Here is a 55,324-nt window from a genome sequence, read left to right as displayed (position 1 = left end):
CGCTGTCTGGCTGCCAGGCCAGCCCGTTGGGGTTGCGCAAGCCGGAGGCGAACAACCGCAGCGTTTTGCGCTCCGGGTCAACTTCCAGGATCGCCGCGCGATTTTCCTCTGCCTCCATGCCGTTCTCGGCGATGTTGCTGTTGGAGCCACTGGTGACATAGAGGCGAGATCCGTCAGGGCTGGCAATGACGTTCTTGGTCCAATGGTGGTTGATCGGCCCGGCGGGGAGGTCGACGATCTTTTCACCTGGGTCTTCGATTCGGGTTGTGCCTTCCTCATAGGGAAAGCGCATCAGAGCGTCGGTGTTCGCGACATAGAGCTGATCACCGACGAGCGCCATGCCGAACGGCGAATTCAGCCCGTCTAGAAACACCTTCCGATATTCCAGCGTGCCGTCGCCATCGCTGTCGCGTAGCAGCATTATACGGTTGGCGCTTTTAACGCCCGAGCCTGCCCGTGCCATGACCTTTTTCATGATCCAGCCGCGAATGCCCTGGCCCTCTGGCTTGGGCGGTGCATCGCTTTCCGCCACCAGAACGTCCCCGTTGGGGAGCACATGCAGCCAACGCGGATGATCGAGGTCGCGCGCGAATGCCTGCACCTGAAAACCCTGCGCCGCGTGCGGCTGCTGGCCGTCGGGCCAACCGGTGGCTTCGGCAATGTTGACCGTGGGGACCAATGACGTCTTCGGTGCGGGCAGCTCGGGATTCGGCCCATAGCCAGCTTCGACCGGCAACGTGGCGGTGTCTCCGCAGCCGGCCAGGATAAGTATGAAAGTCCCTGTCGTCAGTCAGGCCGGAAGGTTTCGCATGGTTTGCTCCTGTCGCAGGTAGCGTTTCGGTCGCACTCAGGGGGCTCCGTCCTGATCGCGACCTTTTTTGGTGATGCCGGCCGACCGGTGCGCCGCGTGCTGTTCCAGTCCGGGCATCAGCAGAAATATGACCAGTGCAAAGACTGTGGTCAGCACTGCCGTGGATTCATGTCCAAGCCCAGCGGCGACACCAATTGCCGCTGTGAGCCATATGCCGGCCGCAGTGGTGAGGCCTTTGACATCCTGAACCGAACTCCCTTTAAGGATAGTCCCTGCGCCGAGAAAGCCGATCCCGGTGACGATGCCTTGCATCACCCGTGACAGGTCGTCGATTTCCATGCCGGCTTCCAGGGGCACGAGTACGAAAAGCGCAGCGCCGAGCGATACCAGCATGTGAGTACGAAGTCCGGCCGCCTTGCCCTTGTATTCGCGCTCGTAGCCCAGCACGCCACCGAGAAAGGCCGCCAGAATCAGCCGCACGGAGACCCGAACAGCGTGCTCGAAGTCAGGAATGTCGGAGAATTCCGATGCCACAACGCGGCTGAAAATTTCCCACAACTCCATGCGTTTCCTCCCTGGGTTTTGGCGACGGACGTCTGCCGTTTCGAGTGCCGTCCGGCTTCAGCGGTTCATTCGACAACGCGGAAGCGCAGCATGCCGATCATCTGTCCGGCTTCGGTCACCACCCGCACCCGCCACCGGCCTTCGGCATGCTCCGGGAAATTGCGCTTGTGGGTCCATGCCCGATAGCCCGCTTCGCGTCCACCGCTGATGTCCAACGGTATGCGGTCGACCCTGCGACCGTTGTGCGTCCACTCGTGGTAGATCCGCTCCTTCAGGCCACGAGGCGCGTTGATTGCGGTGAACGCATACAGCCCATTGCCATGCAGCTCCTGATTGGTCAGCTGGCGCAGGCGATTGCCGGGTTCGCGTGAGTCATTGTCCAGTGTGGTAGTGACGGCCACATCCGTCAGCCACAGCGTCGCGGGCGGCACCCAGGTGCGCCCCATCCAGCCGGCGAGGCCCACCACGGCTGCGAGCGTCAACATGCCCAGCACGCTTTTCCAGTTCCAGGTTGCGAACAAGCCGCTAAGGCTCGGTAGTGCGAGCGCGACGGCGATGCCCAAGGCCCATTGATAGCTTTGCGGTGTGGACAGGTGAAAGATGATCGGCAAGGCCGTGAGCAGGACGGCAAACAGGGTCAGTGCGTGGAAGGCGAGATAGACCCAGCGACGGGGCGCAAGCCATTTGTAGTAGAGCGGGTCGACCAGCGAAACCAGCGCAGCGACGCCAAGAAGCACGGTGAAGACAGACTGGCCGCTGTTCCAGGTGGTCGTGATGAAAAAGAACGGGATGATGAAGAACAGACTTTCCTGATGGACCATCTGCGTCACGTAGCGCAGCAGAGGGGGCGGTACTTTCCAGCCGAACCATCGCTCGAGTCCCTGACGCAGGCTGTTCTCCAGCATCAGCCAGAGCCAGCTGACCAGCATGATTACCGCGATGACCTTGGCCAGCCCGGCGTGACGTTCCACCAGCACGAAACTGGCGATACCTGAACAAAAACCGAAGAGCGCGACGGTGCCGGGATAGCGGCGGATCAATCGTGAAACGAGTTCGATCAGGGCGGTTATCCGCGATTTCAGCAGCATTGAGTGTTCACGTCAGAAGAAAAGGGTGGTGATGCAGGTGGCTCACCTCAGGATTGCCAGTTTTGTCCGCCAGCAGCTGCTCGGCTGGCTTCATGCCTTTGGAGCAGGCTGCCGGTGCGACCGGCAGCCTGAATGCTCAATCGAGCACTGGAATGATTTCCGGCATCGCGGACGAATGGTGGCTGGTGATCAACCACTGATCCTTCTCCGGATACCATTTGTAGGTAAAGGTATAGCGGGCCTTCACTTTGTTGCCGTCAGCGAATGAGAAAGTGTAGATCCCGGCATCCAGCGCGGTGTTGCAATCGATCTGGATCATCCTCTCATCGATTGTGCCGCTGGGCTTTTTTTCCAGGAAGTGGACGAAGTAGTCCTGCTTTTCCTCTGCTGTCCGCCGGGGCACATTCGACAGTGTGGGCAACAGAATGGACTCGTCGGCATAGTTTTCCACGACTTGTTTAGGGTCGCCGCTGGCGAGGTCGTCGTTCCAGCGTTGAAAGAGTGCGGACACCTGGGCTTCATCTGCGGTCTGGCACTGTTCAGTACCTTCTGCCGCCTGGGTCATGATTGAAACCGTGCTGGCGCCAGCCAACAGCAACACGAGTGGGTATTTCATGGCAGTCCCCTTGTGATTCGTCAGAAACAGCGCGTGCGCGCACCGGCGATGGGCTTATTCACCGATTGTCTGTTTCGACCACGAGAGGCAGGCGCGATTCTCGGCGCTAGACGGGTGGTTCGGCTGGAGAGTGGTTCGCCAGAGCTTGTTCGATGTCTGCGCACACCTCGTCATAAGCTCGAGCACGTTCCGGGCTCAGGCGCACCAGCGGCAGGCCCACCGTGTTGCACAACTCGTCGAGGAAGGCATTGGCTTCTGTCGCTGGCTCCATCTCGATAGCGCAGACTGGCTCAAGTGTGTCCGGATGGCAGAGTAGGAAATCGATACGGGCCGCGGAGATCCGATTGTGTGCTCTATACCAAGGGGCTCGCCGGGGAATGGCAGTGACCTCAATGACGTCGGCGAGCCTCACTTTACTGAGAATCCGGTATTCGTTACCCACCGCCTGTTGCAAGAGCCCCAATAGGTTGCGTTCAGCAGGCTCGAACAAAGGTTTTTTTAACTGGTACGGCATGCGCAGCGCTGGGTGGTTGTATTGGCGCTGTTTCACGAAGAAAACCAGCGAAAAGCAGATGAATGCGGCTAAGACCAACCCTAGAAAAGCCATCATTGCGCGATTGTTCCGGCGGCCTTCGACAAGCCGGGGGTGACCGGGTATTGAACTGACATGAGAACTCCGCGCGTCCGCTGATTGCTTTATAGGAAGTTTGAGCCCGTCCAGAGCGGGAGAGTTCGCTAACTCCCCTGTAAACATCTATGTGTCCTATCGGAAGCAACAGATGTTCAGACGGCCGTTGAGTTATCCCGGATTTATGTGGGTCAATCTGTGGATAAGATAGGGGCTTTCATCTGCAAGCCTCGCGCAGCTTACATTCCAGGCTGCTGATCAAATGCTGTTCAATATTTCTTGGCACATCGGAAGAGCATACTTAGCGCTGCCTTACAACCGATAACAGCTAATTTTTCAGGCGTTGTATGGCAGAGTCATATGTTATCCACGGTCTCTGTGGAAGGCCCTGTGGATAACAGCTGGTGGGCGGGCGTGGAGCTGCGCTGCGCCTGCCCTGGCCTCGAATGTGCAGTTTTTGATCAATGTGCGAGTGTGCGCATCGGACTACTTCGAAGGCCTATCCGTTGCTTTGACCACTCCAGCGTATTTCGCCGCTGGGCTGCCACTGATTGAGCAGCTGCAACAGCTCCGATGCGCTATCGCTGCGCTGAAGCATGGCGCGGTGTGGTAAGCGGACGAAGCCTTCTTCTACCAGATGATCGAGAAAGTGGCTGAGCTTGCTGTAGAAGCGGTTGACGTCGAGCAATCCGAGAGGCTTTTGGTGGTAGCCAAGCTGGCCCCAGGTCCATACCTCGAACAGCTCCTCCAAGGTACCCAGGCCGCCGGGGAGGGCAATGAATGCGTCCGACAGCTCAGCCATTCGCGCCTTGCGCGCGTGCATGCCGTCGACCACTTCGAGACGCGTAAGCCCGGAGTGACCCACCTCGGCGTCTTTGAGGCTCTGCGGAATGACCCCGATGACCTCGCCGCCCGCCGCCATGGCTGCATCGGCAACGACCCCCATGAGACCTACCGCGCCGCCACCATAGACAAGTCGAACGCCGTTCTCGGCCAGCGTCTGGCCGAGCGTCTTGGCGGCTTGTGTATAAGCCGGGTCGAGGCCGGCACTAGCGCCGCAAAAGACGCATATCGAAGTCAGGGTCATCATCCTCTCCATCTGTAACGGGGATGGAAGCGTAGCGCTGCGGGGAATGATGACCAAGCATTAGCTGTGTTCGGCTGGGAGACCTTGGCTTGAGCCCAGTCTAATCGGCCAATACTGCCTATGTCGGGTTCGCACGCGGCTCTACGTTGGTTGGTCAGTTACTAAGCTAAGCGACCCCCCCGAACAGAGGGCTCGAAGCTCTTCACATAGCATCGACAGTCGATCCGTCATAGTTATACCCATTAGCTGTGCACGGTGCTGTGGATAAGCTATTCATGACTGTCTGCAGGCCACAAGCACCGGGGCTCTGCTAAGGTTGTTCAAATATTGATCAGAATGTCAGCTTGCTCTATAACTCGCTGTTTTTCTGGGGATATCTTCTCCGCTCGAGGAACGAGCGAAGCCGTCTTCGCTGCATGTAACTTGTCCAAGATATCTGTGTGGTGGTCTGTGGATAACGTGGGGAAACGAAGCGCCAGGCCGCTGCCGCAGTGGCTTGTGGGATGTTGATCAATTAGTGACCAACGCCGTTCTGCATACAACATCACCCTGCCATCAGGGGCAATTCAAGTGGTGAATGGTTTTGCCGCGACAGAGAACCTGTCTCAATCTGGCGCTGCCACTCGCTAAATCAAGGATCCAGGCCGTGAAGACCTTAATGAAACTCCTGCTCGCCATCGCGGCGCTGCTGGTTATTGCCGTTGCAGTGCTTGTAACGATCAGCTGGGCTCCGCCACGGCCCGTTGAAAGTCTCACCGAGCGGTGGGCGCCGGAGCCGTCAAGGTTCATCGAGATTGCCGGCATGCAAGTCCACGTCCGCGACGAAGGCAGGCGTGACGATCCCGTTCCACTGGTACTGCTGCACGGCACCTCGGCAAGCCTGCATACCTGGGAAGCCATGGTTGCTGAGTTGCGCCAGCAGCGGAGGGTCATCAGTCTCGATCTGCCAGGGTTCGGCCTCACCGGTCCCTTTCCTGACGGCAACTACCGCATGACCCATTACGTCGAGTTTCTATCGGCAGTGCTCGACCGTCTGGATGTCGGGCGCACGGTGCTGGTCGGCAACAGCTTTGGTGGTCAGCTGGCCTGGGAAATGGCGCTGGACCAACCGCAGCGGGTGGCGCAGCTGGTGCTGATCGACGCAGCAGGCTACCCGCGTCAATCGACTTCCGTGCCTATCGGTTTCAAGCTGGCGGCCATTCCGGGCCTGGCGCCTTTGATGGCCAACATCTTGCCGCGTCGGCTGGTGGAGTCCAGCACCCGCAATGTTTACGGTGATCCTGACAGGGTAACGCCCGATCTGGTCGATCGTTACTACGAACTGACGTTGCGCGAAGGTAACCGCGAGGCGCTTCGTGAGCGCTTCAAGCAGGTACCAGCCGTCGATAATTCCGGTCGGATTGCATCGATTCAGACGCCAACGCTGATCATCTGGGGCGGTCGCGACGGGCTTATCCCGCCGCACAATGCACGCCGTTTCGAACAGGACATTGCCGGTAGTCAGGTGGTCATTTTTGACGACCTCGGGCACGTGCCGCAGGAAGAAGACCCGGCGCGAGTCACCGAGGCCGTCAAGACGTTTCTGACCCGTCCTTGAGGGCTGACATCATCCCGCCGCCTTATGCCCGGGCATTCAGTCGTGGCGGTTTGATTGTGGGGCAGTCCGGCCTCGTCGAGACTCGGTACAGATCGAATTACCCATCCAAAAACAATCTGCTGGAGGAATCCCGATGAGTGAAGCCATTCGCTTCGAAGACAAGGTGGTCGTCGTGACCGGCGCAGGAGGCGGTCTCGGCCGCGCCCACGCGCTGCTGTTTGCCCGTCATGGCGCGAAGGTCGTGGTCAACGACCTCGGCGGAAGCGCCCAAGGCGAGGGAGCCAACGCCTCGGCTGCTGATCGCGTCGTCGAGGAGATCCGTCAGGCCGGCGGCACTGCGGTGGCCAACCATGATTCGGTGACCGAGGGCGACAAGGTGATCCAGCACGCGTTGGACAGCTTTGGCCGCATAGACGTGGTGGTGAACAATGCCGGCATTCTGCGCGACAAGACTTTTCACAAGATGGATGACGCCGACTGGGATCTGGTCTACCGGGTGCACGTCGAAGGCGCCTATAAGGTGACCCGAGCCGCTTGGCCGCACATGCGCGAGCAGGGTTATGGCCGGGTAATTTTCACGGCGTCGACCTCCGGCATCTACGGCAACTTCGGTCAGTCCAACTACGGTATGGCGAAACTGGGGCTGTATGGTCTGACGCGCACGCTGGCGCTTGAGGGGCGCAAGAACAACATTCTGGTCAACGCCATTGCGCCAACTGGCGGCACGCGCATGACCGAAGGTCTGATCCCGCCGCAGGTGTTCGAGCAGCTCAAGCCCGAGCTGGTAAGTCCGTTGGTGGTGTTCCTGGCCAGTGAGCAATGTCAGGAAACCTCCGGCCTGTTCGAGGTCGGCGGTGGCTGGATGGGCAAGGTGCGCTGGGAGCGCAGCCTCGGTGCCGGCTTCGACCCCAAGACTGGGTTCGACGCGGAAGATGTCGCGGCCAGTTGGCAACAGATCTGTGATTTCGAAAACGCAGCGCACCCGGCTGACAACATGGAAGCGTTGAAGGAAATGATGGCCAATCTGCAGAAGTACGCAGGCTAGAACTTGGGTCGGACGGCGCGGCAGGTGCCCTCCGAATTAGCCCGCCTCTTCAATGGGCGGTCTCCTGGGCGTCACCGGGCAACAGGCGTAAAGCTTTTGCCCGAGCCTGGGCGAGATTGCGCACGTGGTACAGATGCCCTTCCAGCGTGTGGATACCGGCTCGGCGCAGCTTGAGCCGCAAGCGCGCACTGCTGCCGCACAGGATCAAGGCGATGCCCTGCTTGCGATAGTCCAGCAGCACGTTCTCCAACGCTGCCAGGGCAGTCATGTCGAGCATCGGCACGGCACTGATGTCGACGATTACGATCCTCACGTCCGGATTAAAACGCCGCAGCACGCTAAGTGCCTTCTCGGCCGCGCCGAAAAACAACGGCCCACGAATCGCGTAGGCCGCGACGTGCTCGGGCAGGTCCTGCAGCAACCGGCTCTGGCCTTCACGCAAGCTGGTGGTGTCGGTCAGTTCGCTCATGCGCTTGATGAACAGTCCCGCAGCCAGAAGCAGGCCGACGCCGACTGCCAGGACCATGTCGAAGAGCACTGTCAGGACCAGGCATGTCAGCAACACCAGCACGTCGCTGCGGGGCGCGATTCTTAACGTCTTGACCACATGCGGTGCCTCACTCATGTTCCACGCCACCATCAACAGCAGCGCTGCGAGCGCGGCCATCGGCAGATAGCTGAACAACGGTGCCAGCCAGAGAATGGCGACCAGCACAACACCGGCGTGGATGATTGCCGCCAACGGCGAGAAGGCGCCGGCACGCACGTTGGTCGCGGTTCGGGCAATCGCTGCGGTGGCGGTGATGCCGCCAAACAGCGGAGCGACCAGATTGCCAATGCCTTGTCCCAGAAGTTCTGCATTCGGGTCATGGTTGCTGCCGGTCATGCCGTCGGCGACCACTGCGCAAAGCAACGACTCGATGGCACCAAGCATGGCAATGGCGAATGCAGGCGCCAGCAGTTGATGAAATAGTTCGAAGCTGAGCACCAATGGTTGACCGTCCGGGCCGGGCAAGAGCCAGGGCCAGGAGAAGTCCGGAAGAAAGGGTGGTATGCCGGGGTGCGAAACGCCATCGACGATGTAGCTGAAGCGCTCGCCCAGGGTGGCGACCTCAATGCCTGACGACTCGAGCAGCATGCCGGCCAGCGCGCCGACCACCAGTGCAACCAGATGGCCGGGCACCTTCGGTACAAGGCGCGGCCAGAGGATCAGTACGCCGAGGCAGAGTGCGGCAATCAGTGCGTCCCCCAGCTGGGCGCTGGGCATTGCACGAGCCAGCAGGCCCAGCTGCTCCACGTAATGCTGGGGCTGCTCGGTCAGGGTCAGGCCGAAGACGTCCTTGAGCTGCAAGGTCGCAATGACGATGCCGATGCCAGCGGTAAAGCCTAGCGTGACGGGGTAGGGCACGAAGGCGATCAGCCTGCCCGCGCGCAGCAGCCCAAGAGTGATGAGGATCAGGCCAGCCAGCATGGTACAGAGCAGCAGGCCGCCGAGGCCGAACTGCTGGGTGATCGGCAACAGGATGACCACGAAAGCCGCCGTGGGCCCGGATACGTTGAATCGGGAGCCTCCTGTTAGAGCAATCAATGGTGCAGCAACCAGCACCGTGTAGAGGCCGTGCTGCGGTGCGACTCCAACCGCGATCGCAAGCGCCATCGCCAACGGGATGGCGATGATGCCCACCGTCAGTCCTGCCGTGATGTCGCCACGCAGCGCCAGGCCTCCGTAGCCTGAACTCAGGGCCTGACGCCAGGCGGCGAACAGCGGCGGAAGCTTCATCCCAGACACTCCATGTGCGCAAAGCGCCAGTATAAGCACAGGCCTGACGGTGTCGGACCGGCTGAGCGCAACATCGCGGTCAATTCGCGGATTTTCGTGTACGACCTTGGTCGCATCGGCGCCTGACGCGTTGAGTGCGCCCGTCCCGCGGAGTAAACTGCCGCCCCCGTAAGGCCCGTCGGACCGGAGAAACCATGCGCAAAGACAAGCAGAAAGTGATCGGCGAAGAAGTCAGCGATGAGTCGATCAAATTGTTTCTCGAACCGGAGCCTGCTGACGAAACACCGCGGTCGCTGCACAAGCTGATCAAGGCTTATCGTGGATTGCGTGTTGATGATTTCGAGCGTTTTCTCGGATTCTTTGTCGAAGCCGGACTGGATCTGAATGCGAAGGACGCCAATGGGCATGACTTCGTTGACTTGATAGCAGATCAACGCCGCGCCGCGCCCTACATCGAACTGATCAAGGCCGCGCGCGGCTGATTTCAGTCGCTCTGTTGGTATACCCGAGGCTGGCGAAACCGCACTGGCCGAGTAACCGGCGGCCACAAAGATTTTCTCGCTGTACGCGTCCCGTTGAGCCCTGGCCTGTGGCCCTGCTCCGGGAGGCTTAGGAGCGAGAGGGAGGAGGCCAAAAGCCGTTCTCCCGACAGCGGGCAGGCGCCTCGTGTGCCTGCCTTCGGGCACAAGCCCGAGCAGCGGCATGGAAACCCCTCCGTTTCCAGCCGCCTGGCTGGTGGTTCTACATGATCGCGTACTGCGGTCGTGACAGTTTAATGCTGTGATTCTGGAGAACGCGTTAATGACGCAACACGATAGCGAAGCCGTGGATTTGGTGCTGGTGGGAGCCGGCATCATGAGTGCGACTCTGGCCGTACTGCTTAAAGAGCTCGATCCCGACATCAGGCTGGAAATTGTAGAACTGCAGGAGTCCGGGGCGGTTGAGAGCTCCAATCCCTGGAACAATGCCGGCACCGGTCACGCAGGCCTGTGTGAACTGAACTACACACCGGACAGCAAAGACGGCTCGATCGATATCAAGAAAGCCGTCACCATCAATACGCAGTTCGAGGTCTCCAAGCAGTTCTGGGCCTATCTGACGGGACGCGAAGGTTTCGGCAGTCCGCGCGACTTCCTTAACGTCGTACCGCACCTGAGCTTCGTCCGTGGCACCAAGAACATCGACTACCTCAAGCGTCGCTTCAACGCGCTGAAAACGCATCACGCGTTCGAAAACATGGTTTACACCGAAGATCGGGCAACCATGCAGGAGTGGATGCCGCTGATGATGCCCGGCCGCGCCGCCGACGAGCCGATCGCCGCGACCCGAGCGATGAACGGCACCGACGTCAATTTCGGTGAGCTGACGCGGCAGATGCTGGATTATCTGGCGGCCAAGCCAGGCGTGAAGATGTCCTATTTCCAAAAGGTCACCGGCCTTGCGCGCCACGGCAAAGGCTGGCGCGTCGAGATCAAGAATACCCGCGACGGTGGCGCCCGTGAGCTGGACGCCGGTTTCGTCTTCCTCGGTGCAGGCGGCGCGGCGCTGCCGCTGCTGCAGATGTCGGATATCGAAGAAGGGAAGGGTTACGGCGGCTTCCCGGTCAGCGGCCAGTGGTTGCGCTGCGACAATCAGGACGTCGTCAAGCACCACCAGGCCAAGGTCTACAGCCTGGCTGCAGTAGGCGCGCCGCCGATGTCGGTCCCGCACCTCGATACACGTGTCGTCGACGGCAAGAAATCGCTGTTGTTCGGGCCCTATGCCGGATTCACCACCAAATTCCTCAAGCATGGCTCGCCGCTTGATCTGCCGATGTCAATTCGCCCAGGCAACCTCAAGCCGATGCTTGCCGTGGCGCGTGACAACATGGATCTGACCCGCTACCTGATCAAGGAAGTCCGGCAGTCCATGGAAGACCGGCTGGAAACCCTGCGCAGCTTCTACCCGGAAGCCAAAGCCGAGGACTGGCGTCTGGAAGTGGCTGGCCAGCGCGTGCAAATCATCAAGAAAGACCCGAAGAAGGGCGGCATCCTGCAGTTCGGTACCGAACTGGTTTCGGCCAAAGATGGTTCGATCGCCGCGCTGTTGGGTGCATCGCCAGGTGCTTCGGTCACCGTCTCGATCATGCTCGACCTGATCGAACGCTGTTTCCCGGAGCAAGCCAGGAGCGAAGCCTGGACCAACAAGCTAGCCGAGATCTTCCCGGCTCGTGAGAAGGTTCTGGAAGCCGACGCAGTGGCTTATCGCGAAGTGTCCACGATGGTCGACAAGCGACTGGGGCTGGCTGATTAAGCCAGGCCTCGGCTGCACCAGAAGCCGCGCCGCTTCAATAGCCGCGCGGCTTTTTCATTGGATTTCAATTAGGTTTGGCTATGCCCGATTTGGCGAGCTTGGTGCGGCAAGGGCCGGCCGATCCAGCCCAGGCATACTTCATCGACCTGCACCCAATGCCCGCTTCGAGGCGGCTGCTCGGAGGTCAGCAGCATGCGGCAGCATTGGTCCTCATCGAGCAGAGCATAATGGCGCCGCGCCGGGCGTTGAAACAGTGCAGTGAGGAGCGACATGGGAATCTGTCCTGAGGGAATGCCCGGGTTATCGCACACCTGCGTTACCGTCAGATGAATGCGCAGAATCGCCGCATTGCAGGTCTTTTTCGCATCCGCTGTCAGGCGCTTGCACGGGTGGTTATACTGCGCGCCATTCATCCCTTTGATCTGGAGAAAGACAGCATGCTGAAACGCCTGTTGTTCAGTCTTGCCGCCGTATCGGCCCTGGCTCTGGCCGGTTGTGCTCACAGCCCTCAGCAGTTAGACCCCAATCCAAAAATCGATGGCACCATCAATCCCGTTGGCCAGGGTCAGCCTGTATCGGTCAGGGTTGTGGATGGTCGCTCCTCTCCAACGCTGGGCACGCGCGGTGGTCTTTATCCTGAGACCAGCGCCGTGATCGTCCCGAAAGACAGAGTGGTGCCCAAGCTTCAGGCGCAAGCCGAGGCAGCTGTCCGTCTGCTTGGTTTCACCCCTTCGCCTAACGCCTATAACGCCCCGCAGCTGACATTGACGCTCGCCGAGCTTAAGTACCAGTCGCCCAAGGAAGGCTTGTATGTCACTGAGGCGACCATTGGCGCGACATTCCGCGTTGAAGTGCAAAACGGCGGTCGTCGCTATACGGGGCGTTACGGCGCTTCGCTGAATCAGCGTTTCGGCATGGCGCCGAACGAGCAGACCAACACCAAGCTGGTCAGCGATGTCTTGAGTGATGCATTGAGCCGCGCCTTCCGTGATCAGAACATCGGTCAGGTTCTGTCGCAGTAATACGCGTAGCGCCAAGCGTCTGGCAGTTAGAAGAACCCGCACCCTGGTGCGGGTTTTTTTCTGGCTATCGAAACCAGGCGAGTGAGGGTCCGCGCTGCGTAGAACGATCCACCTTTGCTGCCCGGCGTCGCTCAGTGCCGCGATCGGTGGGTGTCCGGGCTACCAATAAAAACGCCCCGACGATGCGGGGCGTTCGCGGCACGTGAATGCCGAAGGTAAGGACTCAGCGTACGCCGGAGTTACGCAGTGCGGCCGGTGTGTACTGGTTGGAGTTGGCCTTGTAGTTATAGGTGTAGGGGTTCTTTTCCTCGTTCTTCATGCCCATCACCAGGTAGCGGCCTGAGATCAGGTCGTACAGCGTTTCCATGGCATACAGCGGCACCTGGTCGTTGTAGATGTACTCGGCGTGTGCTTCAGCCACGCGCCACAGTGAGTCGCGACCGTCGTAGTGGTCGATCACCGCAGCCTGCCAGGTGTCTTCATCGATGAAGAAGTTACGCTTGGCATAGATGTGGCGTTCGCCTTTCTTCAGCGTTGCCTCGACTTCCCATACACGGTGCAGCTCGTAACGGGTCAGATCCTGGTTGATGTGGCCGGCCTTGATGATGTCGTCGTACTTGAGCTGTGGAGAGTCCAGGCGATAGGCATTGTACGGAATGTACATTTCCTTCTTGCCCACCAGCTTCCAGTCATAACGGTCCGGCGCGCCGTTGAACATGTCCAGATTGTCAGAGGTGCGCAGGCCATCTGCTGCAGTACCCGGGCCGTCATAGGCCACCTGTGGCGCGCGGCGGACGCGTCGTTGGCCAGCGTTGTAGATCCAAGCCATGCGCGGCTCTTTGACCTGATCGAGGGTCTCGTGAACCAGTAGGACGTTGCCGGCCAGCCGCGACGGCTCGGTCACCTGCTGCTTGAAGTAGAACAGCACGTTGCCGTGCTTCTCGGGGTTGTAGTCGGTCAGGGTATCGGTATAGACCACTTCGTCGACGAACTTGACCAGGCTGTAGCTGCCGTTCACCTGTGGCGTCGCTTGTGCCACGGTGCGACGGGCAGAACCGCCCCGGTAGCGGGTAATGTGGTTCCAGATCACTTCCATGCCGTCCTGGGGAATCGGGAAGGCAACGGCCGTATCGAAGTTCTCAAGACCGTTGCCGCCACGGACCAGTTTGGTTTGTGTGGCGTTCTTGCCTGCGGCCTCGTAGATGCGCTGAGGCACCGCCGCACTGCGACGGGTTTCGAAGACGGGCAGGCGATAGGTGTCTGGATAGCGCTTGAGCATGGCGATCTGGCCAGGGCTCAGGTTGTCCTTGTACTGCTCATAGTTCTGCGCGGTGATGGTGAATTTCGGCTTGTCGTCCGGGTAGGGGTCGCTGACGAAGCCGTCCGATCCGACGGCTGCTGCGTCCGCAGCCAGGCCACCTGTCCAGGCCGGGATAGTACCCGCGGCGTTTCCGGCTTTCTCCGCGCCGATCGGAGTCAGGCTGTCGCCCAACTTCGCTGCTTCCGATTCAGATACTGCCGCCATGGCTCCACTTGCCAGCACGGCGCTTGCCAGCAAAGAGAGTGTGAGGGCCCCCGACTTAAACTTGTTTTTATTCATTGTTCGGTCCTGTTGATCTAGTAACGGATTACCGGCTAGCGATGCCGTAAGCGCGACGCTTGCCAGTGGCAACTTCCACGAAAGGTGGCGGGCCGATAGCCCGGTAATCACGCCAGAGATGCAGCTATTACAAGTTGCCGTTTGCCCGAGTCCGCGGCAGTCCCGCCTGGTTGTTCGAACCAGGCGCACGCTCTATTTCGGTTGTTCGAGACAAGGCGAGGGTGAAGCTGCGAGGGACTATAAGTCAACAATCGAGACGGTGCCCATCTGCATAAATGGCGCAAATACCCGGCAAATTGCCATCTGTCTGTTGCGCTTCGTTTGGTCGGAATTTGGCTGAGCTGGCCGCGGCGCTTCGATAGACTCCGCAACCGCATCGGCGCCCACCGCCGAGCTTGTGCTTTCAGTGTTCGTGGAGGTTCGGTTGTCACTGAATATCGATTTTTCCGGGCTGGCGAATGTCGCTTCGCTGCTCAATTCGATGGCGCTGCTGATAGCGCTGGGAGGCGGCTGGCTGTTATTGGCAACGCGCTGGCGTCGGCAGCTCGCAAGTCATGCGGGGCAACTGGCTGGAGGCCAGGGCGCCATCGACAGGTCGCCCAGCGCAGCTACTCAGCGCATCGATCGCTTCTTCTATGGCTTCGGCCTTGGCAGCCTTGCGCTGGCCTGGCTGTTGTCGTCGCTCACCCGGCTGGTCTAGCCGCCGGGCGATTGCAAATGATCAGAGGCTCAGGCCAGCCTTCAACCGGTATTGATTACGAACCGGTGTAGCGTACTGCTGAATCAGATAAGGCTGCTGGACGCTTGGGCATGCCGCCAGACGCTTGCCCCATTCAGCTTCGGCCCGCTCGATCTCTGCCGGCGTGAATAGCTCGCTGATATCGGGGATCGTGATTTCCGGGTCACGAGCGTCCCAGATCCGATACGCCAGGTAATTCACCGGGAACAGGCGATAGCCACCGAGAATTTGTTGGTCGATATCGATTGCCAGTTGCTTGGCATCCTCCGCCACCTCGGTGATTGGTTTGCCAAAACCGACGTGCACCCGGCCTTTGTAGCCTGTTATCCCCAGTGCGATGCTGGTGTCATCTTCACCGGGGGCCTTGGTGTAGCCGCCGGTCGTGGCGCGAATATAGAGTTCCCGAGCCTTGGCCTGATCGCATGGGTCGTACTCATAGCTGATGGATACGGGTGTCGGCCTTAGCGACGCCAGTGCATCTGCGAAGGGCTCTTCCTTGCGGCTCATGTGCAGCATCTTCAGGATCGCCGAGTCGGTGCGGTCGTCTCCATCCTTGGCGCGGCCCTCGGCCTGGGCAATCCAGATCGACTCGCCATCGTTGCGAATCGAGTGATTGATATAGGCGGAGAGGACCTGATAAGCGGCGAGCTTCTCTCTGCGGCCAGTAACAGAGCGCCGAACGATGAAGCTCTTGTTCAGGCGCATCAGGTCGCTGACGAAAGGCCGTTGCAGCAGATTGTCGCCAATGGCGATACGCGGTGTACGCATCTTGGTCTGATACAGCGCGTAGTTGACGAAGGCCGGGTCCATTACGATATCGCGATGATTCGCTATGAACAGGTAGGCACAGCCGGGCTGCAGCTTCTCCAGCCCCGAATAGGTGATGCCGTCGGTGGCACGCTCGATGGTGCGATCGAGGTACATCTCGATCCGCGCCTGCAGCGTATCGACCGAATGAATGCTGGCGAACTCACGGCGCAGTCGTTGAGCTATAAGAGGTTTAAGCATCCAGCCCATCGGGCCGGCCAGCCGGGGAAACCGGAAGTGCGCCAGGATGTCGAGAAATTCCCGATCAGCGAACAGTCGCGCCATCACAGCAGGGACTTCCGCGTCGGCATAAGGTCGGATGGCTTCGAATTCGTCCATCATGCTCTCTGTAAGGGTAACAACTGAATAACCCCGGTGGTTTCGGGTCGAATTGGATGTCTGTGCAGTTGTAGTCAACACGGTGCCGCAAGCTGCGACGAATCACGGCGTAGCGCCAGGCGGACTCCGCAGCGCGGAAGGCAATTCGCCGGGCCGATTCAACAGACTGGCGGCGATTATAGCGGCAAGTGAAGCAGGAGACGCTGATGCTCGAATCACAGGATTATCAATGCCCCTATTGTGGCGAAGTGGTTGAGGCGCTGCTTGATCTGAGTGGCGGCGACCAGCGCTATATCGAAGACTGTTCGGTGTGCTGCCGGCCGATTGTTTTCGACCTGCGGACCGATGGCTGTGACTGGCAGCTGGATGTGCTGCGGGAGGATGAGTAGATGCAGCGGATATACGAGCCCCGGGATCTACTCGAAGCGGAAATGCTGCGCGGCATGCTGGTCGCAGAGGGCATCGAGGTGTACCTCAACGGACGGCACCTGATTGGCGCCGTCGGTGAACTGCCCGTTGCCGGCTTGCTCAGCCTGATGGTGGCTGATACGGAGGCCGAGCGCGCGCGGCAGCTGATCGCTGAGTACAATGGCGCCGAGCCGCTGCCTGGCGATGAACCCGAAAGTTACCCTGGCGAACTGATCTGCTGATATCGCCTCGGCGAGTGCAGCAATGGTAATCCGGCCCTTTTCAAATGAGTTTAGTGTTTATGTGTGGCCGTTATGCCCTGTTCCGTTGGAGTCCCACCTTCGCCGCTCTGCCCGGTTTCCCTGCCGATCAACAACCTCACTGGAGTCTGGCGCCGGGTGCGACGGTGCTGATGCTCCGACAAGTCGAGCAGGAGCTGCAGCTGAGCGACGTGCGCTGGGGGCTGACTCCCCCCTGGCTCGCTGATTTCACCAGAACGCCCGCCCAGGCCCGTGCCGAAACGCTGGCCGAGCAACCGATGTTTCGTGACGCTTTTCGCCTGCGCCGAGGCGCGTTGCCGGCCAATGGCTTCTACGAATGGCGCGGCACAGCGCGCAAGCGTCCCTACTGGATGACGGCGGAAGACTCGCTGATGTATTTCGCTGCGATCTGGGAAGCCTACCCGGTGGAGGGCCGTACCTACCTCAGTGCGGCAGTGGTTACGCGTTCAGCTGCAAATCAGCGAAGGCCGCTGATGCTGGACCAGGCTGCCATGGCCGCCTGGCTCGACCCGCAAACTCCGGTGGAAACACTGCAGTCGTTGCTGAATGCACCGCAGCCGGTGCTGCGTGAGCGCCCGCTGGCGACATTCGTGAATGACCCCAAGCTGGACGCGCCGGAGTGCCTGACACCCGTCAACTGACCGCGCCCTGGGGAACTCTCGGTTGATCATCCAGGCTGAAGTTCTGGTTGTTGCGTTTCAGCACGCGAGATGCGGCGGCCCGGCACTTCAACGCCAGTTGCCCGACGCGCAGCCTGGCTCTAGCATACGGCGCTGAATTCATGGGAGACGCGACATGCTCAAGCCGCATCCATTAGCTATTTTTCTGGCAGCCTCTCTGCTGGCAGGTTGTCAGGCCGTCAACACCACCAGCGGCGGTGCAGTCGGGGTCGAGCGCAAGCAGTACATGTTCAGCATGCTGTCGACCGAACAGGTCAACCAGATGTATGCCCAGTCCTACCAGCAGACCCTGAGCGAAGCGTCTAAGAAAGGTGAGCTGGAGAAAAGCAGCGCGGTGACCAAGCGTGTCAACACCATCGCCCAGCGGCTGATAGCCGAGGTGCCGGCATTCCGTCCCGATGCGGCGCAGTGGGCCTGGGAGGTCAACGTGATCGACAGCCCGGAGTTGAATGCCAACTGCGGACCGGGAGGCAAGATCATCTTCTACACAGGGCTGATCGAAAAACTGAAGCTGACCGATGACGAGATCGCCGCCGTGATGGGTCACGAGATCGCTCATGCTTTGCGCGAGCACGGCCGTGAAGCGATGTCCAAGGCCTATGGCGTTCAAATGGCCACGCAGATCGGTTCCGCGGTCGGTATCGGTGACGGCAGCCTGCAGCTGGCCAACATGGGCGTGCAGTATCTGATGACGCTGCCCAACAGCCGCAGCAACGAAAACGAGGCTGACCTTATTGGTCTGGAGCTGTCGGCGCGTGCAGGATACAATCCCAATGCTGCGGTGAGTCTGTGGCAGAAGATGGGCGCTGCGGGTGGCTCGGCGCCACCGGAATTCCTCAGCACTCACCCTTCGTCAAGTAGTCGGACCCAGGCCCTGCAGCAAACCATCCCGAAGGTGATGCCGCTGTACCAGCAGCGCCGCTGAGGGCTGCGATGCCACCAGCCGGTCAGGTTGGTGGCAAGGTGACCGGGATCGGGCTTTCCAGACCCAGCTGACTGCGGGCGCTTTCAAGGTCGAACAAGGTGTTGATTTCCTCGATGTCGCCGCTCGGGTTGAGCGTCCAGATCGACATCGCCGCGACTGTCAGGATCTTGCCGCTCGGCGCGAGGCCGAACACGGATTTCTCCAGGGTTCCGAACAGAGTGCTCGAGGTGACCACACGGTTGCCATCGCTCAGGCATTCATCCACCGCGACTTCCAGGTCTGGGATGGCTTGACGGATTTCCCGCACGATCAGGCCAAAACCGGCACTGTTTACCGGCTGAGAAATGAACGAACTCCTGTAGCTGAAGTAACGGCTCTGCAGCTGTTCAGCCAGTGCCAGTCGACCTTTGCTCCAGCTTAGATCGATATGCTGCTGAACCCGCCGTTTTCGTTCCTCCGGTGACATGCCGCCTGCTCCCCTCGAGTGCCGCCAGAATGCGGTAGAGCGCGCACTCTAACAGCACCCTTGGCGCGGCAATTTGCGCTGTGTATCAGACTGGAAGCGTGCCGCTCAAGCTCAAGGCCTGATAGACGGCATACAGCGCCAGTGCCGCGAAGCCGAAGGCTGCGATTCGGCGAATCAGAGTGAGTGGCATTCGATCAGCGGCAAAGTTGCCAGCCAGCACCACCGGCACGTTGGCGATCAGCATGCCCAGTGTCGAGCCGATGATCACCATTATGAAATCAGGGTATTGCGCGGCGAGCATGACGGTGGCGACTTGGGTCTTGTCGCCCATTTCTGCCAGGAAAAACGCAATCAGCGTCGCGGCAAAAGGGCCGAAGCGGCGACCCCGTGACGCTTCTTCTTCCTCCAGCTTGTCCGGTACCAGCGTCCACAGGGCTACCGCGGCAAAGGAGGCGGCCAGTATCCAGCTCAATATCGCAGGAGATACCAGGGAAGAGACCCAGCTGCCAACGGCACCGGCAGCAGCGTGATTGGCGAGGGTCGCAACCACGATGCCGAGAATGATCGGGACGGGACGTCGATAGCGCGCGGCCAGGAGCAGGGCGAGCAGTTGCGTCTTGTCGCCAATCTCGGCGAGCGCAACGATCAGGGTGGGGATGTAGAACGATTCCAACAGACTTCCTTGCGGGGGCGGGTCGACTAATCACCATGACACGCACCGCCTGCCCGCCCCGGGTCAGGTGTACGTGTCATGGGTCTTGTCAAACCGGGCGCGAGCTGCAGGCAGGTCGCGCGGGTCGCATGCACCATGGTCTGTGGACCAAGTATGTTGACGCATGCCGGGCGAGCTGAGCGCTCGCCGGAGACTACTCCCCCAGGACGGGCGCGATTTTGCCCAAGGGCAGCACGTTGTGCAAGTCGCGCTGTGGTCTGCTCAGGTGCGTTGTGCGCGATAGATGCGAAAGCCGTCTGCGCTGATCATCGTCTCGCATCGGCCAAGGTGGGCCTCTATGAGTGGTGGGTACTTAAGAAACGTATTGGCTACCAGGCGCAGCTCTCCGCCAGGCCGAAGATGGGTAGCCGCACGTTGCAGCAGGGTTTCGCTGGCTTCGTAATGAGTATGTACGCCCTGATGAAACGGCGGATTGCTGACGATGGCGGCGCAATCACCGGGTGCGGCGTCAATGCCGTCTCCGGCGATGACCTCAGCTTGCAGCTGATTTGCGAGCAAAGTCATGCGGCTGCTCTCTACCGCGAAGGCATCGACATCCAGCATCACCACTTCGCTCTCGGGATAGCGCCGCTTCAGCGATGCACCGATGATCCCGGCACCACAGCCGAAGTCAAGCAGACGCCCCGGCAGGAGTTCATTGAGATGATCCAGGAGCAGGGCTGTACCGCGATCCAGTCGGCCATGGCTGAATACCCCTGGCAAGCTGACGATCTGCAATGGCCCGTCGGACAGTTCCAGTTCGAATCGTTGCGCGAGCTGCTCTAGGTTGGGGACCTCTGGCGTGTTCGTCACCCTGACCTGCCAAAGCTGGCAATGGCGGGCACTGTCGAGTTTGCGAGCCCCGCCAAAGGGCGCCAGCTGGCGAGCAGCTCGTTCGATGCCGGCCCGTTTTTCACCTACCAGATAGAGCAGGCCACCTGCCAATCTGGCTGCCAGCGCGTTCAGCAGATACTCGGTGAGTTCCCGTGACTTGGGTAAAAACAGCACGGCTGTATCGAAAACCGGAGGAGGTTCGATGGCGAACGTGCAGCGGCCGCTGAAGCGCGTCTGCAGTCGCTGGTGGTCGCCGGCATGCCAGGTCCAGCCAGCGGCGTCGGGCAACCTGCCAAGCAGATCGTCGGCCGGCAGACCGGCAAGCAACAGGTTGCCGCTGAATAGGTCGGCCTGGCGCAGCAGTACTTCGCTTCGGGGATCCATGATGCCTCCGGGCAAAAGCTGGCGAGCTTATCAGCGTTGTGCCTGGCGGCAGAAGCGTTAGCCGACCTGGCGCTTCGGTGTGCCGGCGAAGAAGGCCTCGGCGTTTTCGCACAGCTGGCCGACGATGCGTTGACGTGCTTCGCGGCTGCCCCAGGCGCTGTGCGGCGTCACGATCAGGCGCGGCACGTCCGCTGCCAGCAGGGGGTTGTCATTGCTCGGCGGTTCGCTGGTGAGTACATCGGTTGCAGCGCCACCCAGATGCCCACTGCGCAAGGTGTCGGCCAGCGCCTGCTCATCGATCAGCCCGCCGCGTGCAGTATTGATGATGAAAGCCGAAGACTTCATCAGCTGCAGTTCCCGTGCACCGATGAGGTTGCGCGTCTGCTCGGTAAGCGGGCAATGCAGTGTCAGTGCGTCAACTTGCGGTAACAGCTCATCGAGCTCCAGGCGATCCTCGCGTGGCGGACGGCCCGGCAGATTGCCGGTCACTACGCGCATACCAAGCGCTTCAGCCAGTTTGGCCGCCGCGCTGCCCAGCTCGCCATGGCCGAGGACGCCAAGGGTCTTGCCGGCCAGCTCGACGATGGGGAAATCCAGCAGGCAGAACTGTCCGCTTTCCTGCCAGCGGCTGCGTGCAACGGCGCCCTGGTAATCGGGGAGTCGCGTGGCAAGCGCGAGTAGTAGCATTATCGTGTGTTGCGCCACCGTGGCGGTGCCGTAAGCCTGGCAGTTGCACACTGCAATGCCGCGCTTTTTCGCAGCTTCAAGATCGATGTTGTTTACGCCGGTGGCAGCGACCAGAATCAACTTGAGCTCTGGGCAGGCGGCGAGCACGTCGGCGCTCAAGGCGACCTTATTGACGATTGCGACCTGAGCACCTTCCAGTCGGTCGATGATTTGCGATTCGCTGGTCTGTTCATAGCAGACCAGTTCAGTGAATGCCGAGTGCAGTGGCGTCAGGTCCAGGTCGCCCTGGTCGAGTGGAGATAGATCAAGGAATACGGCGCGGCGATTGCTCATGGACTTTACTCATTCGAATCGGCGGGCGTTCGTCCCGCCCTGGAAATACGGAGTTGTCGAGATGTACTGGATGGAATTTCTCACCGTGGCCCTGGTACATGTGCTTGCCGTCGCCAGTCCGGGACCGGACTTTGCGGTGGTCGTCCGGGAAAGCGTGTTACGGGGTCAGCGCAGTGGCAGCTGGACCGCCATAGGCGTTGGCAGTGGCATCCTGGTGCACGTGGGTTATTCGTTGCTTGGCATTGGCCTGATCGTCTCGCAGTCGATCATGCTGTTCAACCTCTTCAAGTGGTTGGCAGCCGGTTATCTCTTCTACCTCGGCTTTCAGGCGCTGCGGGCCAAGCCCGTCGCGGTTGGCGATATTGCGCCCTCAGGCTCGAGTGAAGACCTGTCGCCCCGGCGGGCGTTCACTATCGGCTTCGTCACCAACGGTCTTAACCCAAAAGCAACGTTGTTCTTTCTATCGTTATTCACGGTTGTTATCGACCCCCATACCCCGCTCGCGGTTCAGGCGGGCTATGGGGTATATCTGGCGTTCGCCACTGGCCTCTGGTTCTGCCTGGTGGCCTGGCTGTTCAGTCGTGAGCGTGTAAGAGCCGGTTTCAGCCGCATGGGGCACTGGTTCGACAGGGTTACCGGTGCCGTGCTGATTGGGCTCGGAATTCGACTGGCAGTCAGCGAGATCGCCTGACGCTTCGGCGCTTAGCCGCTTTGTGGTGAGCAGTCGGCGATCGAACAGTTGTCTCGCCAGCGGTCCGAAAAAGCGGTATGGCCGGCCCGGCGAGCAATCGCGCCCATGCCTGGTGTGCATCTCATAACATCAATAACAGGAAGCCATATGTTGCAGACACGTGTGATCAAACCCGCCGCCAATGCCTACCAGTATCCTCTGCTGATCAAGAGCCTGTTGTTGTCGGGGCAGCGCTACGAGCGCACCCGCGAGATCGTCTATCGTGACCAGCTACGTTACGACTACCGCACCCTTGGGGAGCGCATCGCCCGTCTTGCCAATGTGCTGACCGATGCTGGCGTCAAGGCCGGCGACACCGTCGCGGTGATGGACTGGGACAGTCATCGCTACCTGGAATGCATGTTCGCGATTCCGATGATCGGGGCTGTGGTTCACACCATCAACGTACGACTATCCCCCGACCAGATTCTTTACACCATGAACCACGCAGAGGACCGATTCGTCCTCGTCAACAGTGAGTTTTTGCCGCTGTATCAGGCGATCGCCGGGCAGCTCACCACCGTCGACAAGACGCTACTGATCACCGATGCCGAGGAGAAGAGCACTGATCTACCCAGCTGTGTCGGGGAATACGAAAGTCTGCTTGCTGCCGCGAATCCACAGTACGACTTTCCCGATTTCGATGAAAATTCAGTAGCGACCACGTTCTACACCACCGGCACGACCGGTGATCCCAAGGGGGTCTACTTCACCCATCGGCAGTTGGTCTTGCACACACTGGCTGGCGCGGTCACGGTCGGGTGTCGCGAGAACCCGCAGCTGATGGCAGCCGGCGACGTATACATGCCCATCACGCCGATGTTTCACGTTCACGCATGGGGCCTTCCCTACGTCGCAACCATGATGGGCCTCAAGCAGGTCTATCCGGGGCGTTACGACCCCGAGCTGTTGATCGAACTATGGCGTCGGGAAAAGGTGACCTTTTCCCATTGCGTGCCAACCATCGTCCAGATGCTGCTCAAAGCGAAGGCGGCGCAGGGCACCGACTTCAATGGCTGGAAGATCACCATCGGTGGCAGCGCGCTGACACGCGGCCTGTATGAATCGGCCCGCGCCAGTGGCATGCAACTGGTCGCCGCATATGGGATGTCGGAAACCTGTCCTTTGATCGCAGGTGCCCATATCAACGATGAGCTGCGCGATGCCAGCGAGGATGAACAGACGAATTACCGTCTCAAGGCCGGGGTGCCCGTAGTCCTAGTAGATGCGGCGATTCAGGCGCCGGACGGCAGTTTCCTGCCTTCTGATGGTGCGTCTCAGGGCGAGCTGGTGCTGCGCGCACCCTGGCTGACCCAGGGCTATGCCGGCAACCCGGAGAAAAGCGAAGAACTCTGGGCTGGAGGATGGCTGCATACCGGCGACGTGGCCACCATCGACGCGATGGGCAATATCGACATCCGCGACCGTATCAAGGATGTGATCAAGACCGGAGGTGAGTGGGTTTCCTCGCTGGCACTCGAAGGCCTGATCAGTCGTCACGAGGCCGTGCGTGACGTGGCTGTGGTAGGTGTACCAGACGAACGTTGGGGAGAGCGGCCATTCGCCTTGCTGGTGTTGAGCGAAGGCAAACAACTCGACGCGCGGACATTGCAGGCGTTTCTAGAGCCCGCCGTTGAGCAGGGGCAGATCAACAAGTGGGCTATCCCGCAGCAGATCGCCGTGGTTGAAGATATTCCAAAGACTAGCGTTGGCAAGCTCGACAAAAAGCGCATTCGGGTAGACATCGCGCGTTGGCTCGACGAGGGCAATAGCGCAATTTCTTCAGTCTAGGACAGCCTCCCGTTCACCGGCCTCGCCATCGATGATGGTGAGGCGCCCGCATGATCAGAATGCCCCGGAAACGAGGTGAGTAGACCGCCCTCGCTTTTGGGGCGGGATCGCTTGATTAACCCACTCCGCCCGAGACCTGGCGCGCCACTCCGTGCAACGACGCGGTGCGGTCTCCTCGTGACTTGCGGAATCGTTGCAGGTTCGTCGGCACGTTCCGGTTCTGCATGCGGGTGAGTGTTAACCTGTCGCGGTATTCCAGCTGTGGAACGTCGTTCGACAGGCTGGCGTCCCGCAGATCAAAGGAAGTAACGATGAAGAAGATGAGTAGCCTGACCGCAGTTGCCGCCACCCTAGCTCTGTTGGCGGGCTGTACCAACAATCCCTATACCGGTGAACGCGAAGCGGGCAAGGCCGGCATCTATGGCGGTATCGGGGCGGTCAGTGGAGCGGTGATTGGCGCTGCAACCTCCAGCAAGAAAGACCGGGCAAAAGGCGCACTGATCGGCGCGACCGTTGGCGGCGCTGCCGGCGGTGGTTACGGCTACTACGTCGACACTCAGGAAGCCAAGCTGCGTCAGACCCTACAGGGCACGGGCGTCCAGGTTCAGCGCGACGGCAACAACCTGACGCTGATCATGCCGGGCAACATTACGTTCCCAAGCAACTCAGCGGATATCTCGAGCAGCTTCTACCCAACGCTCAACTCGTTGGTTCAGGTCTTCAAGGAATTCAACAAGAATGGCATCGACATTGTCGGCCATACGGACAGCACCGGTTCCCAGCAACTCAACCAGGATCTTTCGAACCGTCGTGCCCGTAGCGTCGCGGCCTATCTCGAAGGCAATGGCGTACCAGGTTCGCGGATTTCGTCGTTCGGCGCCGGCCCAAGTCAGCCGATCGCCAGCAATGACACAGCTTCTGGCCGTGCACAGAATCGTCGCGTCGAGATCAATCTGCGCCCTCTGTAAGCGGTATTGAAACAGGCGAGACCGCAACGGTCTCGCTTTTGCCATTTTTGTGGCGCCAGCTTTATATCTTTTGCTGATCCTTCATTGAACCTCTAGCAAAATCGCGACTCTGAGACTCGTGACAGCGCGCCATGTTGTGGCACTGAGGAGGTCGAATGGATGATCGTTCCGCTCTCCATTCTCGTAAGCCTTGGCTGCCATTGGTAGTGACATTGGCCTTGATGGCCGGGCTCGGGGGATGGGTCGTCTGGCAATGGCAGGTACAGGAAGCGCGAGTGCGTGCCGAGCAGGCGCAGCGGTTCAACCTGGCCGTTAATGACGTCGAAAACAATCTGCGCGAGCGCATGCGCGCTTATGAAATGGTCCTGCGTGGTCTGGCCGGGCTTTTCGTCGGCAGCGATACCGTGAGTCTTCAGGATTGGAACCGGGCTTCCGATCAGCTTCAACTTCAGGATTTCTATCCAGGTATCCAGGCGATTTCGCTAGCACGCTACGCGCGCGCGGAAAACCTGCAAGAGGTGCTGGCAAATATCCGCGATAACGACCGTGGCGATTTCCGCATGTATCCGCCTGGCGATCGCGATGAATATCTGATCACCGATTACATACACCCCCTGGACTGGCGCAACCGCCGGGTCCTCGGGTTCGACATGCTCAGCGAAGAAACGCGCCGCGAAGCCATCACAGCCGCACGCAACATTGGCACGCCGATGCTTACCGGCCCGCTGCGACTCAAGCAGGAAACCGAGCAGAACGCTCAGGTCGGTATCCTGCTTTATCTACCGCTCTACCGCGCGGGATCGCCCGTGACGACGCTCGAGGAGCGGCAAAGTGCGTTCGCTGGCACGCTGCATGGCGCCTTCCGTTTAACGGATCTGATGGAAGGTGTACTGGGTTCGCGCAGCAAGCTGTTTCAGCTTCAGTTGTTCGATGCCTCCGAACCGGACGAGCCGCTGCTGGTTGGGCGTGCGCCAGTCAGCGCCGACGCGGGCTTTCATCGCACCCGTAACATCTACATGTATGGTCGCAGCTGGCAGCTGGAAGTCGCCAGCACGCCAGAGTACGAGGCGATCCTGAACAGGGTAGGGCGTGCGTTCAATCTCGCAGCCGCGCTCACTGCCGCGATATTGTTTTCCATGTTGATTGGCGGCTATCTGTTTTTACGCGAGCGCACGCTGCGGGGTAGTCAGGCCCTGGGCGCTCAGCTTCAGGAGCGCGAAGCCTGGTTCCGTCAGTTGATCGAGCAGCTTCCAGTGGCGACAGTGCTTTGTAATGACCAGGGGCGAATCGAGCTGGCCAATCAGAGTGCCGCCGCTCTGTTGGGCAGCAGTGCAGGTCTGCTCGCTGGCGAGCGACTCAGTCGCTATGTGCCAGGTGCCCTGGACGGCGCTGCCGCCGGACCGAACGTGGAAACCAATCATCATGAAAGTCAGGCATTGCGGGAGGATGGAACGCCCATCCCGGTTGCGCTGAGCCTGACCAGTTTCAAGCGTGACAAAGCGGTTCATCACCTGCTTAACCTGGTCGACCTGCAGCAGCGAAAGCGCGACGAAGAGCGATTCCGCAATGTAGTCGAAGCCTCCCCCAATGCCTTCCTGCTATTCGATCATGATGGCCGGATCGTGATGGTCAACCGCCAGACCGAGCTGCTGTTCGGCTATAGCCGCCAAGAGCTGCTGGACCAGCCGGTTGAAATGTTGATCCCCGAGTCGATGCGCAAGACCTACATCGAAGTGCGCCACCGCTTCGGTCAAACTCCCGAGCCTCGGCGTCTGGGTGAGAACCGCGAGCTGTTCGGGCGGCATCGAGATGGCCATCTGCTGCCGGTCGAGGTGGGTATCTCGCCATTGCGCAGCGGCGATGAACAACTTGTGCAGGCGGTGGTTACCGATATCGGCAACCGCAAGGCTGCAGAGCGGCGGCTGCGTGATCAGGCGAACGAGCTGATGGTCGCCAATCGCTACAAGTCCGAGTTCCTCGCCAACATGTCGCATGAGCTGCGCACGCCGCTCAACAGTATCCTGATCCTGAGTGACCAGCTGCGGCAGAACGCGGCCAGCAACCTGACCGAGAAACAGGTCAGGCATGCAGACATCATTCACCGTGCCGGGCACGATTTGCTGCAATTGATCAATGACGTCCTCGATCTGGCCAAGATCGAAGCCGGGCATATGCAGATCAAGCTGGAGCCGCTCAATCTCGCCGAGCTGCTGGCCGAGTTGGTCACCAGCCTTGAACCAATGGCCCGGCAGAACGAGCTGAGCCTAAAGTCGCGGATTGATGCGGATGTCCCGGAGACGCTGGTCAGCGATAGGACGAGGCTGCAGCAGATTTTGCGTAACCTCGTCACCAACGCCCTGAAGTTTACCGAGCAAGGCTCTGTCGATATCCATGTCTCGCGTGTGCCTGGCGTACAACCGATTAGCGAGGACATGCTGCAGATCGCTGTCATGGATACCGGCATCGGCATCGCCGAGGACCAGCACGAAAGAATTTTCCAGGCCTTCCAGCAGATTGACGGTTCCATCAGTCGGCAATACGGCGGCACAGGGCTCGGGCTGGCCATAGCGCGCCAATTGGCGGAAGTCCTGGGTGGTGGCATTCGGCTTAAAAGCGCGCCCGGCAGAGGCTCGAGCTTCACGGTCGACCTGCCGTTGAAGCTGGCCGCTACCACTGAAGTCCGGACACTGCGGCCATCGCAGCGGCGCGGGCAGGGTGGCTCGTTGTTGATTGTCGAGGATGATGCCGACTTCGCTTCCGTGGTTGCCGAGGTGGGACAGTCCCACGGTTTTTCCAGCGTGATTTGCGGCACCGGCCAGGAGGGCCTGGATGCGCTCGGCCAGGAGCGTTTTGCGGCGGTCATCCTCGATATTCTGCTTCCCGATATCAGCGGCTGGCAGGTCCACCGGGCGCTGCGCGCTGACCCGCGCCACCAGGACATGCCGGTCTACATCATTTCCTGCGTGCCGCAGCCGCAGGGCTGGTCTGACGACGACGCCCGTTACCTGCTCAAGCCGGTCGCGCAATCCGAGCTGGAGCGGCTATTCGTCGATCTGGCAAAGCAGGAAGACAGCTCGACTCGGTTGCTACTGGTCGAGACCGACGCCGAGCGACGCAGGCAGCTGCGTGAGTATTTCGAGCGGCTTGGCTATCGAGTGACCGAATGCCAGCGTAGTGAGGAAGCCAGGCTGGCTTATGCGGAACATAGCTACACCGTGCTGATCATCGATTTCGATCTGCCGGGAGAAGATGGTCTGGACCTGATCGAAGCACTCGACCGCCTGCGGGCACTCAAGGATGTCAGGGTTGTATTGAATAGCCGAGAGCCCCTGTCGGAAAAGAATCTGCAGAGGCTTGAACGCTATTCGTCAGTTGCGTTGTCAAAAACAGAAGGAATGGAGCATATGGAAGATGCATTGAAGCCCAACTCGGTCAAGGCCGTAGCGTTGGGCATGGAGGAAGTAGGGCACCCTCTGCTGGGTCAGCGCGTACTGTTGGTGGATTCCGACGTTCGGACAATCTACTCGATCAGTGCACTACTCGATGAGCAGGGCCTGCAGGTAGTTCCAGCGACCACTCGTTCCGAAGCACTTGAACGATTCGATGAAGACGCGTTTGATTTGGCATTGGTTGACATATCAGTGCCGGATAATGGCGGCCCTTCACTGATTCGTCAGTTGAGAAGCGACTATGGTTGTCAGGTACCCATTGTGGCGCTGGTGGTCGGTGACCTTTCGGAGGGTCGTGACCAGAGTGTTGCGGCTGGTGCCGACGACGTCCTGGTCAAGCCGGTCGAGCGCGCTAGGCTGGTTGAGCTGCTGCAGCGTTGCCTGGAGCCCAATGATGGTTCCCACGAGAGTCCGTAAGGAGAAGTATGTGACGCATCGTTCAAGCCGGATTAGTGTCCTTGCGGACACAATCGAAGTCGGAATCTGCTTTGCTCTCGCCTGGAGACTTAGGTAATGGCTCGGGCACAGGCCAAATCTGAACCGCGGACGCGTACCCTGCTCGTCGTCGATGACCGAGAAGCCAACCTGGTGGCAATGGAAGCGCTGCTCGGTGATGGCGACTGGCAGGTCCATACGGTGAACTCCGGAGAGGCTGCGCTGCAGGCGTTGCTCGATCTGGATGTGGAGTTGGTGCTGCTGGATGTGCAGATGCCGGGCATGGACGGCTTCGAAGTGGCGCGACTGATGCGCGGAAGTCCTCACGCACGGTATACGCCGATCATCTTCGTATCCGCGATCGCGCATACCCGCGAGTCGGTGCTGCGTGGTTATGCGACGGGCGCAGTTGATTTCATTCTCAAGCCCTTCGATCCACAGGTGCTCAAGCACAAGATCAATACGTTGCTCAGCCATGAGCACAACAGACGTGATCTGCAACTGCTCAGCCAGCAACTCGACAGTGCGCGAGCATTCAATGCTTCGGTATTGAACAACGCTGCAGAAGGCATCCTCGTGGTCGGAGAGGATGGTTTCATCAGCTTCGCCAACCCGGCGATCGCGCAAATGCTGCACAGCCGCGTCGATGATCTGCAAGGTACGCCGCTGGTCAAGCACCTCGCGTCTCCGCAGATGCCTGATGCCTGGCGCGATACTGATTTCTACAAGCAATGGCGCAGCGGCAACACTTACCGGTTGCACGAAGCACAGCTGTACACCGCCGATGGCGGCACGCTGCCGGTAGCCCTGTCGTCGTCGCCGCTGCCCCGGCAGCAGCGGTCGATGGTGGTGATAGCGCTGGACATGTCGGTGGTGCGCAATCTGCACGTGCAGCTGGAAACCCAGGCCGTCACCGACTCGCTTACGGGATTGCTCAACCGGCGCGGATTCCACCAGGCGCTTGATTCGGCACTCGCGCGGGTGGACCGGAACGGCAAGCGCATGGCGATCCTCTATATCGACCTCGACGGCTTCAAGCGCATCAACGATTCGCTTGGGCACGACGCCGGCGATGAGATTCTGTGCCGCGTTGCACGTGTGCTGGAAGCCTGCATGCGCCCCTACGACATCATCGCGCGCATGGGCGGGGACGAATTCACCGCGCTGCTGGATTCCCTGGATCATCCCGAAGATGCCGCCAAGGTCGCCGAGAAGCTGATCGAACTGATTTCGGTGCGCCATACCATTGAAGGCACCGATGTGACGCTCGGCGCCAGTATCGGAATCGCCCATTTCCCCGATTGCGGGCAGAGCGTGGAAGAGCTGCTGCGCTCGGCTGACATGGCAATGTACGAAGCCAAGCGCAACGGGCGTCAGCAGTACCGGTTCTTCTCCAGCGAAATGAACGGCCGCGCCCATGCGCGCCTGATGATGGAAGAAAACCTGCGCAGCACCATCGAGCGCAATGGATTCGCCTTGGCTTATCAACCGCAGATCATGGTTGAGAGTGGTGAGCTGCGCGGGTTCGAGGCACTGCTGCGCTGGAACTACGCCGGTCGCGGCGTAGTTGAGCCAAACGTCTTCATTCCGTTGCTGGAGGAGACTCGGCTGATTGATCGGGTTGGCGAGTGGGCGCTGCGTGAAGGCCTGGCTCAGTGCCGGGATTGGCGTGAGCGATTCGGCGACAAGCTGGTGCTGAGCTTCAACGTCAGCCCGGTGCAGTTCGGCCGCGCTGGGCTGATCGATGAACTGCGCCGGTTGCTTGACGAGTACCAGCTCGATCCGCGCCAGCTGGAGCTGGAGGTGACCGAAGGTGCGCTGATGCAGGACCTGGAGCAGAGCTGCGAAAAGCTGCGCCAGCTTCGCGAGCTTGGTGTCAGAGTAGCAGTCGACGACTTCGGTACAGGCTATTCATCACTGGCTTACCTGCGTCATTTCGATCTGGACACGTTGAAGATCGACCGGTTGTTCATCGCCAATATGCTCGATTCGCCGCGCGATGCCGCAGTTGTCAGCACCATCATCGATCTCGGGAGGAATCTCGGGCTGGAAGTCATCGCCGAAGGGGTCGAGACCCTTGCCCAACGCGACTGGCTGCTGGCCCATGACTGTCAAGTGATGCAGGGCTTTCTCGTGGCCCCGGGTCTGGCGGTCGAAGATGCTCTGGAGTTTCCCCGCAAGGTGGACTGGAACAACCTGGAGCACCAGACGACCAGCTAGCCGGTCGTCTCTCAGTCCGAGGCCTGGCGCCTCGGCGGGTATTGTTGATGGAGCCGATCGAGCTCTGCATCCTTGGCGCTCCATAGCTCATTGACCCACTCCTGGAAGCTCAGCCGATAGCGTTCGTCCTGATCGTAACTGCGGCGCAGGAACTCTGGCGGGATTGGCTGTGCATCGGTTCGCATCACGACCCGGCTGACCCTTCCGCAAAGCAGATCCCAAAAGCTTGGATTGCCGTCCGGGTAGTGAATGGTGACGTTGACCAGCGCGGTCAGCTGCTCGCCCATGGCATCGATCACGAACGCGATACCGCCCGCGCGCGGCTTGAGCAGATAGCGGTAGGGCGATCCCTGCTCGACGTGCTTGTCCTCTGTGAAGCGAGTGCCCTCAATGAAGTTGAAGACCGATACCGGGTTGGTGCGATAGCGCTCGCAGGCCTTGCGGGTGGTCGCCAGGTCTTCGCCACGCTTTTCCGGGTACTTGGCCAGGTACTCCTTGCTGAAGCGCTTCATGAAGGGGAATTCAAGCGCCCACCAGCACAGGCCAATGACCGGCACCCAGATCAGCTCCTGTTTAAGAAAAAACTTCAGGAACGGCATGCGCCGGTTCAGCTGGTATTGCAGCATCAGAATGTCTGCCCAGCTCTGGTGATTGCTGGTGACCAGGTAAGAGTGGCCCATGTCGACCTTGTCCAGGCCCTGTACGTCCCACTCGATACGGTGGACCTGATCCATCCAGAAGCTGTTGACCGCGATCCAGGATTCGGCGATCCAGTGCATGCCAAAGCGCAAGGCGCGCTGGATACGCGGAACAGGTAACGCCAGCTTGAGAAGCGAAAGGGCAAAAAGCGGCCAGCACCAGAACAGGGTATTGAGTGCCAGGGTCAGGCCAGCCAGGACGCCCTTGAGTGGGGCGGGAAGGACGCTCAGCATCGATCGGCTCGTATATCCGTCAATAAAGGCGGCAAGCGTACTGATTGCGCGCTGAACTGCAAGGCAAAAACGTTGCTGAAATATTCGCTACGCCCGGCCGTTGCGGCCGGGCGTATGGCGAATCAGGCTTTCTGGTTATCGGCCTGCAGCGCGGTCAGCGCGATGGTGAAGACAATGTCGTCCACCAAGGCGCCGCGTGACAGGTCGTTGACCGGCTTGCGCAAGCCCTGGAGCATCGGCCCGACGCTGATTACGTTGGCGCTGCGCTGGACGGCCTTGTAGGTCGTGTTGCCGGTGTTCAGGTCGGGGAAGATGAACACGGTGGCCTGGCCAGCGACGAGGCTGTTCGGCGCCTTCTGCTTGCCAACGCTGGCGACCGATGCTGCGTCGTACTGCAGCGGACCGTCGATAGGTAGCTGGGGTGCGCGTTCCTGAGCGATGCGCGTGGCTTCGGCAACCTTTTCCACCTCCGCGCCGCTGCCCGATGTGCCAGTCGAGTAACTGATCATGGCCACGCGCGGCGTAACGCCGAGGGCGACGGCGGACTCGGCACTCTGCAGGGCGATCTCAGCAAGCTCGGTAGCGGACGGGTTGGGGTTAACCGCGCAGTCGCCATAGACCAGCACCTGGTCAGGCAGCAGCATGAAAAACACCGAAGAAACCAAGCTGTAGCCCGGCGCGGTCTTGATCAGCTGCAGCGCTGGGCGGATGGTGTTGGCGGTGGTGTGTACAGCGCCGGAAACCAGCCCGTCCACCTCATCGAGAGCCAGCATCATAGTGCCGAGGACGACGGTGTCCTTGAGTTGTTCGCGGGCATCGTCAGGCGTCAGGCCTTTCGCCTTGCGCATCTCGCACATGGGCTCAACGTACTGATTGGTGATCAGGTCGGGGTCGAGAATCTCCAGGCCTGCCGGCAGGTTGATGCCCTGCTCACGAGCGACTGCCTGAACTTCCTCTGGCTTGGCCAGCAATACACAGCGGGCGATGCCGCGCTCCTGGCAGATCGCGGCAGCGCGAATGGTGCGTGGCTCGTTGCCTTCGGGCAGCACGATACGTTTGTTCGCCTGCTGGGCACGCTTGACCAACTGATAGCGGAACGCCGGAGGTGACAGGCGCAGCTCGCTACGCGGCGTGCTCAGGCGAGTCTGCAGCAGCTCCGGTTGCAGGTGCTGGGCGATGAAGTCGGTGACCTTGCCGGCGCGCTCGATGTCGTCAGCCGGGGTTTCCTTGTTCAATCCGAATAGGTTGGTGGCGGTATCGTAGGAGCCGGTCTGCACTGTCATCACCGGCAGACCGCCGTCGAGTGCCGCCTTGCACAGTTCAAGAATGCGCGGATCAGGCGCGAAGTCGCTGCACAGCAGCAGGCCGGCCAGCTCGACGCCATTCAGCGAAGCCAGGCTTGCTGCCAGGATGATGTCGTCGCGATCGCCTGGTGTGACGACCAGAACGCCGGGCTGGAGCAGTTGTACTGTGTTTGGAACCGCCCGGGCGCACAGCACGATCTTGTTGACGCGGCGCTGTTCCGCCTCGCCGGCGTGAAGGACCTTGGCACCCAGCAGCTCGGCGATATCGCGGGTACGCAGCGCATTGAGCGTCTCGTCGAATGGAATCGCACCGAGCAGCTGGAAGTCCGCAGTGCCCAGCACCGGGAGCTGGGCCTTGAGCTGCTCGACGAAAGCAGGTACGCCGCCATCGCTCTTGACCTTGTTGAGGATCACGCCCAGAACCTTGGCATCCTTGGCGCCGCCGAACAGCTGCGCCTGGATCTCGATGCGTTCGGCCATACGCTTGAGGGTGTCGCCGCCCTGGGCGGCGATGAGGATGACTTCGGCGTCCAGGCTCTTGGCCAGATGGGTGTTGATACGCGATGTGTGGTTGAACTCACGCGTCGGCACCATGCCTTCGACAATCACTACGTCCTTGCCTGCGGCGACGTCCTGGTAGCGACTGACCACGTCTTCCAACAGCAGATCGAGCTCGCCGTCAGCCAGCTGACGTTCTACCTGCTCCAGCGGGATCGGTTCGGGCGATGTGATGTTCAGCGTGCGTTCCACCAGTACGCAGGAGCGCTCATGGCCCTGGTCCAGCGGGAAGGGCTGGGCTATCGGCTTGAAGAAACCGACCGTCAGCCCGGCGCGCTCGAGAGCACGAATCAAGCCGAGGCTGATGGAGTTGAGGCCGCCACCGAAACCGCAGGGGGCGAGAAATAGCGTATGCATGATGATCTCCTATCTAGCGAAGGGGGATGCCAGGTAGACGAAACCCGACGCCGGGTGCGGTCGTCGGGTCCGTGCAATGAGCATGACGTTCGGCGCGCTATCAGGCGTCGAGCAGCGCCAGCGTATCCAGCGCGATCTGGCGTTCTTCGTTGGTGGGTACGACCAGTACCCGAGGGCTGCCCTGAGCCTGGATTTCCCCGCCGACGCCACGAATGCAACGCGCGTTGGCTTCTTCGTCCAGCTTGAAATTGAACAGCTTCAGGTGTTCGAGGGTGCGGGAACGCACGGCGGTCGAGTTCTCGCCGATGCCGCCGGTGAAGATCAGCCCGTCAAGCTTCGGCAGCGCGCAGGCCATGCTCGCCAGCGACTTGGCCAGGCGATAGCAGAAGACTTCGAATGCCAGGTTTGCGCCGGCATGTCCTGCGGCCCGCGCTTCCTGCAGCGTGCGCAGGTCATTTGACAGCCCCGACAGGCCCTTCAGGCCGCTGTCATGGTTGAGCACACGATCAATTTGCTCGAGGCTCCAGCCGAGTGTCCGGTTCAGGTAGCTGTGCAGGTTGGGGTCTACATCACCGCTGCGGGTGCCCATCACCAGGCCTTCCAGCGGAGTCAGGCCCATGCTGGTGTCGCGACTTTCGCCGTTGACGATGGCGCAGGTGGAACAGCCGTTGCCCAGGTGAGCGGTAAGCCAGCAGCTGTCGTCTACCGGCAGATTGGCCATCTCGGCGGCGCGCTTGCTCACATAGCTGTGGCTGGTGCCGTGGAAGCCGTAACGACGAACGCTGTGCTCCTTGTAGAGGAATTCCGGCACCGCGTAGCGGAATGCGTGTTCCGGCATCGTCTGATGAAACGCCGTGTCGAACACGCTGACTTGCGGCAGGCCGGGGAACAGCGTGATGGCGGCGTCGATACCGACCAGGTTGGCCGGGTTGTGCAGCGGCGCCAGCTGGGCGCTGTCGCGAATGGCCTGGAGGACTTGTTCGTTGATCAGGCTGGAGCCGGTGAAATGCTCACCTCCATGCACGACCCGGTGGCCGATGCCGTCGAGCTTACCGCCCGCGGCATCCTGTGCCAGTGGCAGCAGTTTTTCCAGCGCTGCACGATGGTCTGCGCCTGGAATGTCCAGGCTCTGTTTCGCATCGCCCAATTGCCAATGGAGCACCGCTTCCGGGCTGCCGAGGCGTTCGGCCAGGCCTTGCAAAGGGAAGGTCGATTGCGTTTCGTTGACCAGAGCGAACTTGATCGACGAGCTGCCGCAGTTAATCACCAGGATGTTTCGAGCCGACATCGGTGCTCCTTGGGTGCGTGGTAATTGTTGATATAGATCGCTTAGTTTGCGTCGCGGATTCTGTCACAGACTGAGCCGTTTCGATGCTCTCCAAAGGTTGTATGCGACACCCACCGACGCAGGGCGGACGGAATAGTGCGTAGCGCGATGGCTGGTCCCGTTTATCCGGGCTCGGTTCGCAATCGGCGCAGCTCGCGGTTAGACTTTGGCATCACATTCCTCAATAAAGGTTTCGCCTCATGCAGATCGCCGCTAACAAGGCTGTGTCAATCGACTACACACTCACCAATGATGCCGGTGAAGTGATCGACAGCTCTGCCGGCGGCGCGCCGCTGGTGTACCTGCACGGTGCAGGCAATATCATCGCTGGTCTGGAAAAAGCCCTTGAAGGCAAGCAGGGCGGTGACGAGGTGAAAGTCGCCATCGAGCCGCAGGATGCCTACGGCGAATACAGCCCGGAGCTGGTCGCCACCCTCAACCGTGCGATGTTCGAAGGTGTCGACGAGCTGGAAGTCGGCATGCAGTTTCATGCATCAGGCCCGGACGGCGGCATGCAGATCGTCACTATCCGCGATGTTGAAGGCGATGATGTGATCGTCGACGGCAATCATCCGCTGGCTGGACAGCGCCTCAACTTCGAAGTCAAGATCGTCGAAGTGCGCGAAGCCAGCGACGAAGAAATCGCCCATGGTCACGTCCATGGCGAAGGTGGCCATCACCATTGATGAATCGCCGATAAGGCGAGCAGGCAGCGACTGGCGTCGATCCTGGTGATCGAGCAATGGAAGCGCTTCGGTATTGCCGGAGCGCTTTTTTTACCCTCTGGAGAAGTGAGATGAGCGCGTTCCATGATTTGGTTCTACCTGGCCTCGCTGGCCAGGAGCTGCCCCTTGCACCCTTCAAGAACCAGCTGACGCTGGTCGTCAACGTCGCTTCCGAATGCGGTTTGACCCCACAGTACGCGGGCTTGCAAGAGCTGCACGAGCGCTATGGAGATCGTGGTTTCGGGGTGCTGGGCATCCCGTGCAATCAATTCGCCGCACAAGAGCCAGGTAGCGATGCCGAGATTCTGCAGTTTTGCAGCGAGCAGTACGGCATTGGTTTTCCGCTGAGCAGTAAGCTTGAGGTCAATGGGCCTCAGCGGCACCCGTTGTACCGCTTGCTGGTGGGCGAGGGAGCGGATTTCCCCGGCGATATCAGCTGGAATTTCGAGAAATTTCTCGTCGACAAAGACGGGCGCGTACTGGCTCGGTTTTCGCCCCGCACGGCACCGGATGATCCAGCGTTGATTCAGGCGATCGAAAGCGCACTCGCCTGATCTGTTCAGCCAGACGCGAAGCTCGCCGCTGCGTCTGGCTCCAGTCCTTCCATTCCCTCATTCAAGATCCCCGCTAACGCCATCGTCACTGCGATGTCTCCAAAATAAGCGCCATGGATAATGCTGTCAGCCCGAGACGACCGGTCATATGCTCGGTCGATGAACAGCCAAGCTCGAAACGACAAGCGTGACCTCATCCTGGCCAAAGGCGCGCAGGTCATGACCCGGCGTGGATATCACGGCACCGGTGTGCTGGAGATCGTCCAGGCCGCCGGTATACCCAAGGGGTCGTTCTATCATTACTTCGCCAGCAAGGAAGATTTTGCCCTGCAGGCGCTGGAGCATATCTACACCCCTCGGCTCGGACGCTATCAGGCGGCTCTTTCAGGTCAGGCGTTGCGCCCGTGCGAGTGCATCCTTGCCTATTACACCGATTTGCTGGCGCACTTCTCTCGTCAGGAATGCCCGGAGTATCACTGCTTCATAGGAAGCCTGAGCTTCGAGATGGCTGAGCTTTCGCAGCCAATTGGTCAGCGTGTCGAATCCATTCTGCTGAGGTCTGTCGCCATACTCACGGCTTGCCTAGAGCAGGCTCGAGATGAGGGAGCGCTCGATCCCGATACTGACTGTCAGGCGCTTGCCGAGTTTATCGGCAACGCCTGGGAAGGCGCATTGCTGCGAATGAAGGTGGGCCGCTCGGTCGCGCCTCTGGAAATTTTTCTGACCCAGCTGGAGCGACTGCTGACGTTTCGCTGATTTTTTTCGGCGAACGGTTAGACGACCGGTCGCCTTTTTTTCGATCCATAGGAGAACACGATGACTGCCGCCGTAAACGCTCTTTTCCAACCGTTCCAGCTCGGCACCCTGCAGCTGCCTACCCGCGTGGTGATGGCGCCGATGACGCGGTCCTTCTCACCGAATGGCGTGCCTACAGCAGACGTGGTCGAGTATTACCGCCGTCGTGCTGCCTCAGGGGTCGGCTTGATTATTACCGAGGGCACCACTGTCGGGCACAAGGCTGCCAATGGTTACCCCCATGTGCCGCGATTCTACGGCGAGGATGCGCTGGCCGGCTGGAAGGGCGTTGTCGATGCAGTGCATGCCGCGGGTGGCAAGATCGTTCCGCAGCTCTGGCACGTGGGTAATGTGCGCCGGATAGGCACCGAGCCAGAAGCCGATGTCCCGGGTTACGGTCCGATGGAAAAGCTCAAGGACGGCCAGGTCGTCGTGCATGGTATGACCAAAGACGACATCCGGGAGGTGATTGCTGCCTTCGCCCAAGCCGCAGCCGATGCCAAGGCAATCGGCATGGATGGCGTGGAAATTCACGGCGCGCATGGCTATCTGGTCGATCAGTTCTTCTGGGAGGGCAGCAATCAACGAACCGATGAATACGGCGGCAGTCTGGCCAACCGCTCGCGCTTTGCAATCGAACTGATCGAGGCCGTACGAGCTGCAGTAGGCGCGGACTTCCCGATCATCTTCCGTTTTTCGCAGTGGAAGCAGCAGGACTACACCGCTCGCCTAGTCACAACGCCAGAAGCGCTGGGGGAATTTCTCGCGCCATTGTCGGCTGCGGGCGTCGACATCTTCCATTGCTCGACGCGACGGTTCTGGGAACCCGAATTCGAAGGTTCCGAGCTTAACCTCGCCGGCTGGACTCGCCAGCTGACCGGCAAGCCGACGATCACCGTGGGTAGCGTAGGCCTCGACGGTGAATTCCTGCAGTTCATGGTCAAGACCGACAAGGTGGCGCAGCCGGCCAATATCGAGGGCCTGCTCGAGCGGCTGAACAAGCAAGAGTTCGACCTTGTCGCGGTCGGACGTGCGTTGATCTGCGATCCGGACTGGGCACTGAAAGTGCGCGAAGGCCGCATGCAGGACATTCTGCCGTTCAGCCGTGAGGCGCTGAAAACCCTGGCCTAAGGGTTATCCGATTTGCCCGCGGTGCGTTCAGCCGCTCGCGCCGCGGGGCAGTTTTACCTGATCAAGCCGGGCTACTCGCCCTTCACCGGCACCAGGTTTTTCTTCCCGCCTTCCCGAACCCAGAACAGCGTCGCGCCTGCAACCGCTGCCGGCATGATCAGCAGATTCAATACCGGAATGAGCAGCGCAGCGTAAGTCACCGCTCCAAAGCTCAGGCTCTTCCAGCGTCGCTGCCGAAGCCAGACCATCATCTCCGCCCAGCTCATCTTGTTGTTGTCCGCGGGATAGTCGATGTACTGGACCGCCATCATCCATATCCCGAACAACAGCCACAGGGGGGCGGCGACCAGATTGACCACGGGAATGAATGAAAGGATCAGTAATGCCAGCGCACGCGGTGCGAAATAGGCCAGCTTGCGGGCTTCTCGCCCGATCGTGCGTGGCAGCATCGCTAGCAGCTCGGCCCAGCTGAAAGGCGGGGAGCTGTCTTCGCCACGGGCTACGGTTTCGACCTTTTCAGCAAGAAACCCATTGAACGGCGCGGCGATGATGTTTGCCAGCATGGTGAAGGTGAAGAACACCATCAGCACGACGAGCACTACGAACATCGGCCAAAGGATGTACTCCAGAAACATCAGCCACTCTGGCAGATTTGGCATGAACACATCGACCCAGCCGCCAAACTGACGCAAGGCGAAGTAGATCAGCCCGCCAAACAGCAGCAGATTGACCGTAAGCGGGAGTATCACGAACAGCCGTAGCCCGGGGCTAAGGATCAGCTTCAGGCCTTCACGCAGGTACTGCGGGCCGGAAAGGGCGGTAATGGGCATGGGGCTCACTCAGGATGGGAACGGGCCGGACCTTACCGGCTTTGCCCGTAGGGGAAAAGGCTCGGATTAGGCAAGCAGTCCAATAGCCGTCAGCTATCCGGTCCATGGAGATTGCCGAATGGCCGGCGTTGCGTTTGAAGGCGAGACTTGGCCTCGAAAACGCCTCTTTGGTTTCAGGGCCGTCCGTTATCAAGCCTTCCCCAAGTGCATGGCCGGCCCTTTTTTATTTCTCTTCGAAGTTGACGGGCTTGCGTCTCAGCGGTTGCTGGCCGAAACGCACGCCTGGCAGCCCGGTTTCCATAAGTGCGCGTATGTTGCGATGGTCGGTGCCACTTGGATTTTCCAGGACCGACTGATAGTGCTCGCCGAACGCCAGCAGAGCTTCTTCGGTAGAAAATCCTTCAAGAACCGCCAGTCCAAGCGCCTTGCACGACCCTTCGTTTTCGCCGGCCGCGTTTTCCACATTGCCGTTGAAGAAGCGGCTCGGCTGATAGTCGTAAGCGTTGGAGATGAACGCCAACGTCTCGCTGAAGGGGTGGTTCCGGTTGCGCAGGCTGGCGCGAAAATCCCTGAGGCTGCTCATGGTTTCTGGCTCTTGTCGAAAGCGGCCTGTTGCTCGGGTGTCGCTTCTTTCTGGTAGCGCTTCTTCCAGTCCGCGTAGGGCATGCCGTACACCTCCTCGCGAGCCTCGTCGATGCTGACCTCGATCTCCAGGTCATCGGCGGCGGCCTTGTACCACTTCGACAAGCAGTTGCGGCAGAAGCCAGCCAGGTTCATCAGGTCGATGTTCTGGGCATCCGGGCGACTGCGCAGGTGCTGAACCAGGCGGCGGAAGGCGGCGGCTTCGAGTTCGGTGCGTTCTTGATCATTCATTACATGGGTCTCGGCGTTGCAGACGTCGGCGGATCATAACCTTGACCGGTGCCTTGGGCCATACGACCAAACACTATTAGCGCGTCCGTCGGGTCATGCAGTGGAGCCCGCACGTCGTTTACCGCCGAAGGGCTATAGCGGGCCGCGAGCAGCGCGTCTGGATTGAGGTCTGTCAGTCACGGTGAGCAGCAAGGGTGATCGATACTGATTCGGCAAAACGCAAGGCATGGGGTTTGTCGACCTCGACCTCGGCGTAGCGCACCTGTGGATGCAGCATGATCAGATCGAGGATTTCCTGCGTGAGCCGTTCGAGCAGCGCGAAGCGATTGTCTTCGACATGCTGAATGATCGCCTTGGTAATGGTGCGGTAGTTCAGCGCATGCTCGATGGCGTTGTCGCGCACCGCTTCGGCGGCGGGATAGAGCATGGTCAAGCTGATCAGCACGTCCTGCTTGTTGCGTATTTCTTCATCCTTGATGCCGATGAAAGTGCGCAGGCGCAGGTCTTTGACGCGGATTCGCGCCATCGTGGGTTCCAGTCGAGGCATTGGTTCCTTGTGTATCAGATCAGATGGCGGCCACCGTTGACGCTCAGGGTGGTGCCGGTGACGTAAGGGTTATCGAGCAGATAGCGCAGGCTCTGGTAGATCACCTCGGCGCCGGGCTCGATGCCGAGGGCTGATTTTGCCAGTGCCTTGCGGCGGTACGCTTCGTCATCGCCTTCGTTGAACTGAATCAGGGCCGGGGCGATGCCATTGACCTTGATGGCCGGCGCCAGGCGTGCCGCGAACGACAGCGTGAGGTTGTCCAGTCCGGCCTTGCTGGCCGCATAGGCGATGTGTTTTTTGCTGCCGACACGGGTGACGTCATCGCTGATATGAATGATGTCCGCCGGGCCGCCGTGATTCAGCAGCTCGGCGCAATGGGTGTTGATCAGGTAGGGCGCGAGCATGTGTACCTCGAACATCTGCTGGAACACTGCGGCTTCCTCGCCTGGCGTCTCGCTGTGCCAGTCCGACGCGTTATGAACGATGGCGCGCAACGCGGTGGTGTGCTGCTTCAGCGTAGCGATAAAGGCGAGGATGCCGGCTGCGCCCGAGAAGTCTGCCGGCACGGCTATGGCGCCGCGTTCGCGGAGCTGATCCAGGCTTGCACGCGGCGTGCGGTAACTGACGATGACTGGTTGCCCTTCGTCGAGCAAGCGTTCAGCGCAATGCAGGCCGATGCGCTGGCTGGCGCCGGTGATCAGTATCGGGGCCGATGGCTGGGTCATGGTTTTCACGGCGTCGGATTAAGAATGTGAAGTTTGCCTACAGCGAAAGAAGCGCGGCAGGCAGGGTGCGCCAGCTTACACCAGTCTGCGCCGGACCCCGGTACAGCGCCTTCAGGAGTGCTCGGGCGTGCCATTGAGCATCTCGTTCGGCAGTTCCGGCTGCAGGTCCGGGTGAAGCCGCTGATGCTGTTCATAAAGATAGGAGCGAATACGCTCGGCGTCTTTGTCCTGCGGGTATTCCACCTCGTATGCGGTCATACCGCCTTCGGCATCGCGGATTCGGTGTGCGTCGATCTCGAGCGAGCCCTCACCCGGAATCGCAAGATGCATGTGCAGATGTTTGGGCGCCTGTTGTTTCGAGCCGACGTCCACCAACAGGCCATTTGGGGATAACTCGTGGACGCTCAACGCTGTCTTGTTGCCGTCATCCGAGAGCAGCGGCAATGGCTCGTCCAGATGCAGGCGCCAAGCCCGCAGCACTGGCCCGCGTTCGTAAATGGTCGGCGGGGCGAGCCGCAGGTGAATGGCTTGGAACTCATCCTGATTGAGCCTCAGCGGAAACGACATGCAATAGTCTTCGAGCTCGGCTTCGAGGGTCAGGTTGGCCTTGGCGGCCAGCTGCAGGAGCAGGCCGTTGGCCTTTTCGCCGCCGTCGACGTTGAAGCCCGCACGGGTTTCACCGGACTCGGCCGAAGTACTGCTCACCAGGTCATTTATATAGGCCAGCTCGGCGCTGGTCAGAACGGTCTTTTTCGGCATTTCGATTTCCCTCTCAAGGGCAGCAGGTCAGTCCTGCCCATGCCTCTGTCGCTCCGGAGCGCTCAACTGTTGAGACGGTCCGCGAGATCCTCTGCCAGGACCGCTTTGCGACAATATTCCTCTGATTTAATTCCCGGCACTGGTGGCAAAGTGTAGAGGTGGCGATCCCAGCCATATGTGTCGGATGCGGCATAATGCTGCGCTTAAAATCTGCAATGGAGCCCATGCATGAAAGTCGCCATCCTCTCCGGTACGGTCTACGGCACAGCCGAAGACGTCGCTCGTCATGCCGCCACGGTACTCAAGGCGGCGGGCTTTGATGCCTGGCACGATCCGCGTGCGCAACTTGAACAGATCCAGGCGTTCGGTCCGCAAGCGTTACTGGTGGTTACCGCCACGACCGGCATGGGCGAGTTACCCGACAACTTCGTGCCGCTCTATTCGGCTATCCGCGATCAGTTTCCAGCCTGGCAAGGGTTGCCTGGCGGCGTCATTGCGCTGGGCGACGCCAGCTATGGCGACACCTTCTGCGGTGGTGGCGAGCTGATCCGGGAGCTTTACGCCGAGCTCGGTGTACGGGAAGTCATGGAAATGCTGCGTCTGGATGCCAGCGAAACAGTAACACCTGAAACCGACGCCGAGCCCTGGCTGGAAGGATTCGCTGCAGCGTTACGCGGCTGAGGCTGCGCCATCCACTGTTCTGACTGATCAGCCGCCGTTCCGGGCAAACGCCTGTAGCTGCGGATAGAACTCATGGAAGTCCTGCTGGAGCGGCACGTATAGCTGCTCCAGCTCTGCGGCGCCGCCCGCAAGTCCTTCTGGCCGAGACAGGCGTCGGCACATGCCCGCCACCACCTGTTCCATGACCGAAAATTCCCGATAACTGCCGAGCCAGTCCTGCGCCGCCATACGCGGCGCGATAAGTGCCAGCGAACCGGGCAACTCGGCTTCCTCGCGCAATATCCGGTAGAACCGTGAAGTGAAAGCATCGAGAGGCATGTCTGCGTAGTCGTGCCAGTTGGCCGCCAGGCAGTGATCGAAAAACAGGTCGATCAGAATTCCTGCGTACCGTCTGCGCTCACGAGGGAAGCGCTGCTTGGCCTGCAGCACCACGGGATGGCTATCGGTAAAAACGTCGATCTGCCGATGCAGGCGTATGCCCGCCTCGACATCGGCGGGCCAGCGGCCCTGCAAGGGTCCTTTGACGAAGTCACCGTAGAGGCTGCCCAGCAGCGCGCCAGGCTGCGAACCGCCAAGGTGAAGGTGTGCGAGATAGTTCATGCGCCGAGTCTAGCAGCGCTAGCTTGCGGTCAGCTTGCATCAGGCGGCTTCGCGAACGCATGCGGGACCGTACAACGCATCCTCGATGGCTGCATGGCAGGCACGACCGAGTCGGTTGCGCTCCATGTCCCGACTGTCGATCGGCTGCAGCAGCTGTATCTCCACGATAGCGATGTCGGCCGCCAGCAATCTGAACAGGTGCGACAGCAGGTCGTCGTCACCGATGAAGGGCGATATGGAATCAAGCTCGCCGTCGCGCACATAGCGGATCGCGACCGGCTGGATCGGCGTACCGGTTTCAATGGCGCATGCCAGCAATCGAGAGTGGAAAGTGCGCAGCAGCGTGCCGTTCGTGGTGGTTCCTTCAGGGAAGATCAACAGGCTGCGACCCTGTTCGAGCTCACCGCCCAGTTGCTGATTGAGCGTGCCGCTGTCCCCGCCACCCCGTCTGATGAACAGCGTTCCTGCCTCGGCTGCAAGCCAGCCAAGCAGCGGCCAATGTCGTAGCTCGGACTTGGAGAGGAACGCCATCGGCTGCAGCCTGCCCAGTAGCGGAATGTCTGCCCAGGATTGGTGATTGGCGAGCCACAGCGCCGGCTGAGACGGCGGGACGCCAGTCAGACGGACCTCGTATGGCAGGGCCGCTGCCAACCGGGCGAGCCACCATCGGCAAAGTCGGTGGCGGGTCGCCTGTCGCGGCGCGGCGCCGATCAGCGATCGCAGTTTCAAACCGCACGCCATAAGCAGCCCGATCAACACGACCGAGCCCAGCCGGGCTATACGCGCGTAGAGCCTGATCCTGGGCATCAAACTGCGGCCTTGAAGTGCCGGGCGTAACGCGGGCAGAGTTCGTCGCGCTTGAGCAGTATGAAAACGTCAGCGACCTGGAAGTCCGGGTCCCAGCAAGGCTCACCGCAGATTTTCGCGCCGAGGCGCAGGTAGGCCTTGAGCAACGGAGGTGTCTCGGCGATTACGTTCTCCGACACGTCCATCGCCGGCAGGGGGTTCCTTGGACTGGCACGCAGCAGCTCGGTGCTCAGGTAGCGCTCGCGGACGCGCTGCATGACGGCCTGGGCCTGAACTCCGCCGTCGCGCATCGGAATGCTTGCGCAGCCCATCAGGTAACGATACCCGCCCTGGTTCAGGGCGTCGGCCAGCGCGCCCCAGAGCACTGCGATGGTCGCACCGTTACGGTAGGCCGGGTGCACGCAGGTGCGTCCGATCTCCAGGATCGGCGCATCCAGTTCCGCCAGGCCGTCCAGGTTGAATTCCCCTTCGCTGTAGAAGCGTCCGAGGCCTCGTGCCGTCAGGTTGTCCAACAGCCGTGTGGTAGCGACGAGCTCGCCACTGTCGAGGTCGCGCACGCCGATATGGCTGCAGTGAGCGTCGAACTCGTCGCTGTCCAGCCCGGTTTCAGCGCCGTGCAGGAGCGCTCCGTACTCGGTGCTGAACACTCGATAGCGCAGACCCTGCGCTTCGCGAAGCGCGGCATGTCCGTGCAGACGCTCTGCCTGCAGGCGTCGGGTGATGCGAGGGAAATCGATGGTCGTCATGCCCTGTCTCCTGGTCAGCCTTGGCGTGGCAATGCATTCGGAGCGCTTGATTGTTATGGTTGGCGTTCCGTCAATCAGTGATGCCGGCTCAGGCTAGGCAGGGGCGGTGTCACGGCGGTTACGAATCGATGATGCTTGGATGACGGCACATCGGGACCATCCTTCGCTGAACTGTGGAGTCCATCGATGCTCTGGCATGACCTGCTCGGTCCGCTGCAACGGCTGCCGCAATCCCCGGCGCTGGACGATTGGTATGCCGCCCTGCAAGCGCGTGGCCCGGCAGGCCCGTTTGAACTTGCCGTGCTGGGCGGGCGCTTGGCGACGACGCCCGGTCTGGCATTTCTCGCGGGCTATCAGGCGGCCTTGCGTCGCCTCTGGCCGGCGGCGCCCGAAGGGCTTGGCGCGATGTGTGCTACCGAGGAGCGAAAGCTGCGTCCGGCTGACATGCAGGCGCGACTGGTCGGGCTGCAGGTGACCGGGCGCAAAGATTTCGTTATCACGGGCGCGGCTGCGAGCTGGTTGCTGGTTCCGGCGCGCGATGAAGCGCCGGGAGAGCCTCCGCGGCTCAGTCTGTGCGTGGTCGGCTGCGGGGAGCGAGGCGTGGTCATCGAAGCCGGCCCGGCGTTGCCATTGGTTCCCGACATCCCCCACGGGCGCCTGGCTCTGGATAGTGCGCCCTGCAAGCGCCTGGCCGGAGATGGTTGGGACGACTACGTCAAGCCGTTCAGGACACTGGAAGACCTGCACGTGCTGACGGCGCTGGTCAGCTGGCTCTATGGCGTCGGGCTCGAAAGCGGCTGGCCGCAACGGCTGCAGTTGCAGTTGACCGGGATTCTGGCCGGGGCGGCGGAAGTCTCAAGACTGTCGCCGATGGACGCAGCCACACATCTCCTGCTGGCTTCGCTGAGTGTGCAGTTAGAAACCCTTACCAATGACGTCGACGCCGCGCTGGCCAAGGGGCCGGCAAATTGGCTACAGCTCTGGCAGCGAGATCGAGGCGTACTGCTGCTGGCGCGTGGTGCTCAAGCCAAACGCCTTGCCCAGGCTGCAGCGGCGTTTGGGCTGACTGCCGAGGTGCAGGGACATTGAGCTAACGGGTACGCTCGGGAACCTATCGCGGCGTCACGGACCTATAACAGGCGTGCTGCAACAGACCGAGCATCCGTCTACCTCTTACGAGACGATCACGCCTTCTGCGTTCGGCGTATCCATCTGGACAAGGATTTCACTATTGAGCTGCATCCCCATTCTCGGCCGGTATTCGGCGCCTCTGCGGAGCGGCCGACCATGATGCTTGCTGGGGAGGTTTTCCCTTGGCGAGACGCCAACCGCTTCCAGTTGCTGATCGACGGGCCGCAATTCTTTCCACGTATCCTGGCGAGCATCGAGGCTGCCGAGCGGCGGGTTGATATCGAGCTTTATCTGGTCGAGGACGGGCAGTGTGCCGAGCGGCTATTCGACGCCCTGGTAGTCGCCGCCGAGCGCGGGGTGCGGGTACGTTGCCTGTTCGATGGATTCGGCTGCCTCAAGCTTGGACAGAAAGCCCGGCAGCGGTTGGTTGATGCGGGCATCGAATTGCGCCTGTACAACCCCCTCAAGCTCAATCTGAAGTTTCGTAACCTGCACCGGGACCACCGCAAGCTGATTCTGATCGACGACAGCCACTGTTATGTCGGCGGTACAGGGGCTACCGACGAGTTCTGGAGTCCGGAACAACCAGACGAACACTGGCACGAAGCGATGGTGGAAATCACCGGCCCCTTGATGGCGGACTGGCGTCGCTTGTTCGACGTGCAATGGACGCTGTGCCTGAAAAAACGCATCTGGCAACTGCCGCTGCCGCAACGATTGCCCAAGGTGCCGGCCAATCCGTTACTTGCCGAAGGTATGGGGCGGGTTGCGTATTCGGCGGCTCGCCAGCATCGCGACATCCTCCACAGTCTGTTGCGCAACCTGCGACGCGCAGAGCATCGAATATGGCTGGCTACGCCTTACTTCCTGCCCACTGGACGCGTGCGTCGGGCGCTGATGCACGCGGCCAGACGCGGCGTCGACGTCCAGCTGCTGCTGACCAGTCGCAATACCGATCACCCCTCGGTTCGCTACGCGGGACAGCGTTACTACCCGCGATTGCTGCGAGCTGGCGTGCGGATTCATGAATATCAGCCACACTTTCTTCACCTGAAAATGGTACTGGTCGACGACTGGGTCAGTGTGGGCTCGTGCAACTTCGATCACTGGAACCTGCGCTGGAATCTGGAAGCCAATCTCGAAACCCTTGATCGGCCTTTCAGTGCCTCGGTGGCCAAAAGTTTCGAGGATGATTTCTCCCGCAGTATCGAAATCGATCTTCAACAGTGGCACTCGCGACCGCTGAGCCAGCGCATCTATCAGCGCATGTGGGGGCTGTTGGATCGTCTGGTGATCAACATCTTCAATCGAAGCGGCTGATGGCGCAGGCCTGGTCGCCCTTGAAATCACTAACCAATGGAGCGTTTGTTATGGCTGCGAAGAAGATCCTGATGCTGGTCGGCGATTACGTCGAAGATTACGAAACCATGGTGCCGTTTCAGGCTTTGCAAATGGTCGGCCACACCGTTCACGCGGTCTGCCCGGACAAGAAGGCCGGCGATACCGTGCGAACTGCCATTCACGACTTCGAAGGTGACCAGACCTATAGCGAAAAGCCTGGGCATAACTTCGCGCTGAACTTCGACTTCGCCGCGGTGCGTGCCGAAGACTATGACGCTCTGGTCGTACCAGGCGGCCGTTCCCCGGAATACCTGCGGCTCAACGATCAGGTTCTAAGTTTGGTTAAAGCCTTCGCCGAGGCGAAAAAGCCGATCGCTGCGGTCTGCCACGGTGCCCAGCTACTCGCTGCGGCTTATGTACTCAAAGGGCGCGCTTGCAGTGCTTACCCGGCCTGCGCGCCCGAGGTGCGACTGGCCGGAGGTGAGTTCGTCGACATCGCCGTCGACAAGGCGCACACGGAAGGCAATCTGGTGACCGCTCCCGCTTGGCCTGCCCATCCTGCCTGGTTGGCGGCCTTTCTGGAGCTGCTCGGAACCCGCATCACCCTGTAATATGCAACGTCCGTTCGGAAGGCCCGCTCCAGCGAACCGCTGGCGGGCCTTTTTTTCAAGCGCTCAAGTGTTCAGGATTTTCATGACTCAGGCAAAAGACCCACTCCACGGCGTGACGCTTGAAGCCATTCTCGTCGCGCTTCATGCGCGTTACGGTTGGGACGGCCTGGCCGAGCGGGTCGACATCCGCTGCTTCCGGAGTGAGCCAAGCATAAAGTCGAGCCTGGCGTTCCTTCGTAAAACCCCGTGGGCCAGGGCTAAAGTCGAAGCGCTGTATATAAAGCTGCCTCAAAACGGCAGCTAGTCCGTCCGATCAGCCCTGGAAAGTCGCGCGCGACATCCACTGGTCACTCTTCTGCAGATAATTGCTGCGCTCGCTCAAGTTCGTCGATCTCCGCCCGATCCATGTAACAGATTGATTCGTCATGACCGGTGAGTCTGTCTGGAATCAATTAGCCATCATGGAGATCAGGAATGAGAAACAACGGGCCGGTGAGTAATACCGAGCGGAGCTTTCCGGCGCATCAGAGACTGATCTCTGCGACCGATACGCAGGGCAAGATTCTTTATTGCAATGATGAGTTCGTTGCAATCAGCGGCTACGCCAGGGATGAGTTGATCGGCAGTGATCACAACCTAGTTCGCCACCCCGACATGCCGCCAGCGGTATTCCAGGCGATGTGGGGATACCTGAAAGCTGGCAAGAGCTGGATGGGAGTGGTCAAGAACCGCTGCAAGAATGGCGATTTCTATTGGGTCAGTGCCTATGTGACGCCGATTCTCGATGACGGCAAACTGACCGGTTTCGAGTCGGTGCGGGTCAAGCCAACTGCCGAGCAGATTGCACAGGCCACCGCGCTCTACGAGCGCCTGCGGGCGGGGCAGCCTGCCGTTTCGCTCGGTCGACGGGCATCAGGCTGGGCACGTGCGTTGGCGCTGCCGATGAGCGCAGCCGCGCTGGCGACAGCGGGTATGTTCTGGCTACCGCCTGCAGTTGAGGTGGTCGTGGTGCTTGGTTTGTTCTTCGCGCTGGGCTTGAGCTGTCATGTCTCGGCCGAAAGGCAGCTGGAGCGGATCCTGCAGCGCGTTCCCCAAGCGTTTACGGACCCGGTCGTTGCGCTGACCTACACGCATCAGTTCGGGAATGCGGCGCGGCTGGAAATGGCGCTGATCAGCGAAGATGCCCGTTTGCGCACCGCCTTGACCCGTCTTTCAGATCTTGCCGGACAGGTCGAAAGCGCTTCGGCGGAAACGTCGATGCTGGCCAGCCAGACCGAGAACGATCTGCGCCAGCAACGGGGTGAGACCGATATGACGGCGACTGCCGTTACTCAGATGACTGCGTCGATCACCGAAGTCGCCAGCCATGTTCAGCAAACCGCGGCCGAGGCGGGTACGGCCAATGGCTTGGCAAATGACGGCGACCGGGTTGCCGCCAGCTCGCGCAAGGCAATGGAAATGCTCGCTAATACGGTGACCAGCATCGGCAATGCGGTGAATGAACTGGCCGGCGAAACCCAGCAGATCATGTCGGCCGCCGGGATGATTCAGAGCATCGCCGAGCAGACCAACCTGCTGGCTCTCAACGCAGCCATCGAGGCTGCGCGTGCCGGTGAGCAGGGCAGGGGCTTCGCAGTTGTGGCAGACGAGGTTCGTGCTCTGGCCAGCAAGACCCGGGATTCGACGCAGCAGATCCAGGGCATCATCCAGTCGCTGACCAGCAAGGCTGGCGAGGCGGTGGCGATTGCTCAGGTAGGTGACAAGGAGGCGGCGCAGGGGTTGGCCCAGGTCATCGAGGCCCAGCATGCGCTGCAGGGCATTCGCGAGGCGGTCAGTCGCATTACCGGGATGAGTCAGCAAATGGCCGCTGCGGCCGAGGAGCAGGCCCATGTGGCCGAAGACATCGCCCGGCAGGTCACCAGCATTGCCGTGACAACCGACAGCAATGTTAGTAAGGCGGATCTCACCATGCAGCGCGGCCGCGAGCTGGAAGGTGCGGCGCGTGGCCTGCGTGCGCTGGTCGAACGCTTCAACCGCTAAACCTTACGGTAATAAAAAAGCCCGGCACTGAGCCGGGCTTTTTTATTGGCGAAACGCTACTGCACTTCGACCGCCAGGCTTTCGGCGATCTTCTGCTGCCAGATCGCCGGGCCGGTGATGTGTACCGACTCGCCGTTGGTATCAACGGCAACGGTGACCGGCATGTCCTTCACTTCGAACTCGTAGATCGCTTCCATGCCCAGTTCGGCGAAGGCCAGCACTTTGGACTTCTTGATCGCCTGGGCGACCAGATAAGCCGCACCGCCCACCGCCATCAGGTAGACCGCCTTGTTGTCCTTGATCGCCTCGATGGCAATGGGGCCGCGCTCGGACTTGCCGATCATGCCCAGCAGACCAGTGCTTTCCAGAATCTGACGGGTGAACTTGTCCATACGCGTCGCGGTGGTCGGGCCAGCCGGGCCAACCACTTCGTCACCGACCGGATCGACCGGGCCGACGTAGTAAATGAAGCGGCCCTTGAGGTCCACTGGCAGCTCTTCACCCTTGTTCAGCATGTCGACCATGCGCTTGTGCGCGGCGTCGCGGCCGGTGAGCATCTTGCCGTTGAGCAGAACGGTCTCGCCCGGTTTCCAGCTCTGTACTTCTTCCGGGGTGATGGTGTCGAGGTTGACGCGACGCGCGCTCGGGCCGGCCTCCCAGACGATTTCCGGATAGGCATCCAGCGGCGGCGGGGTCAGTTCAGCCGGGCCTGACCCGTCGAGCACAAAGTGTGCGTGGCGGGTGGCAGCGCAGTTGGGGATCATGCACACCGGCAGCGAGGCGGCGTGGGTCGGGTAATCCATGATCTTGACGTCGAGCACGGTAGTAAGGCCACCCAGACCCTGGGCGCCGATACCCAGCTGGTTGACCTTCTCGAACAGCTCGAGACGCATCTCTTCGATGCGGCTCTGTGGGCCGCGGGCCTTGAGTTCATGGATGTCGATCGACTCCATCAGGACTTCCTTGGCCATCACCGCTGCTTTCTCAGCGGTGCCGCCGATGCCGATGCCGAGCATGCCGGGCGGGCACCAGCCTGCGCCCATGGTCGGAACGGTCTTCAACACCCAGTCGACGATGGAGTCGGACGGGTTGAGCATCGCCATTTTCGACTTGTTCTCGGAACCGCCGCCCTTGGCTGCGACGTCCACTTCGACCTTGTTACCTGGAACGATGGAGTAGTGGATGACAGCTGGGGTGTTGTCTTTGGTGTTTTTGCGGGAACCTGCGGGGTCGGCGAGGATCGAAGCCCGCAGAACGTTCTCCGGCAGGTTGTAGGCGCGGCGAACGCCTTCGTTGATCATGTCGTCCAGGCCCATGGTGGCGCCGTCCCAGCGCACATCCATGCCCACGCGCACGAATACGGTGACGATGCCGGTGTCCTGGCAGATCGGCCGGTGACCCGTCGCGCACATCCGCGAGTTGATTAGAATCTGCGCCATGGAATCGCGGGCGGCAGGTGATTCTTCGCGCAGGTAGGCCTCGTGCATCGCCTGAATGAAATCGACGGGGTGGTAATAGGAAATGAACTGCAAAGCGTCAGCGACGCTTTGTATCAGGTCGTCTTGCTTGATCACGGTCATGCAGCGCGTCCTCTTGGCGGGGCGGAGTCAAGGCGCGCCGAGGAAGGCAACCAGCGCGCTCAGGTTGGAAAAAGGCGCGGCAGTATAACCTGCTGTGACCAAGGGTACACACGGACCAAAGGTGAAGGGATGCACATCAAAACTGGCATGGCGCTGCCTGTAGACGAGGGCCGGGCGTCGCGCCGAATCGTCGGCCTGGGGTCGGCGCGGCCGCCGAAAACGCGAAGTTCTGAACTGCCCTGTCTGCTAGTGAAAGGACAGCTGAATTTTTTCAGTACCACTGATCCGGCGGCTTATGGGCTTTTTCCTAGGTCCGGCGTAAAGTGTGTCGGATTGCCACTATGGGAAGGAATCCATGCGCGCGAGTCGTGACGAGAGCGATCAGCAGGCGCTGCAGTTGTTGGTAACCAAGCGCTTCGGCATGGCCGCTGCCACCTACGGTCTGGCTTTGTTGCTGACATGGATTACTTATGTCGGCGGCTTCTATCAGGCGCCGATCGAATCTGCGATCGCCGGCTCTCTGCTGATCCTGTTCAGCCAGCTGGGCTTTTTCTGGGTTTTCTACCGAGGCCACAATCTGCGTTTCAGAGATCCCAGCATGACCGAGCCTCAAGTGCTGGTCGCATTGGTCTGGCTGACCTTTTTCCTGTTCAATCTTGGCCAGAACCGCGGGTTTCTCCTCGTCTTGTACGTGCTGGTGCTGATGTTCGCGGTCTTTCTTCCACCGAAGAAATTTGCGCGCTACGCAGTGCTGGCGTTGCTCAGCTTTGGAAGCATGGCCTTGCATGACGCCTACGAGGGTCGATTGACCGATCCTCAGGCTGTACTACTACAGACCGGCGTGCTGCTGGTCACCTTGATCTGGATGTGCCTGTTCGTCGGTTACGTCTACAAGTTGCGCCAGCGGATGCGTCAGCGCCGGTTTGCGCTCCAGGCTCACCAGGAGACGCTTCGCGGAATGATGCGACAGCTGGAGGATCTGGCCTCGACCGATGAACTGACCGGGCTCTACAACCGTCGGCACTTCATTCGTCTGGCCGAGGCCGAGCTGAGTCGGTTACGTGCGGCACATCAGTCGGGCATTGCGCTAATCGATCTTGATCATTTCAAGCGAATCAATGACCTGCATGGGCACGCGACGGGCGATCGGGTATTGCAGACCTTTGCTTCCGTGGCGCGCTCCTGCCTGCGCGACGGTGACATTCTTGCGCGCTACGGCGGCGAAGAATTCGTTCTGTTGCTGCCGCACACTGACGCCGAGCAATTCAGTGCCTGTTGCGAGCGTCTGCGTGAGGCATTCGCCAATGCTCAGCCGCTGGATGTGAAATTGCAGCCCGGCCACCTCAGTCTCTCGGTGGGCCTGACGCTGCTCAGGGCGGGCGACAACCTCGACGAAGCCTTGCAGCGTGCTGACGAGGCGCTATATCGAGCCAAGGGCAACGGCCGCAACCGTTGCGAAGCCAGCTGGACAACGGTAAATGCCTGAGATCACCCACGGGGCTATGACGTGGACGGTGGCCGCTGGGAGCAATCTGCTCGACGCGCTCAATGGCGCTGGCCTGGATGTGCCCTACAGCTGCCGTGCCGGTAGTTGCCATGCCTGTCTGGTTCGCTGCCTGGACGGCGAGCCCGAGGACGCTCGCCCGGAGGCGCTTGATCCTGCTCGGCGCAAGGAAGGCTGGAGGTTGGCCTGCCAGTGCGCCGTCACCGGAAATCTCAGCGTTGCCGTATTCGACCCTGCTCGTAAGGGATTACCAGCGCGGGTGCAGCGTCTCGACTGGCTCAACGGAGGGGTTCTTAGGTTGCAACTGGTGCCCGAACGCCCGTTGCGCTATCACGCTGGCCAGCATCTGTTGCTATGGACGGCAGACGGCATTGCCCGACCCTATTCCTTGGCCAGTCTTCCGGGCGATGACAGCTGGCTTGAATTCCATCTCGACTGCTCCCGGTCAGGTGCCTTCAGTAAGGCTGCACGTACGCTTGGCGTTGGCGATTGGTTGAGGCTCGGCCAGTTGCATGCCGGCGCGCTGCGCTACGATCCCGATTGGCAGAGTCGCCCGCTTTTACTCGTGGCAGCGGGCACCGGACTCGCGCCGCTTTGGGGGATTCTTCGCGAGGCATTACGTCAAGCGCATGAAGGGCCGATTCGGCTGATTCACGTCTGTCGAGGCGGGTCATATCTGCAGGCTGAGCTGGCGTCTCTCGCTGAAAAACATCAAAACCTGAGCGTCGAAGTGCTCGATCGCGAGCAGCTGCAGAGTGGCTTGCAGAAACTGAGAGTGGCGTCACGGCAGGAGATGGCGCTGATCTGCGGCGCCAGTGAATTCGTCGAGGCGTGTTCAAAACGGATGTATCTGGCGGGGCTGCCCAGGGGGCAGATTCTGAGCGATGCCTTTGTCGCGCGTCAGGTCGAGGGCTGAGCGCAGCTCGCGTTAAATGTCGTTAGAAGTGACACTCAGAAGGCTTGCATCCTTGCATCCTTGCAGGCATGACCGGCTCGATCATGCCTGCAAGAGGCTGATCAGCTCAGCGAATCGCCAACCCGAAGGATCTTCATGGTGTTGGTGCCGCCAGTGCCGTGATACGTGTCTCCCTTGGTCAGGATTACCCAGTCGCCGACATTGACGATGTTGCGCTTGAGCAATTCATCCACTGCCGACTGGCTGACCTTGTCGGCCGGTAGCGCAGCCGGGTCGAAAGGAATGGTCTGCACGCCGCGGAACATAGCGACCCGCGCCTGGGTTTCGCGATGGGGCGAGAAGGCGAAGATGGGCACGGATGAGCGAATCCGCGACATGATCAGCGGGGTATATCCGCTTTCGGTCAGGCTGATGATGGCTTTGACGCCTGGAAAGTGATTGGCGGTATACATGGCCGCCAGCGCAGTGCTCTCGTCGCTGCGCTCGAAACGCTGGCCGAGGCGGTGACCGGACTTGATGCTGGTCGGGTGCTTTTCGGCTCCAACGCAAACACGCGCCATCGCTTTGATTGCTTCGATCGGGTATTCGCCCGCCGCACTTTCAGCAGACAGCATCACCGCATCGGTGTAGTC

55 protein-coding genes and 1 riboswitch (2 of these 56 cut by a window edge) are annotated in these 55,324 nt (G+C 60.5%); of the genes, 27 read left to right on the top strand and 28 right to left on the bottom strand.

The window, feature by feature from the left end; all coding sequences use genetic code 11:
- The 6 genes from NA619_RS11110 to NA619_RS11085 all read right to left on the bottom strand — a co-directional run.
- Positions 1-790, bottom strand: the 5' portion of a protein-coding gene (locus tag NA619_RS11110) for a PQQ-dependent sugar dehydrogenase (protein ID WP_255962011.1). The gene continues 506 nt to the left of window position 1, outside the view; the window shows 790 of its 1,296 coding nt (coding positions 1-790); it begins with the start codon at positions 788-790; the stop codon falls past the left edge of the window.
- Between the two features lie 57 nt (positions 791-847).
- A complete protein-coding gene (locus tag NA619_RS11105; RefSeq protein ID WP_255961927.1) occupies positions 848-1,375 on the bottom strand; it encodes an MgtC/SapB family protein in 528 nt (175 codons plus the stop codon).
- A 65-nt stretch (positions 1,376-1,440) separates the two neighbouring features.
- Positions 1,441-2,463 (bottom strand): DUF5924 family protein, encoded by a 1,023-nt coding sequence (locus NA619_RS11100; RefSeq protein WP_255961926.1) that lies wholly within the window; start codon positions 2,461-2,463, stop codon positions 1,441-1,443.
- A gap of 136 nt (positions 2,464-2,599) precedes the next feature.
- Complete coding sequence (locus NA619_RS11095) at positions 2,600-3,079, bottom strand: SgcJ/EcaC family oxidoreductase (RefSeq protein WP_255961925.1); 480 nt, start codon at positions 3,077-3,079, stop codon at positions 2,600-2,602.
- 106 nt (positions 3,080-3,185) lie between these two features.
- Positions 3,186-3,686 (bottom strand): DUF2726 domain-containing protein, encoded by a 501-nt coding sequence (locus tag NA619_RS11090; protein ID WP_255962010.1) that lies wholly within the window; start codon positions 3,684-3,686, stop codon positions 3,186-3,188.
- Between the two features lie 520 nt (positions 3,687-4,206).
- On the bottom strand, positions 4,207-4,794 hold the full coding sequence (locus tag NA619_RS11085) for a TIGR00730 family Rossman fold protein (protein WP_255961924.1): 588 nt from the start codon (positions 4,792-4,794) through the stop codon (positions 4,207-4,209).
- Positions 4,795-5,440: 646 nt separating this feature from the next.
- Here NA619_RS11085 and NA619_RS11080 point away from each other — a divergent pair.
- Together NA619_RS11080 and NA619_RS11075 are read left to right on the top strand one after the other, a co-directional pair.
- Positions 5,441-6,391 (top strand): alpha/beta fold hydrolase, encoded by a 951-nt coding sequence (locus tag NA619_RS11080; RefSeq protein WP_255961923.1) that lies wholly within the window; start codon positions 5,441-5,443, stop codon positions 6,389-6,391.
- Positions 6,392-6,524: 133 nt separating this feature from the next.
- Complete coding sequence (locus NA619_RS11075; protein WP_255961922.1) at positions 6,525-7,436, top strand: SDR family oxidoreductase; 912 nt, start codon at positions 6,525-6,527, stop codon at positions 7,434-7,436.
- A 49-nt stretch (positions 7,437-7,485) separates the two neighbouring features.
- On the opposite strand, the gene dauA is transcribed toward NA619_RS11075, so the two are convergent.
- On the bottom strand, positions 7,486-9,216 hold the full coding sequence (gene dauA, locus NA619_RS11070; protein WP_255961920.1) for a C4-dicarboxylic acid transporter DauA: 1,731 nt from the start codon (positions 9,214-9,216) through the stop codon (positions 7,486-7,488).
- 194 nt (positions 9,217-9,410) lie between these two features.
- Between dauA and NA619_RS11065 the strand changes: the two genes are divergently transcribed.
- Together NA619_RS11065 and mqo are read left to right on the top strand one after the other, a co-directional pair.
- Positions 9,411-9,698 (top strand): PA4642 family protein, encoded by a 288-nt coding sequence (locus NA619_RS11065; protein ID WP_255961919.1) that lies wholly within the window; start codon positions 9,411-9,413, stop codon positions 9,696-9,698.
- 298 nt (positions 9,699-9,996) lie between these two features.
- Positions 9,997-11,508 (top strand): malate dehydrogenase (quinone), encoded by a 1,512-nt coding sequence (mqo, locus tag NA619_RS11060; protein ID WP_336605455.1) that lies wholly within the window; start codon positions 9,997-9,999, stop codon positions 11,506-11,508.
- 68 nt (positions 11,509-11,576) lie between these two features.
- Here the strand turns inward: mqo and NA619_RS11055 are convergent, their stop codons facing one another.
- The gene (locus NA619_RS11055) at positions 11,577-11,921 is read right to left on the bottom strand and encodes a hypothetical protein (protein ID WP_255961918.1); all 345 of its coding nucleotides are present in this window, start codon (positions 11,919-11,921) and stop codon (positions 11,577-11,579) included.
- 24 nt (positions 11,922-11,945) lie between these two features.
- Between NA619_RS11055 and NA619_RS11050 the strand changes: the two genes are divergently transcribed.
- Positions 11,946-12,530 carry a YajG family lipoprotein gene (locus tag NA619_RS11050; RefSeq protein ID WP_255961917.1) on the top strand — a complete coding sequence of 195 codons (585 nt, stop codon included), beginning with the start codon at positions 11,946-11,948 and terminating at the stop codon, positions 12,528-12,530.
- 223 nt (positions 12,531-12,753) lie between these two features.
- Here NA619_RS11050 and NA619_RS11045 read toward each other — a convergent pair whose 3' ends face one another.
- Positions 12,754-14,130, bottom strand: coding sequence for a DUF1329 domain-containing protein (locus NA619_RS11045; RefSeq protein WP_255961916.1), 1,377 nt, complete (start codon positions 14,128-14,130; stop codon positions 12,754-12,756).
- Positions 14,131-14,554: 424 nt separating this feature from the next.
- On the opposite strand from NA619_RS11045, the gene NA619_RS11040 reads away from it, so the two are divergent.
- Positions 14,555-14,830, top strand: a complete 276-nt coding sequence (locus NA619_RS11040; protein ID WP_255961915.1) for a hypothetical protein — start codon at positions 14,555-14,557, stop codon at positions 14,828-14,830.
- Positions 14,831-14,851: 21 nt separating this feature from the next.
- Here the strand turns inward: NA619_RS11040 and NA619_RS11035 are convergent, their stop codons facing one another.
- Positions 14,852-16,015: a 1-acyl-sn-glycerol-3-phosphate acyltransferase gene (locus NA619_RS11035; RefSeq protein ID WP_255961914.1), complete on the bottom strand. Its 1,164-nt coding sequence runs from the start codon at positions 16,013-16,015 to the stop codon at positions 14,852-14,854.
- Positions 16,016-16,221: 206 nt separating this feature from the next.
- On the opposite strand from NA619_RS11035, the gene NA619_RS11030 reads away from it, so the two are divergent.
- The 4 genes from NA619_RS11030 to NA619_RS11015 all read left to right on the top strand — a co-directional run bounded on the left by NA619_RS11030 (position 16,222) and on the right by NA619_RS11015 (position 18,309).
- Complete coding sequence (locus tag NA619_RS11030) at positions 16,222-16,404, top strand: CPXCG motif-containing cysteine-rich protein (RefSeq protein WP_255961913.1); 183 nt, start codon at positions 16,222-16,224, stop codon at positions 16,402-16,404.
- Entirely contained in the window at positions 16,405-16,665 is a 261-nt protein-coding gene (locus NA619_RS11025) for a DUF2007 domain-containing protein (RefSeq protein WP_255961912.1), read from the top strand.
- A gap of 59 nt (positions 16,666-16,724) precedes the next feature.
- Entirely contained in the window at positions 16,725-17,345 is a 621-nt protein-coding gene (locus NA619_RS11020) for an SOS response-associated peptidase (protein ID WP_255962008.1), read from the top strand.
- 154 nt (positions 17,346-17,499) lie between these two features.
- Positions 17,500-18,309: a M48 family metallopeptidase gene (locus NA619_RS11015; protein WP_255961911.1), complete on the top strand. Its 810-nt coding sequence runs from the start codon at positions 17,500-17,502 to the stop codon at positions 18,307-18,309.
- Positions 18,310-18,331: 22 nt separating this feature from the next.
- Here the strand turns inward: NA619_RS11015 and NA619_RS11010 are convergent, their stop codons facing one another.
- The 4 genes from NA619_RS11010 to NA619_RS10995 all read right to left on the bottom strand — a co-directional run bounded on the left by NA619_RS11010 (position 18,332) and on the right by NA619_RS10995 (position 21,725).
- Positions 18,332-18,775, bottom strand: coding sequence for an ester cyclase (locus NA619_RS11010; protein WP_255961910.1), 444 nt, complete (start codon positions 18,773-18,775; stop codon positions 18,332-18,334).
- Positions 18,776-18,860: 85 nt separating this feature from the next.
- Positions 18,861-19,448 carry a TMEM165/GDT1 family protein gene (locus tag NA619_RS11005; protein ID WP_255961909.1) on the bottom strand — a complete coding sequence of 196 codons (588 nt, stop codon included), beginning with the start codon at positions 19,446-19,448 and terminating at the stop codon, positions 18,861-18,863.
- Positions 19,449-19,545: 97 nt separating this feature from the next.
- A riboswitch (yybP-ykoY riboswitch) is annotated at positions 19,546-19,662 on the bottom strand.
- A gap of 47 nt (positions 19,663-19,709) precedes the next feature.
- Entirely contained in the window at positions 19,710-20,705 is a 996-nt protein-coding gene (locus NA619_RS11000) for a class I SAM-dependent methyltransferase (RefSeq protein ID WP_255961908.1), read from the bottom strand.
- A 57-nt stretch (positions 20,706-20,762) separates the two neighbouring features.
- A complete protein-coding gene (locus tag NA619_RS10995; RefSeq protein WP_255961907.1) occupies positions 20,763-21,725 on the bottom strand; it encodes a 2-hydroxyacid dehydrogenase in 963 nt (320 codons plus the stop codon).
- Positions 21,726-21,786: 61 nt separating this feature from the next.
- Here NA619_RS10995 and NA619_RS10990 point away from each other — a divergent pair, with 61 nt between their 5' ends.
- The 5 genes from NA619_RS10990 (at position 21,787) to NA619_RS10970 (ending at position 31,318) form a co-directional block, all read left to right on the top strand.
- Positions 21,787-22,416 (top strand): LysE family transporter, encoded by a 630-nt coding sequence (locus NA619_RS10990; RefSeq protein ID WP_255962007.1) that lies wholly within the window; start codon positions 21,787-21,789, stop codon positions 22,414-22,416.
- Positions 22,417-22,563: 147 nt separating this feature from the next.
- A complete protein-coding gene (locus tag NA619_RS10985) occupies positions 22,564-24,246 on the top strand; it encodes a fatty acid--CoA ligase (RefSeq protein ID WP_255961906.1) in 1,683 nt (560 codons plus the stop codon).
- A gap of 311 nt (positions 24,247-24,557) precedes the next feature.
- Positions 24,558-25,214, top strand: a complete 657-nt coding sequence (locus NA619_RS10980; RefSeq protein ID WP_255961905.1) for an OmpA family protein — start codon at positions 24,558-24,560, stop codon at positions 25,212-25,214.
- 155 nt (positions 25,215-25,369) lie between these two features.
- Positions 25,370-29,080: a CHASE domain-containing protein gene (locus tag NA619_RS10975; protein ID WP_255961904.1), complete on the top strand. Its 3,711-nt coding sequence runs from the start codon at positions 25,370-25,372 to the stop codon at positions 29,078-29,080.
- Positions 29,081-29,176: 96 nt separating this feature from the next.
- Complete coding sequence (locus tag NA619_RS10970) at positions 29,177-31,318, top strand: putative bifunctional diguanylate cyclase/phosphodiesterase (RefSeq protein WP_255961903.1); 2,142 nt, start codon at positions 29,177-29,179, stop codon at positions 31,316-31,318.
- Between the two features lie 11 nt (positions 31,319-31,329).
- Here the strand turns inward: NA619_RS10970 and NA619_RS10965 are convergent, their stop codons facing one another.
- The 3 genes from NA619_RS10965 to NA619_RS10955 all read right to left on the bottom strand — a co-directional run bounded on the left by NA619_RS10965 (position 31,330) and on the right by NA619_RS10955 (position 35,757).
- Entirely contained in the window at positions 31,330-32,250 is a 921-nt protein-coding gene (locus tag NA619_RS10965; RefSeq protein WP_255961902.1) for an acyltransferase, read from the bottom strand.
- 122 nt (positions 32,251-32,372) lie between these two features.
- On the bottom strand, positions 32,373-34,469 hold the full coding sequence (pta, locus tag NA619_RS10960) for a phosphate acetyltransferase (protein WP_255961901.1): 2,097 nt from the start codon (positions 34,467-34,469) through the stop codon (positions 32,373-32,375).
- A gap of 100 nt (positions 34,470-34,569) precedes the next feature.
- A complete protein-coding gene (locus tag NA619_RS10955; RefSeq protein WP_255961900.1) occupies positions 34,570-35,757 on the bottom strand; it encodes an acetate kinase in 1,188 nt (395 codons plus the stop codon).
- Between the two features lie 239 nt (positions 35,758-35,996).
- Between NA619_RS10955 and NA619_RS10950 the strand changes: the two genes are divergently transcribed.
- The 4 genes from NA619_RS10950 (at position 35,997) to NA619_RS10935 (ending at position 39,001) form a co-directional block, all read left to right on the top strand.
- Entirely contained in the window at positions 35,997-36,482 is a 486-nt protein-coding gene (locus NA619_RS10950; protein ID WP_122165598.1) for an FKBP-type peptidyl-prolyl cis-trans isomerase, read from the top strand.
- Between the two features lie 110 nt (positions 36,483-36,592).
- Positions 36,593-37,075, top strand: a complete 483-nt coding sequence (locus NA619_RS10945; RefSeq protein WP_255961899.1) for a glutathione peroxidase — start codon at positions 36,593-36,595, stop codon at positions 37,073-37,075.
- Positions 37,076-37,234: 159 nt separating this feature from the next.
- A complete protein-coding gene (locus NA619_RS10940) occupies positions 37,235-37,831 on the top strand; it encodes a TetR/AcrR family transcriptional regulator (protein ID WP_255961898.1) in 597 nt (198 codons plus the stop codon).
- A gap of 60 nt (positions 37,832-37,891) precedes the next feature.
- Entirely contained in the window at positions 37,892-39,001 is a 1,110-nt protein-coding gene (locus tag NA619_RS10935; protein WP_255961897.1) for an NADH:flavin oxidoreductase, read from the top strand.
- Positions 39,002-39,072: 71 nt separating this feature from the next.
- Here NA619_RS10935 and cysZ read toward each other — a convergent pair whose 3' ends face one another.
- The 6 genes from cysZ to NA619_RS10905 form a co-directional block, all read right to left on the bottom strand.
- Positions 39,073-39,831 (bottom strand): sulfate transporter CysZ, encoded by a 759-nt coding sequence (gene cysZ, locus NA619_RS10930; protein ID WP_255961896.1) that lies wholly within the window; start codon positions 39,829-39,831, stop codon positions 39,073-39,075.
- Between the two features lie 223 nt (positions 39,832-40,054).
- Positions 40,055-40,414 (bottom strand): HopJ type III effector protein, encoded by a 360-nt coding sequence (locus NA619_RS10925; RefSeq protein ID WP_255961895.1) that lies wholly within the window; start codon positions 40,412-40,414, stop codon positions 40,055-40,057.
- Complete coding sequence (locus NA619_RS10920) at positions 40,411-40,704, bottom strand: DUF1244 domain-containing protein (RefSeq protein WP_255961894.1); 294 nt, start codon at positions 40,702-40,704, stop codon at positions 40,411-40,413. Before NA619_RS10920 ends, NA619_RS10925 begins: the two co-directional genes overlap by 4 nt.
- A gap of 172 nt (positions 40,705-40,876) precedes the next feature.
- Positions 40,877-41,251, bottom strand: coding sequence for a dihydroneopterin triphosphate 2'-epimerase (folX, locus tag NA619_RS10915; protein WP_255961893.1), 375 nt, complete (start codon positions 41,249-41,251; stop codon positions 40,877-40,879).
- A gap of 14 nt (positions 41,252-41,265) precedes the next feature.
- Complete coding sequence (gene folM / locus NA619_RS10910; protein ID WP_255961892.1) at positions 41,266-41,976, bottom strand: dihydromonapterin reductase; 711 nt, start codon at positions 41,974-41,976, stop codon at positions 41,266-41,268.
- 111 nt (positions 41,977-42,087) lie between these two features.
- The gene (locus NA619_RS10905; RefSeq protein WP_255961891.1) at positions 42,088-42,735 is read right to left on the bottom strand and encodes a PilZ domain-containing protein; all 648 of its coding nucleotides are present in this window, start codon (positions 42,733-42,735) and stop codon (positions 42,088-42,090) included.
- A 228-nt stretch (positions 42,736-42,963) separates the two neighbouring features.
- On the opposite strand from NA619_RS10905, the gene NA619_RS10900 reads away from it, so the two are divergent.
- Positions 42,964-43,416, top strand: coding sequence for a flavodoxin (locus NA619_RS10900; RefSeq protein ID WP_255961890.1), 453 nt, complete (start codon positions 42,964-42,966; stop codon positions 43,414-43,416).
- A gap of 27 nt (positions 43,417-43,443) precedes the next feature.
- On the opposite strand, the gene NA619_RS10895 is transcribed toward NA619_RS10900, so the two are convergent.
- Genes NA619_RS10895 through olsB form a run of 3 tightly spaced genes read right to left on the bottom strand, consistent with a single transcriptional unit; the run spans position 43,444 to position 45,569 of the window.
- Positions 43,444-44,016: an ACP phosphodiesterase gene (locus tag NA619_RS10895; RefSeq protein WP_255961889.1), complete on the bottom strand. Its 573-nt coding sequence runs from the start codon at positions 44,014-44,016 to the stop codon at positions 43,444-43,446.
- A 39-nt stretch (positions 44,017-44,055) separates the two neighbouring features.
- On the bottom strand, positions 44,056-44,823 hold the full coding sequence (locus NA619_RS10890) for a lysophospholipid acyltransferase family protein (RefSeq protein ID WP_255961888.1): 768 nt from the start codon (positions 44,821-44,823) through the stop codon (positions 44,056-44,058).
- On the bottom strand, positions 44,823-45,569 hold the full coding sequence (gene olsB / locus NA619_RS10885) for an L-ornithine N(alpha)-acyltransferase (protein WP_255961887.1): 747 nt from the start codon (positions 45,567-45,569) through the stop codon (positions 44,823-44,825). The genes NA619_RS10890 and olsB overlap by 1 nt, the downstream gene beginning before the upstream one ends.
- Positions 45,570-45,755: 186 nt before the next feature.
- Between olsB and NA619_RS10880 the strand changes: the two genes are divergently transcribed.
- From NA619_RS10880 to NA619_RS10860, 5 genes are all read left to right on the top strand, one after another.
- Positions 45,756-46,658, top strand: a complete 903-nt coding sequence (locus NA619_RS10880; protein WP_255961886.1) for an acyl-CoA dehydrogenase — start codon at positions 45,756-45,758, stop codon at positions 46,656-46,658.
- Between the two features lie 201 nt (positions 46,659-46,859).
- Positions 46,860-48,020, top strand: coding sequence for a phospholipase D-like domain-containing protein (locus NA619_RS10875; RefSeq protein WP_255962006.1), 1,161 nt, complete (start codon positions 46,860-46,862; stop codon positions 48,018-48,020).
- 50 nt (positions 48,021-48,070) lie between these two features.
- Positions 48,071-48,652 (top strand): DJ-1/PfpI family protein, encoded by a 582-nt coding sequence (locus tag NA619_RS10870; RefSeq protein ID WP_255961885.1) that lies wholly within the window; start codon positions 48,071-48,073, stop codon positions 48,650-48,652.
- A gap of 82 nt (positions 48,653-48,734) precedes the next feature.
- A complete protein-coding gene (locus NA619_RS10865) occupies positions 48,735-48,956 on the top strand; it encodes a VF530 family DNA-binding protein (protein ID WP_255961884.1) in 222 nt (73 codons plus the stop codon).
- Positions 48,957-49,126: 170 nt separating this feature from the next.
- A complete protein-coding gene (locus NA619_RS10860) occupies positions 49,127-50,692 on the top strand; it encodes a methyl-accepting chemotaxis protein (RefSeq protein WP_255961883.1) in 1,566 nt (521 codons plus the stop codon).
- A gap of 56 nt (positions 50,693-50,748) precedes the next feature.
- Here the strand turns inward: NA619_RS10860 and NA619_RS10855 are convergent, their stop codons facing one another.
- Positions 50,749-52,272, bottom strand: a complete 1,524-nt coding sequence (locus NA619_RS10855; protein ID WP_255961882.1) for a fumarate hydratase — start codon at positions 52,270-52,272, stop codon at positions 50,749-50,751.
- A gap of 355 nt (positions 52,273-52,627) precedes the next feature.
- Here NA619_RS10855 and NA619_RS10850 point away from each other — a divergent pair, with 355 nt between their 5' ends.
- Both NA619_RS10850 and NA619_RS10845 read left to right on the top strand, forming a co-directional pair.
- A complete protein-coding gene (locus NA619_RS10850) occupies positions 52,628-53,758 on the top strand; it encodes a GGDEF domain-containing protein (RefSeq protein ID WP_255961881.1) in 1,131 nt (376 codons plus the stop codon).
- Positions 53,751-54,692 carry an iron-sulfur-binding ferredoxin reductase gene (locus tag NA619_RS10845; protein WP_255961880.1) on the top strand — a complete coding sequence of 314 codons (942 nt, stop codon included), beginning with the start codon at positions 53,751-53,753 and terminating at the stop codon, positions 54,690-54,692. Before NA619_RS10850 ends, NA619_RS10845 begins: the two co-directional genes overlap by 8 nt.
- Before the next feature lie 101 nt (positions 54,693-54,793).
- Here the strand turns inward: NA619_RS10845 and pyk are convergent, their stop codons facing one another.
- On the bottom strand, positions 54,794-55,324 hold the final stretch of the coding sequence (gene pyk, locus NA619_RS10840; protein ID WP_255961879.1) for a pyruvate kinase. It continues 921 nt past the right edge of the window; 531 of the gene's 1,452 nt are visible here — the last part of the coding sequence; the start codon falls outside the window, past its right edge — the gene reads right to left on this strand; it ends in the stop codon at positions 54,794-54,796.

Source organism: Stutzerimonas stutzeri, from assembly GCF_024448895.1.
Classification (GTDB): Bacteria; Pseudomonadota; Gammaproteobacteria; order Pseudomonadales; family Pseudomonadaceae; genus Stutzerimonas; species Stutzerimonas stutzeri_Q.
The sequence above is the reverse complement of the archived record's forward strand: the minus strand, read 5'-3'. Positions and strand labels throughout refer to the sequence as shown.

What these genes read in the sequence shown, in the direction of transcription:
- NA619_RS11105 (WP_255961927.1), bottom strand. Translation starts at nt 1,375, where the DNA reads ATGGAGTTGTGGGAAATTTTCAGCCGCGTTGTGGCATCGGAATTCTCC.
- NA619_RS11100 (WP_255961926.1), bottom strand. Translation starts at nt 2,463, where the DNA reads ATGCTGCTGAAATCGCGGATAACCGCCCTGATCGAACTCGTTTCACGA.
- NA619_RS11095 (WP_255961925.1), bottom strand. Translation starts at nt 3,079, where the DNA reads ATGAAATACCCACTCGTGTTGCTGTTGGCTGGCGCCAGCACGGTTTCA.
- NA619_RS11090 (WP_255962010.1), bottom strand. Translation starts at nt 3,686, where the DNA reads ATGGCTTTTCTAGGGTTGGTCTTAGCCGCATTCATCTGCTTTTCGCTG.
- NA619_RS11085 (WP_255961924.1), bottom strand. Translation starts at nt 4,794, where the DNA reads ATGACCCTGACTTCGATATGCGTCTTTTGCGGCGCTAGTGCCGGCCTC.
- NA619_RS11075 (WP_255961922.1), top strand. Translation starts at nt 6,525, where the DNA reads ATGAGTGAAGCCATTCGCTTCGAAGACAAGGTGGTCGTCGTGACCGGC.
- dauA (WP_255961920.1), bottom strand. Translation starts at nt 9,216, where the DNA reads ATGAAGCTTCCGCCGCTGTTCGCCGCCTGGCGTCAGGCCCTGAGTTCA.
- NA619_RS11065 (WP_255961919.1), top strand. Translation starts at nt 9,411, where the DNA reads ATGCGCAAAGACAAGCAGAAAGTGATCGGCGAAGAAGTCAGCGATGAG.
- NA619_RS11055 (WP_255961918.1), bottom strand. Translation starts at nt 11,921, where the DNA reads ATGAATGGCGCGCAGTATAACCACCCGTGCAAGCGCCTGACAGCGGAT.
- NA619_RS11050 (WP_255961917.1), top strand. Translation starts at nt 11,946, where the DNA reads ATGCTGAAACGCCTGTTGTTCAGTCTTGCCGCCGTATCGGCCCTGGCT.
- NA619_RS11045 (WP_255961916.1), bottom strand. Translation starts at nt 14,130, where the DNA reads ATGAATAAAAACAAGTTTAAGTCGGGGGCCCTCACACTCTCTTTGCTG.
- NA619_RS11035 (WP_255961914.1), bottom strand. Translation starts at nt 16,015, where the DNA reads ATGGACGAATTCGAAGCCATCCGACCTTATGCCGACGCGGAAGTCCCT.
- NA619_RS11030 (WP_255961913.1), top strand. Translation starts at nt 16,222, where the DNA reads ATGCTCGAATCACAGGATTATCAATGCCCCTATTGTGGCGAAGTGGTT.
- NA619_RS11025 (WP_255961912.1), top strand. Translation starts at nt 16,405, where the DNA reads ATGCAGCGGATATACGAGCCCCGGGATCTACTCGAAGCGGAAATGCTG.
- NA619_RS11020 (WP_255962008.1), top strand. Translation starts at nt 16,725, where the DNA reads ATGTGTGGCCGTTATGCCCTGTTCCGTTGGAGTCCCACCTTCGCCGCT.
- NA619_RS11015 (WP_255961911.1), top strand. Translation starts at nt 17,500, where the DNA reads ATGCTCAAGCCGCATCCATTAGCTATTTTTCTGGCAGCCTCTCTGCTG.
- NA619_RS11010 (WP_255961910.1), bottom strand. Translation starts at nt 18,775, where the DNA reads ATGTCACCGGAGGAACGAAAACGGCGGGTTCAGCAGCATATCGATCTA.
- NA619_RS11000 (WP_255961908.1), bottom strand. Translation starts at nt 20,705, where the DNA reads ATGGATCCCCGAAGCGAAGTACTGCTGCGCCAGGCCGACCTATTCAGC.
- NA619_RS10995 (WP_255961907.1), bottom strand. Translation starts at nt 21,725, where the DNA reads ATGAGCAATCGCCGCGCCGTATTCCTTGATCTATCTCCACTCGACCAG.
- NA619_RS10990 (WP_255962007.1), top strand. Translation starts at nt 21,787, where the DNA reads ATGTACTGGATGGAATTTCTCACCGTGGCCCTGGTACATGTGCTTGCC.
- NA619_RS10985 (WP_255961906.1), top strand. Translation starts at nt 22,564, where the DNA reads ATGTTGCAGACACGTGTGATCAAACCCGCCGCCAATGCCTACCAGTAT.
- NA619_RS10980 (WP_255961905.1), top strand. Translation starts at nt 24,558, where the DNA reads ATGAAGAAGATGAGTAGCCTGACCGCAGTTGCCGCCACCCTAGCTCTG.
- NA619_RS10975 (WP_255961904.1), top strand. Translation starts at nt 25,370, where the DNA reads ATGGATGATCGTTCCGCTCTCCATTCTCGTAAGCCTTGGCTGCCATTG.
- NA619_RS10970 (WP_255961903.1), top strand. Translation starts at nt 29,177, where the DNA reads ATGGCTCGGGCACAGGCCAAATCTGAACCGCGGACGCGTACCCTGCTC.
- NA619_RS10965 (WP_255961902.1), bottom strand. Translation starts at nt 32,250, where the DNA reads ATGCTGAGCGTCCTTCCCGCCCCACTCAAGGGCGTCCTGGCTGGCCTG.
- pta (WP_255961901.1), bottom strand. Translation starts at nt 34,469, where the DNA reads ATGCATACGCTATTTCTCGCCCCCTGCGGTTTCGGTGGCGGCCTCAAC.
- NA619_RS10955 (WP_255961900.1), bottom strand. Translation starts at nt 35,757, where the DNA reads ATGTCGGCTCGAAACATCCTGGTGATTAACTGCGGCAGCTCGTCGATC.
- NA619_RS10950 (WP_122165598.1), top strand. Translation starts at nt 35,997, where the DNA reads ATGCAGATCGCCGCTAACAAGGCTGTGTCAATCGACTACACACTCACC.
- NA619_RS10945 (WP_255961899.1), top strand. Translation starts at nt 36,593, where the DNA reads ATGAGCGCGTTCCATGATTTGGTTCTACCTGGCCTCGCTGGCCAGGAG.
- NA619_RS10940 (WP_255961898.1), top strand. Translation starts at nt 37,235, where the DNA reads ATGAACAGCCAAGCTCGAAACGACAAGCGTGACCTCATCCTGGCCAAA.
- NA619_RS10935 (WP_255961897.1), top strand. Translation starts at nt 37,892, where the DNA reads ATGACTGCCGCCGTAAACGCTCTTTTCCAACCGTTCCAGCTCGGCACC.
- cysZ (WP_255961896.1), bottom strand. Translation starts at nt 39,831, where the DNA reads ATGCCCATTACCGCCCTTTCCGGCCCGCAGTACCTGCGTGAAGGCCTG.
- NA619_RS10925 (WP_255961895.1), bottom strand. Translation starts at nt 40,414, where the DNA reads ATGAGCAGCCTCAGGGATTTTCGCGCCAGCCTGCGCAACCGGAACCAC.
- NA619_RS10920 (WP_255961894.1), bottom strand. Translation starts at nt 40,704, where the DNA reads ATGAATGATCAAGAACGCACCGAACTCGAAGCCGCCGCCTTCCGCCGC.
- folX (WP_255961893.1), bottom strand. Translation starts at nt 41,251, where the DNA reads ATGCCTCGACTGGAACCCACGATGGCGCGAATCCGCGTCAAAGACCTG.
- folM (WP_255961892.1), bottom strand. Translation starts at nt 41,976, where the DNA reads ATGACCCAGCCATCGGCCCCGATACTGATCACCGGCGCCAGCCAGCGC.
- NA619_RS10905 (WP_255961891.1), bottom strand. Translation starts at nt 42,735, where the DNA reads ATGCCGAAAAAGACCGTTCTGACCAGCGCCGAGCTGGCCTATATAAAT.
- NA619_RS10900 (WP_255961890.1), top strand. Translation starts at nt 42,964, where the DNA reads ATGAAAGTCGCCATCCTCTCCGGTACGGTCTACGGCACAGCCGAAGAC.
- NA619_RS10895 (WP_255961889.1), bottom strand. Translation starts at nt 44,016, where the DNA reads ATGAACTATCTCGCACACCTTCACCTTGGCGGTTCGCAGCCTGGCGCG.
- NA619_RS10890 (WP_255961888.1), bottom strand. Translation starts at nt 44,823, where the DNA reads ATGCCCAGGATCAGGCTCTACGCGCGTATAGCCCGGCTGGGCTCGGTC.
- olsB (WP_255961887.1), bottom strand. Translation starts at nt 45,569, where the DNA reads ATGACGACCATCGATTTCCCTCGCATCACCCGACGCCTGCAGGCAGAG.
- NA619_RS10880 (WP_255961886.1), top strand. Translation starts at nt 45,756, where the DNA reads ATGCTCTGGCATGACCTGCTCGGTCCGCTGCAACGGCTGCCGCAATCC.
- NA619_RS10875 (WP_255962006.1), top strand. Translation starts at nt 46,860, where the DNA reads ATGCTTGCTGGGGAGGTTTTCCCTTGGCGAGACGCCAACCGCTTCCAG.
- NA619_RS10870 (WP_255961885.1), top strand. Translation starts at nt 48,071, where the DNA reads ATGGCTGCGAAGAAGATCCTGATGCTGGTCGGCGATTACGTCGAAGAT.
- NA619_RS10865 (WP_255961884.1), top strand. Translation starts at nt 48,735, where the DNA reads ATGACTCAGGCAAAAGACCCACTCCACGGCGTGACGCTTGAAGCCATT.
- NA619_RS10860 (WP_255961883.1), top strand. Translation starts at nt 49,127, where the DNA reads ATGAGAAACAACGGGCCGGTGAGTAATACCGAGCGGAGCTTTCCGGCG.
- NA619_RS10855 (WP_255961882.1), bottom strand. Translation starts at nt 52,272, where the DNA reads ATGACCGTGATCAAGCAAGACGACCTGATACAAAGCGTCGCTGACGCT.
- NA619_RS10850 (WP_255961881.1), top strand. Translation starts at nt 52,628, where the DNA reads ATGCGCGCGAGTCGTGACGAGAGCGATCAGCAGGCGCTGCAGTTGTTG.
- NA619_RS10845 (WP_255961880.1), top strand. Translation starts at nt 53,751, where the DNA reads ATGCCTGAGATCACCCACGGGGCTATGACGTGGACGGTGGCCGCTGGG.